Here is a 55,668-nt window from a genome sequence, read left to right on the forward strand (position 1 = left end):
CCCCCCACCATCATTTATATCACCCCCACCCCACCCCCACCGCCCCCCGGCCCGGGGCGGGGGGGAGCGTATATCCCAACACCCCACCCCCCCCCCCCGGGCGGCGCGCGCCCCCCCCCCCCCACCTTTTTGTCCGAGCATCGGATTGCCAAAACCGCTTTGGACTTGGGTCAGCTGGAAATAACCGGAGACGATCATGTCGCGCATCGGAATCCACTCATTCGTCTGGTCGGCGAGCTCGGCGCAGGGCGACCTCGAGCGGACGCTGGCCAACACCAGGGAAGCCGGCTTCGACCTGATCGAATTCTCCTATCTCGACCCCGCCAATGTCGACATTGACGGCTTGGCCAAGCGGATCGCCGATCTCGGCCTCGGCGTTGCGATCAGCATTGGACTGCCGGCCGACGGCGATATTTCGAGCGCCGACAAAACGATTGCCGCGCACGGCGTCGAAATCCTGGAACGTACGATCGCGCTGACCCGCGATCTCGGCGGCCAGAAGGTTGCGGGCATACTCAGCACCAGCCACGGCTTGCAGAGCGAGGCGCCGACGCGTGACCAGTGGAACCGCAGCGCCGGCACGCTGGCTGAGGTGGCGGACACGGCAAAATCAGCCGGCGTCACCCTCAACCTCGAAATCGTCAACCGCTTCGAAAGCAATCTGCTCAACACCGCCGCGCAAGGCATGGCCTTCATCGCGGACAGCGGCTCCGACAACATCTTCCTGCATCTCGACAGCTTCCATATGAACATCGAGGAGGCCGATGTCGGCCTGGCCATTCGCAATGCGGTCGGGAAGATCGGCTATGTCCATATCGGCGAGAGCCATCGCGGCTTCCTCGGCACCGGCAATATCGATTTTGCCGCGATATTCGACGCGCTGACCGCCATCGGCTACAGCGACGACCTCAGCTTCGAATCTTTCTCGTCGGAAATCGTCGACGAGAACCTGTCGCGGAAAACCGCGATCTGGCGCAATCTGTGGACCGACAATATGGAGCTGGCCAAGCATGCGCGCCGCTTCATTGCGCTGGGACTGGAGACGGCGCGACGCAAGGCCGAGCTTGTTTCCGCAACGCACCGGCCCTGAGCCCTCGCAGTTCCGAAATCGATCTGGTTAGGCCAGAGGCGCTATATTAGCCGGCAAAACGCGGCCCAAGTTCCTCGATGCGGCGGATCATCGCCTGGAAATCCTCCAAAATGCGCTGGTGCAAGTGAACCGCCAGTTCCGGGTATTCCTCGAGGATGCGGCGGAACATCTTGCGGCTGAGCCGCAGCACTTCCGAATCGATTTCGGCGGAGGCGCTGGTCAGCCGGTTGGTGTCGGCGATCAGCGCCAGTTCGCTGAGTATGGTGCCGGGGCCGGCGGTGCCGATCGGGATGCGCTCGCCGTCGTGCTCGCGGTAGAGGACGATGCGGCCGCTGACCACGATGTAGGCCGAATCAGCCTCGTCGTCCTCGCGGTAAAGCTTGTGGTCGGCTTTCAACATGGTGGTTTCGGCGCCGAAGGCGAGCAGACGCAGCTGTTCCTGCGTAAAGCCCTCGAAGAGCCTCACGGTGGACAGGATGCGGATGTCGTCATCCAGCGCCATCTAGCTATGTCCCCGAACCGTCAGTCCGACTCCTCCCCTACGAGGCCGATCCAAAACCACCTCCAGCCTCAGGACCGTACCCGAAAAGCGCCCCGCCCGGATCGCTTATTTGAATAATGAAATGTTTAAGGAACCAGCTTGTAGCCGCCGCTTTCTGTCACGAGAATTTCCGCGTTGGAAGGATCGCGCTCGATCTTCTGGCGCAGCCGGTAGACGTGAGTTTCGAGCGTATGCGTGGTGACGCCGGAATTGTAGCCCCAGACTTCCTCCAGCAGCACGTCGCGGGTCACCACCTTCTGGTCGGCACGGTAGAGATATTTGATGATCGAGGCTTCCTTTTCGGTCAACCGCACCTTGGCGCCGCGCGGGTCGATCAGAAGCTTCTGGCTGGGCTTGAACGTGTAGGGGCCGACCGAGAAAGTGGCGTCCTCGCTCTGTTCGTGCTGGCGCAACTGCGCGCGGATGCGGGCCAGCAGCACGGCAAAACGGAACGGCTTCGTCACATAGTCGTTGGCGCCGGCCTCGAGGCCAAGGATGGTGTCGGAATCGGTATCATGGCCGGTCAGCATGATGATCGGCGCCTTGTAGCCGCCCTTGCGCAATATCTTTACCGCCTCGCGGCCATCCATGTCGGGCAGGCCGACATCCATGATGAGCAGGTCGATGAGCCCGCCACGCGCCGTGGCGACGCCTTTGGCGGCGGTCGCTTCCTGCAGGACATCGAATTCCTCATAAAGCGACAATTGCTCGACAAGGGTGCCGCGCAGGTCGTCATCGTCGTCGACGATCAGAATGGTGCGTGAAGTCATGGATCAATCCGTTGTTTTGAAAAGAGATTTCAGTTGACCGCTGCCTGTTTATGCGGAAGCTGACCGGCACAACAGCCGTTCACAGTGATTTGTTCCGTGGCACGATCATACAAGAAAAAACACGATCGCAATGCAGTCGGCGCAATTTTGCCGAAAGGGCTCACCGTGCTCACCGTGCGCGCGCGCCCCGGCCAACCCAGCCAGGGCTTTCTGCAGGCCGGCAAACTCGTGTTTCCATGTGCGCTGGGGCATGGCGGCATCTCGGCCGGCAAGCGCGAGGGCGACGGCGCCACGCCGCTTGCCTCGATGCGGATATTGTCGGGATATTTTCGCGGCGACCGTTTTGCCGGCGGCCGCCGGACGCGGCTGGCGATGATGCCGATCGGCCGCGACCTCGGCTGGTGCGAAGTGCCTGGGGACCGCAACTACAACCGCCCGGTCAAAATCCCCTATGGCGCCAGCCATGAGCGGATGCTGCGCACCGACGATCTCTATGACGCCTGCCTGGTGCTGGACTGGAACATTGTGCCGCGCCGGCGCGGGCGCGGCAGCGCCATCTTCTTCCACCTGGCGCGCCCCGGCTTCACGCCGACGCAAGGCTGCGTCGCGGTAACGGCCCGCACCATGGCACGGCTGCTGCCGCTGCTGTCGGAGCGGACGGTGGTAAGGGTGGTGAGGTAGTGAATAGTGAATAGTGAATAGTGAATAGTGAGTGGCGAGAAGCGATCGGTAGGGACATGTGCAGGCGCACCGCCTAGCTTCCCATTCACCATTTACCATTCACCATTCACTACTGCCCTATCCGCTTCCTCGGCCTCTGCCACCCTATGTCGAGAAGGCCGAGCCGGCCGAGTTCGCGGTCCATGGCGCGTGCGATGTCCTTGCGTTCGCCGCCGATGTCGCGAAGCTGGCGATCGGAGAGATCCTCGACATTTTCGTAGGGAAGACTGACCGCGATTTTTGCGTGCCGAAGCCAGTCAAGCATGGCGCGCAGCCAGGCCGGGCGGAGGGTTACCGAGCGCAAGGCGATGTCAGACATGGTGCAATCCGCTTCTCCGGACATCAAATCCGGTTTGATGTTTCTTCGATGTTCAGAGCATGGCGGATTGAAATTCAAAGGGGAAACGAGTAGTTTTTTCTGCATCTTCAAGTTCTGTTTGATGATTGGAATGCTCGACCGAACCCTCCTCGTCTGGCACTGATGGCGCGCCTGCTGCCTGGAACCCGTGCGCTGCGGACGCTGGAGGCAGCGGCGCGGCACCTCAATTTCACCCGCGCCGCCGACGAGCTCGGCCTGACGCCGGCAGCGGTCAGCCATCAGATCAAGGAAATCGAGGATCAGCTCGGCATCGTGCTGTTCACACGCACCAGCCGCACGATCCGGCTGACCGAGGCGGGCGCGGTGCTGTTCGAAGCTTCGACCGATGCGCTCGACCTGCTTGGCCGGGCCGTCTCACGGGCGCAGAAGACGGCGCGCGGATCGGCGCTGCTGAAGGTCACCCTCGATGCGCAATTCGCGACGAAGTGGCTGATGCGGCGCGTCGACGATTTTCGCAAGCAGCATCCGGCAATCGAGCTGCGTTTCGACATCAGTTACGAGGTGCGCGACTTCGAGCGCGACGACGTCGATCTCGGCATCCGTTTCGGCACCGGCAAATATCCGGGGCTTCGCTCGCACCGGCTGTTCGAAAACGTCATCATCCCCGTCTGCAGCCCGGCCTTGCTGCGGTCAGGGCCGCCGCTCAAGGAGCCGCGCGACCTGTTCCATCATACGCTGGCCCATATCGAGTGGTCGCGCCAGGGCGTCACCTGGCCGAATTGGAGCATGTGGATGGCGGCGGCGGGCGTCGACGATTTCGACGACAGCCGGACCATCGTGTTCGGCAACTCGACCGATGCCGTCCAGGCCGCGCTCGACGGCAACGCGGTCGCGCTCGCCGATTTCGCCATGGTGGCAAACGACCTGTCCGAAGGCAGGCTGATCCGGCCGTTCGAACTCGGCATCAAGGTCGCGCCTGAATTCGCCTATTTCCTGGTCTATCCGGAGACTGCGGCGAACGATGCGCGCATCGTCGCCTTTCGCGCTTGGCTCCTCGAGGAAGTCGCCAAGACGCCGAGCTGACGGTCAGCCTGTCGCCGCCGCGCCGAACCAGCCGATCACCGCGCCGATGAGAAGCAGCACGCCTAGCCAATGGCCGGTGTCGATTAGCGTCAGATCCCAGCCGAAACCTTCGTAGCGATGGTTGACAGAAAGCGTGGTGGCGACGAACCCCAGCCAGAGAACGAAGCCGAAGATCACCCCGGCAAGCAGGCTCGGCTCGCCGCCGGTTACGGCGCCGATGATCAGCGACATGACCAGCGCCATGACGAGCTCCGCGACGAAGGAGACGACGAAGGGTAGCATCGATTTACTCATCGTCGCCGGATCAAGCTTGGCGGCCTTCAGCCACGGCTTGCTCAAGCCCATGTACCAGGCCGCGCCGAACAGCCACGCCACGACGGCAGCAACGATTACCGCCAGCCAATTGATTGCTGAAAAATCCATGGTTCCCTCCGGTCGATTGCGCGATGGAACGCCTGTTCGGCGATGCCGTCAAGCAAGGCGCCAGACGGTGGTGCGCTTGACCTCGGCGTCCTCCAGCGCCCGGGTCACCGCCACTTCGTAGACGGCAAGCGGTTCCAGCCCGGTCTTCGGCAGATAGGAACGGCCGGGATCGCCGACGAGGATGTCGCCGCCGCGCGCCTTCAACGCCGCGAACCACGGCATCAGCCTGTCGGCGAAAGTCTTGTCATAGAAGACGTCGCCGGCCAGCACCACGTCCCAGCCCGCATCGGTGCCGATGCAGTCGCCGACGAGGAATTTTATCTCGGTCCCATTTGCCTCGGCATTGAGGCGGATCGCGGTCGCGCAGAATGGGTCTATATCGGCGGCGATCACCTCGGCAGCTCCGGCCTTCACCGCGGCAATGGCGACAAGGCCGGAGCCGGAGGCGAAGTCCAGCACGCGCTTGCCGCGCACCGCCGCCGGATTGTCGAGGATGTAGCGGGCAAGGCCTTGGCCGCCGGCCCAGGCAAAAGCCCAGAAGGGCGGCGGCAGGCCGATTTCGGTCAGCTCGTCCTCGGTCCGCTGCCATAGTTCATGTGCCTCGTCGGCCAGGTGCAGGCGGATCTCCGGCACATGCGGCGGCGCCATCAGCGCCGTGTTGTCGAGGATGAATTTCCTGGCGCTGTCCGGCGTCAGCGCCGTCATGGCGCCGGCGTCAGGCCGCCCATGCGGCAAACCTCTTGCCATTCGGCCGGCGTCACCGGCTGCACAGACAGCCGCCCGAGCCGCACCAGCGCCATGTCGGCCAGCTTTGGATTGGCCTTGGCTTGCTCCAGCGTCACCGGCTTCGGCATGGCCTTGAAGGCGCGGATGTCGACGCACTCCCAGCGGGGATCGTCGGTGGTGCTGTCCTGATGGGCCAGAGCGCAGACTTCGGCGATGCCGACGATGTCCAGCCCGTCATTGGAATGGTAGAAGAAGCCGAGATCGCCGATCTGCATCGCCTTCATGTTGTTGCGCGCCGCATAATTGCGCACGCCGTCCCATTGCGTGCCGGCCTTGCCCTTGGCCTTGAGGTCCTCGAAGGAGAAGACCGAAGGTTCGGATTTGAACAGCCAGTAGTTCATTGTGTTGCTCCTCCTCAGGGTGCCGCCGCGACTAAAAGCGCGTCGCGTTCGACCGGCCTCATGCGACGCGCTTTAGGTTCTTGTTGTATGCATGTCGTTATCACAAAACCGCTGCACACTTTTGCGCGACATGCATCAGATATCCGCCGGCTTGTTGAAGCTCCAGTTCCACTGCCGGATTTCGACGCTTTCGAACAGCCCTGCCTTGGTATAGGGATCGGACGCCGACAGGGCTCTTGCCGCAGCCAGATCGGGCGCCTCGACAACGGCGAGAGTGCCGTTCGGCTTGCCGTCGGCGTCGAGGAACGGGCCGGCGAAGGCCAATTTCTTGTCGCCGTTCAGCCCTTCCAGGAAGGCAAGGTGCTTGGGCCGCGTATCGAGCCGCACCTGCAGCCTTCCTGGCTTGTCCTTGCAAATCAACGCAAACAGCATCTTTCCATCTCCGCAATCGTTCGCGATTACATGTCGGTTTCGGTCTTGAGTGGCCTTGTCATCAACGCCGACACAGCCTGGTCTATGGTTATGGTGCCGTCCAGTATGGCGGCGACGGCGGCGATGATCGGCGCGTCGATCCGGCGCTCGCCGGCGATGCGGGCGGCGATTGCCGCCGTCGGCACGCCTTCGGCCAAAGGCAGGCCGGCAAGCGGCTTGCCTTGCCCCAGCGCCAGCCCATAGGCGAAATTGCGCGACTGCGCGGACGAGCAGGTGAGCAGCAGGTCGCCGAGGCCGGAAAGCCCCATCAGCGTCTCCGGCTTGGCGCCAAAGGCGGTGCCGATGCGGCGCAATTCGACGAAGCCGCGCGTCACCATCGCCGCCTGGGCGCTGGCACCGAGCCCGGCGCCGGTGACGGCACCCGCGGCAATGGCAAAGACGTTCTTCAGCGCGCCGCCGATCTCGACGCCGATTAGATCGTCGCTCGAATAACAGCGCAGATTTTCCGCCGAAAAGCGGGCGGCAAGGTCGGTGGCCAGAGCCTCGTCGCGGGCGGCGACCACGACGGCCGTCGGCAGGCCCCTGGCGACGTCGGTGGCAAAGCTTGGGCCGGACAAAGCGGCGACCGGATTTGCCGGCAGTATTTCCTCGGTGATGGACGATAGCAGCGCGCCGGTGTCGCGCTCGATGCCCTTGGCGCAGAGGACCAGCGGGATGCCTTTCGGCATATGGCTGGACGCGGCCGTCAGCATAATCCGCAACGATTGCGCCGGCGCTACCGCCAGAACGCAGTCGGCACCGTCGAGCGCCGCCTCGATGTCGCTCGTCGCCACGATGCCGGGATCGAGCGCGATGCCCGGCAGATAGCGCGGATTTTCGCCACGGTCGACCGCCGCGACGGTCTCCGGGTCGCGCGCGTAGAGGCGGACGAAATGACCGGCGCGCAGCGTGGCCAGCGCCAGCGCCGTGCCCCAGGCGCCGCCGCCGAGCACGGCGACGCGCCAGCCGCTTGGCGCCTTGTGCCCGCTGCCGGTCATGCCTTGGCCCCACGCCGGCCCGAGCCGACCATCGGGGCCGAGACGCTGTCCAGCGGCCAGCGCGAGCGCGGCACGAAATCGGCGGCGTTTTCACCTGATATGCCGGCGCGCAAGCGCTCGATGCCGGCCCAGGCGATCATCGCCGCATTGTCGGTGCAGAGGTTGAGCGGCGGCGCGACGAAGCTGAACCCGGCCTGCTCGCACAGGCCCTGCAATGTCGCCTTGATGGTCCGATTGGCGGCCACGCCGCCGGCGACAACCAATGCAGGCTCGGCCTTGTCCGGGAATTGCTGACGGAACCGGGTCAGCGCCCGCGCAACACGGTCGCCCAGCGCATCCGCCACCGCCGCCTGGAACGAGGCGCAGATATCGGCAACATCCTGGTCGCTCAGCGGGGCGATCGCGGTGGCTGCCTGGCGGACCGCGGTCTTGAGGCCGGAGAAGGAAAAATCGGGCTGCACCGAGCCCTTCATCGGGCGCGGAAAGGCAAAACGGGCCGCATCGCCATTTGCCGCCGCCTTCTCGACATTCGGTCCGCCCGGATAGGGCAGGCCGAGCATCTTGGCCGTCTTGTCGAAGGCCTCGCCAAGCGCGTCATCGATCGTCGTCGCCCAGCGCTGGTAGTCGCCGACGCCGCGTACGGCGACGATCTGGGTATGGCCGCCGGAGACCAGCAGCAAGAGGTAGGGAAAGTCGAGCCCATCGGTCAATCTGGCCGTCAGCGCGTGGCCTTCGAGATGGTTGATGGCGATCAGCGGTTTTTTGGCTGCCGCGGCGATTGCTTTTGCCGTCATCAGGCCGACGATCAGCCCGCCGACAAGACCGGGACCGGCGGTGGCGGCAATCGCATCGATGTCGGCGAGGTCGACGCCGGAATCGGCGAGCGCTGCCTCGATGATGCCGTCGAGCGCCTCGACATGGGCGCGCGCGGCGATCTCCGGCACGACGCCGCCGAAAGCAGCATGCTCCTCGATCTGGCTGAGCACGATGTTCGACAGGATTTGCGGCGTGCTGCGACCGTCCAGCGTCACCACGCTGGCGGCGGTCTCGTCGCAACTCGTCTCGATGCCCAGAACGCGGATCAATTCGTCGCTGTCCAAAAATCGTACAGATTGTACTGTCGGCCTTTCCCCGATAGGAGAAAACCCGAAAACCTGCCGGGGGTTATCACGGACGGCGCGTCATGCAAACAACCTTGAAAATCGGAACACGCGGCAGCCCGCTGGCGCTGGCGCAGGCGCATGAAACGCAGGCGCGACTGATGGCGGCGCATGGCATGCCGGCGGAAGCTTTCGAGGTGGTCGTCATCTCGACCAGCGGCGACCGCATCCAGGACCGACCGCTGTCGGAAGCCGGCGGCAAGGGCCTGTTCACCAAGGAGATCGAGGAGGCGCTGCTGGCGCGCCGCATCGACATCGCCGTGCATTCGTCGAAGGACATGCCGACGCTGTTGCCCGAGGGGCTGGAACTGTCCGCGTTCCTGCCGCGCGAGGACGCGCGCGATGCCTTCATCGGCAAGGCGGCGCGAACGATTGCCGGCCTGCCGCAAGGCGCCAGGATCGGTTCGTCGTCGCTGCGGCGCCAGGCGCTGATCCGGCGGATGCGGCCGGACGTCGAAGTGGTGATGTTTCGCGGCAATGTGCAGACGCGGCTGCGCAAGCTCGACGACGGCATCGCCGACGGCACCATCCTCGCCTATGCCGGGCTGAAGCGGCTCGGGCTCGAAGACGTCGTCACCGACCTGATGCCGCTCGAGGTCTTTCCGCCGGCGCCGGGGCAAGGCGCGATCTGCATCGAAAGCCGCATCGGAGACCGCGACGTGGAACAGATGCTGGCAGCGATCCACGACGGGCCGACCGGCGAGGCGCTGGCCTGCGAGCGCGCCTTCCTGGCGGCGCTCGACGGGTCCTGCCGCACGCCGATCGCCGGACATGCGACGATATCGGGCGGAACGGTTTCCTTTGCCGGGCTGATCATCTCGCCCGATGGCACGCAGTCGCATGAAGTCAGGCTGCAAGGGCCGGCGCAGGAGGCGGCGCGCATTGGCGCGGAAGCCGCGGCGACCGTTCGGGCCAAGGCCGGCGAAACATTCTTCGATGGCTGGACCTGACATGCTCCGCGTCCTTGTGACGAGGCCCGAACCAGGCGCGTCGCGCACGGGGCGCCGGCTTGCGGATGCCGGCTTTCAGCCGATCCTGCTGCCATTGACCGGAACCGTGGCGCTGCCGGTCGATGCCGGCGCGCTCGCTGACGCCGCGGCGGTCGCGGTCACCAGCGCCAATGCCGTTCGCCATGCGCCGAAAGAGGTCATCGCGGCGTTCGCCGGCTTGCCGTGCCACGCCGTCGGCAGGATGACGGCGGAAGCCGCCCGCGCTGCCGGGTTTCTGTCGGTCAGCGAAGGCCCGGGCAATGCCGAGGCGCTGGCCGATGCGCTTGCTGGCGGTTACGCGGGGCAGACGATCGTCTATCTCTGCGGGCGGGTGCGATTTCCCGGCTTCGAGGAAGGGCTGTTGGCGTCGGGCGTTCAGGTCCGCGCCGTCGAGACCTACGACACCGTTGTCCTGGATTACTCCGATGAGGCCGTTCTTGCGCGCCTGTCCGCCCGGCCGGTCGAGGCGGTGCTGCTCTATTCGGCCAAGGCGGCCACCGCTATGCAGGCCCTGGCTAGCCGGCCGGTGCTGCGCGGTGTTTTTGAAAAAACGCGCTTTTTCGGATTATCGGGGCGCATCGCCGCGGCCTTGGGCGATGTCGCCGAGATCCGGATTGCGCCTGAGCCCAGCGAGGACGCGCTGCTGGGACTTTTGCAGGCGTCGCGCTGACCGGCATCCGCCGCTGCTCTGTGCCAGCTTGTTCCAAAGGTTGGCGCCGCCCCTCACCTGCCTGCCGGCATCGTCTCCCCGTATAGTGACGGGGAGAGGGTGCCTTCGCCGAGGATTTCGCCAACCTCCAGCGTTGCAGAAGAAGCGTCTGGACTCGTGAGAGCCCTTCTCCCCGTCACTATACGGGGAGAAGTGCCCGGCAGGGTGATGAGGGGCAGTGCCAACGTGGATGACTGCGCTCGGGCACATTTTGTTCTTGCTTTGTGCCGGCAGCTATGCTACTAATCTAGTTATGGTGCTAATTGGCTCCAACGACCCGCCCGCCGAGGCGGGTTTTTTGTGTGCCGAGCATGGGCCTTGGCTTGAAACGTGGATTCGGCCCTGCGGCGTTTTGCCAAAACTGAACTCCAGGCCGTGGCGTCATCACGCCGCCCCTTTTCACCGCTTGGTGATGTGCTAGACCCTTCAAACCATCCCGAAGCGAATTTTGCGGAGCCCGAGCATGGTCAAGACGCCGAAGATGCGGCATTCCAAGAGCCGCCGTGAGCCGGTGACCATCGAGCTTGAGCCTGGCGCCGTCTCGCGAGTCGCCGACGAACAGGATGCCGTGACCTCGCAGACCGACGAGGCGCGGGCCGAGGAAGCGGCGAACGCCTCGCAGCCGGAGCCACCTGAAGAGCCGGTGCATGCGGACCAGACCGATCTCGAGCCATGGGAACATGCCGACGCAGCCGCGCCGGCCGGCACGCAAGAGCCGGCGGATGCCGGCGTCGATTCTGCCAGGGAAGCGGAAACCCCTTATCCCGCCGGTTCGGATGCGCCGGCCGGGCGCTCCACGGTTTCCGACTACAGTTTCGAAGATGCATCCAGCGGAACCGGGGCCAACGAACCGGGGATCCCAGGTTCCGGCGAGAAGACAGCTGAGACGAGGGACGACCATATGGCAGCGCAGCCGAAGCGAAGCGGCATCAACGGCATCGCCGCCGGTATTATCGGCGGCGTCATCGCCCTCGCCGCGGCCGGCGGGCTGCAATTTGCCGGCCTGCTCGGTGCGCCGGGGTCGGGCGGCGTGTCGCTCGACGCGGTCAATGGTGAGATCGTTTCGCTGAAACGCGAGGTCGCGGACCTCAGACAGGCCGGCGCCAACAATGACGCATCGGCCAAGGTGGACGGGCTGTCGTCGGCGCTGGATCAGGTAAGGGCGGACGTTGCGACGTTGAAGTCGGCCGTCGAGCAAGGCGGTGCCGGCGGCAATGCCGGCCTGGCAGCACTTGGCGACAAGGTAAGGCAGATCGAGACGGCGGTTGCGGCCCTCGGCAAGGCCGGCGGTACGGCGCCGGTCGATCTCGGCCCGCTCAACGAAAGGCTGGCCGCGCTCGATGCGCTGGTGAAATCGGCCGGCGAGACGACAAAGGCGCAGGACAGCCGGCTTGCGGCCCTGGAACAGTCGGTTTCACAGATCTCGGGCAAGGTCGATGCACAGGCTTCGCAGCCGAAGATCGCACTGGCCATTGCCGCTTCGGCGCTCAAGGCAGCGCTCGACCGTGGTGCACCGTTCGGCGCCGAGCTCGAAACCTTTGCCGCGATCTCACCCGATGCGCCCGAGATCGCGACGTTGCGCACCTATGCCGAAAAGGGCGTCCCGATGCGCTCCGAGATCGCCGCCGAAGCGGACGGCGCCGCCAACGCGATGGTCGCTGCCGCGACGCCCATCGACCAGAATGCCGGCATCCTGCAGAAGCTGCTGTCCAGCGCCGAATCGCTGGTCAAGGTCAGGCCGATCGGCGCCGTCGAAGGCACCGGCGTTCCGGAAACCGTCGCGCGCATGGAGGTCGCGGTCAACCAGGGCGACTACGCCAAGGCGCTCAGCGAATACGAAACCCTGCCTGAGGCGGCCAAGGCCGCCGGCGCCGACTTTGCCGGCAAGCTGAAAGCGCGGATGGAGGTCGAGACGCAGATCGATTCGCTCATCGCCGGCGCGATGAAGGCGTGAGGAACCCAATGATCCGCATCCTCGCCTTCCTTGCCGTCGTCTTTGCGCTCGGGCTCGGCTTCGCCTGGCTGGCCGACCGGCCGGGCGAAATGCTCGTCACCTTCAACGGCTATCAATACCAGGTCAGCCTGATGGTCGCGGCGGTGGCGGTCGTTGCCGTGGTTGCCGCGGTGATGATCGTCTGGTGGCTGGTCAAGGCGCTGTGGAACAGCCCCTATACGATCTCGCGCTATTTCCGCGTGCGTCGCCGCGACCGCGGCTACCAGGCGCTGTCGACCGGGATGATCGCCGCCGGCGCCGGTGACGGCGCGCTCGCCCGCAAGAAGACCAAGGAAGCGGCAAAGCTGATCCGCTCCGATCAGGAGCCACTGATCCAGCTGCTCGACGCGCAGGCCTCGCTGCTCGAAGGCGACCATGAAGGCGCCCGCGAAAAGTTCGAGACCATGCTCGATGATCCCGAAATGCGGCTGCTCGGCCTGCGCGGACTTTATCTCGAGGCCGAGCGGCTCGGCGACCGCAACGCAGCCCGCCACTATGCCGGCCGTGCCGCGGCGGTGGCGCCGCAACTGGCCTGGGCGGCCGAATCGACGCTGGAAGACCTGACCGGACGCGGCGACTGGGATGGCGCGCTGAAACTGGTCGACGCCCAGAAGTCGACCCGGCAGATCGAGCGTGACGCCGCCAACCGGCGCCGCGCCGTGCTGCTGACCGCCAAGGCGCAGGCGCTGATCGACAGCGATGCCAATGCCGCAAGGGCGGCGGCGCTCGAAGCCAACCGGCTGCGGCCGGATTTTGCACCGGCGGCGGTCGTCGCGGCGAAATTGCTGTTTAGGCAGAACGACGTGCGCAAAGGCTCGAAAATCCTCGAGGCGGCGTGGAAGGCCGAGCCCCATCCGGAGATCGCCGAGCTCTACAGCCATGCCAGGCCGGGCGATGCCGTGCTCGACCGGCTGAACCGGGCAAAGAAGCTGCAGGAGCTGAAGAAGAACCATGCCGAGTCCTCGCTTGCCGTGGCGCGCGCCGCGCTAGATGCGCAGAAGTTTTCAACCGCCCGCCGGGAGGCTGAAGCCGCCATCCGCATCGATCGCCGCGAAGGCGCTTATCTGCTGCTGGCCGATATCGAGGAGGCCGAAACCGCCGACCAGGGCAAGGTGCGGCAGTTGCTGTCGAAAGCGGTGAGAGCGCCGCGCGACCCGGCTTGGGTCGCCGACGGCGTCGTCTCCGAGCGCTGGGCTCCGATATCGCCGATCACCGGCAGGCTCGACGCATTCGAATGGCGGGCGCCGATGGAGCGGCTCGGACAGTTGATCGACGGTCATGAGGATACGCCGGAGGCGCCGGTGCCGGCCATCGCGGCTCCAGCCAGGCCGGTACAGGAAAGAGCCGGGACGATCGAGCACACGGCGGAGACACCGGGCACAGCGACCGAGGAGAAGACGGACGACCGTGCCGGCGAGGATCATGTGACACCAATCACCGCGGCGGCGTTTGCCCAAGTGCCGGAAGATGCCGAGGCCGTCGAGCCGGCGCAGGAGCTGACGCGGCTGCCCGACGACCCCGGCGTCGATCCAGACGACGCGGCGGATAAATCGACGCGCCGGTTTCGTTTGTTCTGATCAGGGTCAAGTGGACCCGGGCTTATTGGGAATGATTTGATGTTCGAACGCGTTTTGTCGTTTCTAAGGGATCTGCCGTCCGGTGGTGGCGCCAGCCCCAGCGCCGACGATCCGCGCATTGCCGCGTCCGCCCTGCTTTTCCACGTGATGAACGCCGACGGGGTGCGACAGGATACCGAATGGGAACGGTTCAAGAAGGTGCTGGCTGAAAGCTACTCGATCAGCGGCGACGAACTCGACGCATTGGCGGCTGCCGGCGAGCGGGCCGACAATGAGGCGATCGACCTCTACGCTTTCACCAGCGTGCTCAAGCGCCATCTCGACGCCGAGGCGCGAAAGGCCTTCATCGGCCTGATGTGGGAGATCGTCTATGCCGATGGCGAGCTGCACGAGCTCGAGGACAATACCGTGTGGCGGGTCGCCGAGCTGATCGGCGTCGAACGTCGCGACCGTGTCGAGGCGCGCCTCAAGGCGGCCGCCGCGGCTCCTGGTGCCGCCGGAACCTCAAGCGACGAATAGACAGGATCCCGCCTTCCAATGCCGCCCAAGCCAAGTCCGAGACCAAAGATCCTGATCGTGCTGCATCAGGAGCATTCGAGCCCCGGACGGGTCGGCCATATGCTTATCGAGGAAGGCTTCGACCTCGACATCCGCCGACCGCCGCTCGGCGAGGCCTTGCCGCAGACGCTGGATGGCCATGCCGGCGCCGTGGTGTTCGGCGGGCCGATGAGCGCCAATGACGGCGACGAGTTCGTCCGCCGCGAGACCGACTGGCTCAAAATTCCGCTCAACGAGAACCGGCCGCTGCTTGGCATCTGCCTCGGCGCGCAAATGCTGGTCAAGCATCTTGGCGGCAGGGTCGAGGGCCATGGCGAGGGCCTCGTCGAAATCGGCTGGTATCCGCTGAAGGCGACCGAAGCGGGCAGCAGGCTGATGCATTGGCCGGAGATGGTCTATCAGTTCCATCGCGAAGGGTTTTCGCTGCCGAAGGACGCGACGCTTTTGGCGACGGCCGAAACCTATCCCAACCAGGCCTTCCGCTATGGCGACAATGCCTGGGGCATTCAGTTCCATGGCGAATTGACCCGGGCGATGATGCAGCGCTGGGTGGTGCGCGGCGCGCACCGCTTCGAACTGCCCGGCGCGCAGCCCGGCCGCGACCATCTCGGCGGCCGGCTGATCTGGGACATCCACCTCAAGCGCTGGCTCGGCGAGTTCCTGCCGATGATTTTCGGCAAGCCGGCGCTGCGGTAATCAGTTTCGCCCCCTGAGATGACGCACCTTGCGCAGCTGCGGGAACAGCACCGCCCATAGGCCGGCAACAGCGATCGCCCCGACACCCCCGACCACCACGGCCGGAACCGTGCCGATCAACGCCGCCATGGTACCGGCGCGGAATTCGCCGAGCTCATTGGAAGCGCCGACAAACACCTGGTTGACAGCGTTGACGCGGCCGCGAACGTCGTCCGGCGTCCACAGCTGGATCAGCGTCTCGCGGATATAGACGCTGAACATGTCGGTGGCGCCGAGCAGCGCAAGGGCCGCAATCGACAGCCAGGTGATGGTCGAGAGGCCGAACAGAACCGTGAACGCGCCGAACAGCGCGACGAAGCCGAGCATGACAAGGCCGGCATGGTTGCGGATCGGGTGTCCGGCCAGCCAGATGGCGACGCAGATGGCGCCGACGCCGGGCGCCGAGCGCAACAGGCCGAGCCCCCATGGGCCGAGTTCGAGGATATCGCGCGCGTAGACCGGCAGCAGCGCCGAGGCGCCGGACAGGAGCACCGCAAACAGATCGAGCGAAATCGCGCCGAGCACGATCTTTTCGCTCCAGATATAGCCGAAGCCGGCGAACAGGGTCTGTACCGTCGGCCTGTCGGTCCGGCTGCGCTGGGCAGGCTTAGGGATGGTGAAGATCAGCACGGCGGCAACCAGCATCAGCACGGCGGCGGTGGTGTACGCGGCTTCGGCTGAAAGCCCGTAGAGCAGGCCGCCGGCGACCGGCCCGACGATGGTTGCCGTCTGCCAGGCGGACGAGTTCCAGGCGATGGCGTTGGCGAAATCCTCGGGCGGCACCAGATTGGCGAACAGCGATGAGGAGGCCGGCCCGAAGAAGGCGCGCGCGATGCCGAACATGGCGAGCACGATGAAGACCGGCATCGGCCCGGAGAGGCCGCGTAGCGTCAGCAGCAGCAGGGCCAAGGCGCAGCCCGCCTCGACCAGCACCGCCAGCGCCATGATCAGCCGGCGCCCGAAACGATCGGCAACGTCGCCGGTGACCAGCACCAGCAGCAGCGAAGGCAGGAACTGAACGATGCCGACAAGGCCGAGGTCGAACGGGTCGCGGGTGAGATCGTAGATCTGCCAGCCGACGGCGACCGACACGATCTGGGTGGAGAATGTCGAGAGGAAGCGCGCCGCCCAGTAGCTCAGGAACGGCCGGTGGCGAAAGGCGGCATAGCGCTGGTCGGATGGTACTTGGGATTCTGTGGTCATGGAATAAGGCCCCGTGGCGGCGATGTCGGCCGGCGGGGCACTTCCACGATGGGCGCTGGTCCGGCCAAAAGAGCCTTTAGCGCAGTTCGGCCGGAGGCGCGCGCAAAAATCCGGCCTGGATCAACAATTTCGTCCTGGCAGATAACAAGCGCATGGCAAATTGCAAACCTTCGAGACTAGCCGAAACACCTCTCGCTTCGTCATCCCAGGGCGGAGCAAGGAGCGAAGCGACGCGGCGCAGACCCTGGGATCCATGCCGTTACCTCAGTCGAAGAATGCAGCGGTTCAGAACGGCACTTGTGTCGGCATTGGCGTCAGCTACCCTTCAACCATGACCGGCTATGTCTACATGACCGCGAGCCAGAAGCGCGGCACGATCTACATCGGCGTCACCAACGATCTCGGCCGCCGCATGCCGGAGCACAAGACCGGCCAAGGCTCGCGCTTCACCAGCCGTTACGGCGTGCAGCGTCTGGTCTGGTACGAGGAACATTTCGACATTCGCGACGCCATCCAGCGCGAGAAGTCGCTGAAGCGCTGGCCACGCCAGTGGAAGATCGAGCTGATCGAGAAGACCAACCCTGAGTGGTTCGAGCTTTTTCGCGGGACGGGGTGGTAGCGTACGGTTCTGGTCCGCAGGCGCACTGCCGCGAGGTAACGGCATGGATCCCAGGGTCTGCGCCGCGTCGCTTCGCTCCTTGCTCCGCCCTGGGATGACGAAGTGGAGGGGTGTTCGGCCAATCTCGAAAGCTTGTAATTCGCCATCAATCGTCGTCCGATACACCGGACGAGCTGCCACTCTCCGACATCAGCGATTAGCCTTCAGCCATCCTTACCTTCGTCCTAGGGCGGAGCAAGGAGCGAAGCGACGCGGCGCAGACCCTAGGATGCTATGCCGTTAGCTTCGAGCGTCGCAGCTTCCGCTGAACACCAACAGACCGATCAGCAGAACGCGTTCAATGTGCATCCCGCTCGATCCAATGGTATCAAGCCGTCGCCTTGGCCTTCCTGCCCCGGCCCTTGACGGGCGCGGGCGGGGCGGCTTTGCGGCCGAGGCCGATCGCCTTGGCCAGTTGCGAACGCGAGGCCGCGTAGTTGGGGGCGACCATCGGGTAGTCCGACGGCAGGCCCCATTTGGCGCGATAGGCGTCGGGCGTCAGCCCGAAATGAACGCCGATATGGCGCTTCAAGGATTTGAACTTCTTGCCGTCCTCGAGACAGATGATGTAGTCCGGCGTCACCGATTTCTTGGGATTGACGGCGGGCGTCAGCGGCGCGGCGACCGGCACTGCCGGTTGCCCGAGCCCGCCTATGGCAGCGCTGACGCTGGCGATGAGGTCGCCGAGGCCGGAAGCCGGCAAGCGGTTCTTCTCGACATAGGCGGACACGATATGGGCGGTCAGCTCGAGCAGGTCGATATTTTTGCGAGCGTTGTTGCTGTCGTCGGTCAATCTATTTCTCCGTCCGTGGGGGTCGCAGAAATTCCTAGTCGGCAAATCTGCGCAATGCAATGACGCCGCACCACGTCACACATTATTTTGAATAATAATACTAACGGCAGCGCGGGATTAACAACCCTGAGCCGGTGCTCGATAATATCAGACAATCAGCAATATCAAATAATCAGGGATTTGTCGCGCCATAGTCGAAATCCGCCCTCGAAGGCGCGTGTGTTGTCGCCGCGTCTGCAATCGGCGGGCAAGTCGGTGAGTTCGTCGACATTGCCGCCGCCGATGACCACGTAATCCGGCTGCATGGCGGCGCGAAGCCGGTCGACCACGTCGAAGACGTGTTTGCGCCATTTCTTCTTGCCGCGCTTTTGCAGGCCGCGTTCGCCGACATAGTCTTCGAAACTGCCGCGCTTCTTGTAGGGAAGATGGGCAAGCTCCATCGGCTGGGCAACGTTATCAACGATCATCGCGGCCCCCAGGCCGGTGCCGAGGCCAAGGAACAGCATGCGGCCGCCCTCATAACTGCCGATGGCCTGCATGAGCGCATCGTTAACGACCTTGACCGGTTTGCCGAACTCGGCGGCGAAATCGCAGCCGACCCAGCCCTTGCCGAGATTGGCGGGTTCGGTCAGCGGCCGGTTGTGATGCACCGGGCCCGGATAGCCCATCGAGACGACATCGTAGTGCAGCCCTTCGGCGAGCGTCTTCACCGCCGCGACCATCTGCTGCGGCGTAAGCTCCGGTCCGGAAGCGGTCTTGCGCTCGTCGCCGCCGGCGCTGGTGCGGATCTTGACATGCGAGCCGCCGATATCGATCGCAAGCACGATCTTTTCTTCCTCCGATGCCGGTTGCTTCATCGCCTTGGCCATCGCTTTCGCCTCCCAGAAATCATTTCGCTGGATTGATCCAGCCGTTCTGCGGCCCGAATCCAGCCATGGCTTCGGCCGGCCCCCAGGTCTTTGGCGCGTAGACAAGGGGCGGCGTGGTGTCGCCGAGCACCGGGCCGACGATGCGCCAGGCGAGCTCGCTGGCGTCCTGGCGGGTGAACAGCTGGCCGTTGCCGTTCATGGCGTCGCCGATCAACCGCTCGTAAGGCGGCATGTCGCCCTTCGAATCGTCCAGCGCGGTGAGCTCGACCTGCTCACCGACCATGTCATCGCCGGGCGCCTTGCGCCGGGCTCCGATCGAGATCGCCACCTGAGGATCGATGCGGAAGCGCACGTGATTGCAGTCGCCGGGCTTGATCGGATCGAAGACGTCGAGCGGCGGCCGCTTCAGCCGCACGATGACCTCGGTGGCGTGCACCGGCAGGGATTTGCCGGCGCGAATGAAGAACGGCACATCCTGCCAGCGCCAGGTATCGACGAAAAAGCGCACCGCCGCGAAGGTCTCGACCGGCGAGTTCGGCGCCACGCCCGGCTCCTTGAGATAGCCGTCGAACTGGCCGCGCACCACATCGTCCCTGGTCAGCGTCCGGATCGCCCGCAGGACCTGCACCTTCTCGTCGATGAGATCGTCGGCCGAGCGGCCGACCGGCGGTTCCATGGCGAGCAGCAAGAGGATGTTGAGCAGATGGTTTTCGATGACGTCGCGAATGCAGCCGACCTCGTCATAGAAGCGGCCGCGGCCCTCGACGCCGAAATCCTCGGCCATGGTGATCTGCACGCTCTCGACGTAATTGCGGTTCCAGATCGGCTCGAGGAAGGAATTGGCGAAGCGGAAATAGAGCAGGTTCTGGATCGCCTCCTTGCCGAGATAATGGTCGATGCGGAAGATCGACTTCTCGTCGAAGACCAGATGCAGCACCCGGTTCAGCCAGCGCGCCGATTGCAGATCGTGGCCGAACGGCTTTTCCACCATCAGGCGCGCGCCCTGGGCGGCGCCCGACTGCTCCAGCCCCTGGACGACCACCTCGAACATCGCCGGCGGCACCGCCAGATAGTGCAGCGGCCGCTCAGCGCTGCCGAGCGCGGTCTTCAGCTTCTCGAAGGTCGCAGGCGCCCGATAGTCGCCGCTGACATAGCGCAGCAGCGATGCAAGCCTGGCAAAGATCTTGTCGTCGATGCTGCCCAAGGCGTTGACGATGCCGTCGCGGGCGCGCGCCTGCAGCTTGGCGAGGTCCCAGGGATCGAAGGCGACGCCGATCACCGGCTCGTTCAGCGTCCCTTTGGCCACCATGGCGTAAAGGGCGGGGAAGATCTTCTTGTGGGCGAGATCGCCGGTGGCGCCGAAAAGCACCAGCGTGTCCGATCGTTCCTGGCTCATGGGCGTGCCTCCCTGTCGCCCGTCACGAGCCGGCTTTGGGTTTTTCGACATGGCCGCCAAAGGCATAGCGCATGGCGGACAGAAGCTTGTCGGCGAATTCGGATTCGCCTTGCGAGGAGAACCTGTCGAACAGCGCCGAGGACAGCACCGGCGCCGGCACGCCGGTGTCGATCGCCGCCTTCAGCGTCCAGCGGCCTTCGCCGGAATCCGAGACCCGCCCGCCGAACTGCGTCAACGACGAATCGGCCTTCAGTACGCCGGCCGTCAGGTCGAGCAGCCACGAGCCGATGACGCTGCCGTGCCGCCAGACCTCGGCCACTTCAGCGATGTCGATGTCGAACTGGTAATATTGCGGGTTTTCCAGCGGGCTGGTTTCGGCGTCGGCGATGCGCTGCCGTTTGCCGGCATTCGCCGACTTCAGGATGTTCATGCCTTCGGCATAGGCGGCCATGACGCCATATTCGATGCCGTTATGGACCATCTTGACGAAATGGCCGGCGCCGCTTGGTCCGCAGTGGAGATAGCCGAAGGGAGCGGTTCCGGCATCCTTGGCAGGGGCGGGCGAAGCGGCGTCGGCGCCCGGCGCCAGCGTTGCGAAGACCGGATCGAGATGCTGGACCGCGCTGTCGGGGCCGCCGATCATCAGGCAGTAGCCGCGCTCGAGGCCCCAGACGCCGCCGCTGGTGCCGACATCGACATAGCTCAAGCCTTTCAAGGCGAGGCGCGCGGCGTGGTCGACGGCCTCGTGATAATAGGAATTGCCGCCGTCTATGATGATGTCGCCCGGCTCCATCAGGGCAGCCACCTGGTCGACGATCTTGCCGGTGATCGCCGCCGGCAGCATCAGCCAGGCGCTGCGCGGCTTCGCCAGCTTGCCGACGAACTCCTCCATCGAGGCGGCTCCGACCGCGCCGGCGCTCACAAGCGCGGCGACGCTCGCCGGGTTAATATCGTAGACGACGCATTCGTGGCCATCACGCAGCAGGCGCCGAACCATGTTGGCGCCCATCCGGCCCAGTCCCATCATTCCTATCTGCATGGTCTCGTCCTGCCTTACTTGAGGGATCGATGATCTAGTGGCGCTGTGATTGAAGCATGATCTTTTCCGAAAACCGGTCTCCACTTTGCGGGATCATGCTCTATCCGGTATCGCCGATGCCGACAGAAAAGTCAGCATTCTCCCAATGGTCGCTATCGGGCCAGAAGAAAGTGAAGACAATGCTATTGCCCGGAGCAATCTCGGCAACCTGCAATTCCGCAAGATGGATGCCGAAAGCATTCGCGGTGGTCTCGGTGTCATGGACGGTTGCCCAATTGTCGCTGCTCCAATGAACCACCGCCCGGGCCAGAAGTTCGATGCGCAGCGCCTTGCCTGCCGGGATGGTACGGATCTTGTGGTTGAAGCGCCATGCCCTGAAGCGCGACACCGTCCTGCCCTCGATATAGCGCTTGACGCCTTGCGGCGGCATGTCGAACACCGTGCCGTCGCGCAGCGACCGCAGCAGCTTGATGTGCTCGGAATGCGCCCAGACCAGCGGCTTGGCGCTGCCGGAGGGCCCGCCATGCCGCAATTCGCGCTCCGGCATGTCGGGACCGTCCCAGACCTGCTCCGGTAGCAGGCCGCCCGGTCCGGCAGAGTTCTCGAACGTCCTGAGCAGGCTTGCCGCACTATCCCTACGGCCTGCCGCCAGCTCGTAATGAGCGCGCTCGCCGACCAGCAGCGGCCAGGGCCGGCCCCGGCCGGTTCCATCGAAGGGCGCGCCGTCGGCATGCTCGCCATAGCCATCGCCATTGTAGCGGTACCAGAGCGGGCCCTGCGGCAGTTCGCAGCGCAATTGCGCGTCGATGACCTTGACCGTGTCGAGGATGCGCGGATCGTCGGCTGCCCTGAGGCCGAAGCGGACCAGCGCCAGCGCATCGGGGCTGACGATCGCCTTGGCCGGCCGGTCCGTATCCGCCGGCGGGCGGTTCTTGATCGGGACGTAGCCGTCTTTCGGCGATGCCGCGCCGGCTTTGTCGGGCGGCGCAATGCGGACATAGTAGCCTTCGACGCTGGATTGCTCGCATGCGGCGGTGCCGGCGACGTAGGTCCAGCGTTCGATCTGATCGTTCCAGACATCGGCGGTTTCGCGCAGATAGTTTGCCGGCTCTGTTTTGCCGGCGGCATCGAAGATGTCCGCAGCCGCTAGCAATGCGGCGATCTCGACGGCAAGCGTGAACGGGCTGTAGCCGGCGTCCTCTTCCCAGCGGTCCTCGCCGGTGACCGGACCGTTGCGCACGACATAGGCGGCAGCGCGCTCGATCATCGGCATGAAGGAGGAGAGTGCGGCGGGCGGCAAATGGCCGGCGCGGCGCAGTGCGTCGGCAAGCAGCAGCGGGAAGGCGCATTCGTCCATCTGGATGCCCGGCCAATAGGCCGATCCGTCGAGCCAGGCGTTCTGCGGCCAACGGCCGTCCGGCTCCTGGATCGCGCGCAGATAGCCAAGGATGCGCAAGGCTTCCGCCGGGTCGCCGGCGGCGAGGAAGCCGCCGGCGGTTTCGACCAGATCGCGCGGCCAGACCAGGTGATAGCCGCCGAGGTCGTCGTCGCCCTTGTTGAAGCCCCACGGGATCGACAGGCTGGCGACGGCTGCTCCGGCAGACGACCGATGTGTCGCCAGCACCGCCGTGCTGAGGCGGTAGGGATTGAGGCCGGACGCCGCGTGCCGGTCCAGCGGCAGCAGGCCGGCCTGCCATTTGCGCCATTTTTCGATGTAGGATCTGGCCGCGGGCTCAAAACCTTGCCTCAGGCTGGCGAAAGCAGTTTCCGCCGCCTGTTGCGGCGTCGCGCCGAAGCCCAGTGCCAGCAATATTTTTGGGTTCGCAGCCGAAAAGGCGATCTCGCCGGTCAGCGCGACATTGCCGTCCTCGGCCCTGCGGCAGGCCGGATCGAGCCGGCCGCCTTGACGAAGCTGCTGCCAGCCGTCGGAGACGCCGACATAACCGGCCGAGCACGCCTTCCACGGCAGCGACGAGGCGAGCGCCAGGCAGGTGCCGCGTCCCGATGCAAACAGGACAGGCTGTCCTTCATGGTCGTCGATCCAGGCGGTGTTGCCCATGCCGGCGTTGACGAGGTGCGGTGCCAGCAGCGCGTAGACGCGGTAGTCGGCGGCCGCGCCTTTGAGCGGCGTGAACATAATCTCCTGCAGCAAGACGGGACGTTCCGGATCCGTCAGGATGCGCTTTTCGATCCTGTAGGTTCCATCGCTTGCGGTGTTGACCAGCCGGTAGGCAGGCACCCCGTCCGCCAGGGGTTCGATACTGTGTTCGGCGTCGCGTTTTTCTTCCGAGAAATAGCCGTCGGGTCCGGTGACGATCAGCCCCAGATCGCGGGTGCAGGCGCTGTCGAGGCGCGGGTAGTAGATCTCGTTGAGGATACCGTGGCTGATGGTGAACCAGATCGGGCAGGCCGGCGAGAGCGCGGTGCCGACGCCGCTCTTGGCGCTCGAGGTCCAGCGCGCCGGAATGCCGGGTGCACCCGGAGCAAGGTTCGTCGCCATTCAATCGGTCTCCAGTGCCATCCCTAGACCAGGAGTCGAACCGGTTTCAATGATTGCACCGCAAGTTGATCGCCGGCCATGGATTGCTGTTGACAGCTTGCCGCCTATCTGCATTTGTCTGATAATAGATAAAAAACAAGATTGTGAGCGTATCAGCCAATACCCACCAGCCAGCCATTAACCACCAGTAAGACAGCAACTCACGGGAGGAGTATGACATGAGGAAAATATTCGTTTTGGGGGCTCTTGCGGCGATGCTCGCCGCAGGTACAGCGCTTGCCGACACCAGCGGCAAGAAAATCGCCTTCTCCAACAATTACGCCGGCAATTCCTGGCGGCAGGCGATGCTGGACAGCTACGCCATCGTTACCAAGAAGGCGGTTGCCGACAAGGTGGTCGGCGCCGCGGACGTCTTCACGACGGCCGACAAGGAAGTGCCGACGCAAGCAGCCCAGGTGCAGAACCTGATCCTGCAGGGCTATGACGCGATCGTCATCAACGCGGCGTCTCCGGATGCGCTCAACGGCGCCATCAAGCAGGCCTGCGACGCCGGCATCGTCGTCGTCTCCTTCGACGGCATCGTCACCGAACCCTGCGCCTACCGCGTCGTTGTCGACTTCAAGGACATGGGCAAGCAGGAAGTCGAGCAGATGGCCAAGTTCCAGCCCAAGGGCGGCAACCTGCTGGAAATCCGCGGCCTCGCCGGCACCTCGATCGACGATGCCATCCATGCCGGCATCCTCGAAGGCGTCGCTGCCCATCCCGAGTTCAAGATCGTCGGCTCGGTGACCGGCGACTGGGACCAGACCACGGCACAGAAAGCCGTAGCGACGATCCTGCCTTCGCTGCCGGATGTTGTCGGGGTCGTCGACCAGGGCGGTGACGGCTACGGCGCGGCGCAGGCTTTCGCCGCCGCCGGCAAGCCACGCCCGACCATCATCATGGGCAATCGCCAGGACGAGTTGCAGTGGTGGAAGGAGCAGAAGGAAAAGGACGGTTACCAGACCTGGTCGGCATCGATCGCACCGGGCGTATCGACGCTTGCCTTCTGGGTGGCGCAGCAGGTGCTCGACGGCCGCACCGACGTGCCGCACGACCTGCTGGTGCCCTATCTTGCCTTCACCCAGGACGATTTCGAGGCCGCGCTGCCGAAGATTCCGAAGGGCGGCGTCGCCAGCCACGAATACACGCAGGAAGACGCCATCGCGGCGATCAAGGCCAACATCAAGTGAGCATGGCACTATTGTTGCCGCCACGGATAAACGGGTATCGTTGAGGGATGCCCGAGGCCAATGCAGACATCATCATGCCGGACGGCGCCGAAAAGCTTTTCGGCGCCGTCAGTTTGGACATCATAAGACTGGACGGAGCCGAAAAACATTTCGGCGCCGTCAGGGCGCTCGCCGGTGTCGATTTCAGCGTTTGTGCCGGAGAATGCGTCGGTCTCGTCGGCCATAACGGCGCCGGAAAATCGACGCTCATGCATATGGTGGCGGGCACGCTTGCCCCCGACAGCGGGCAGATCGCAGTCCGCGGCGGTGTCGAGGCAAGTTATTCGGTGCCGCGCGCGCAGCAGCTCGGCATACGCTGTGTGTTCCAGGAGCTGTCGCTCTGCCCGAACCTCAGCGTCGCCGAGAACACGCGGATCAACCACGCGTCGCTGCATGGCTTCGGCTGGCGGCGCAAGGCGGCCGATCTGATCGCCGCCAAGCTCGACGAGATCTTCCCCGGCCACAGCATCTCGGCATCCGACATCGTCGGTGATCTTTCCATCACCAGCCGGCAGATGGTGGAGGTGGCGCGCGCCTTCACGGTCACGCAGGAGCCGCTCGAGCTGGTTATCCTCGACGAGCCGACATCCTCGCTCGACGCGCATACCGCCGGCCAGCTGCTGGCGTTCGTGCGCCGCTTCATCGCCGCCGGCAAGAGCTGCATCCTGATCTCGCATGTGTTGGGCGAAGTGCTCGGAAATGCCGACCGCATCGTGGTGATGCGCGACGGCAAGGTGGTCGCCGCCGGGCAGGCCGACGCCTTCGACCGCGACAGGCTGGTGACGGCGATGGGCGGAGCGGAGGCGCGCGAGAAGACCGCCGCAGAGATTGCGAGCGGCAAGCCGGAGCCCGGCCCGCTGCGGGTCCGGGCGCGTCCGGCGCGACAGCAGGACGGCAACGAGCTTGTCGCCCGTGCCGGTGAAATCATCGGCCTTGCCGGGCTTGCCGGGCATGGGCAGACGGACCTTTTGCTGGCGATCTTTGCCGCGGCTTCCCGTGCCAAGACCGGCATCGAGGTCACCGCGCCGGTGGCGCTGGTTGCCGGCGACCGCCAGTCGGACGGGATTTTTCCGCAATGGTCGATTGCCGAGAACATTGGCATCCGTTCGCTGGCGCGATTGCGCAACGGCCTCTTGATCTCGCCGCAGCGCGAAGCCGAGCTCGCCGAGTTGTGGCAGCGGAAAATCGGCATCCGTACGCCCGACATGAACAACAACATCTTCTCGCTGTCCGGCGGCAACCAGCAGAAGGCGCTGTTCGCGCGGGCGCTCGGCTCCGACGCCAAGATCGTGCTGATGGACGATCCGATGCGCGGCGTCGACATCGGCACCAAGCTCGAAGTCTACGACCTGGTGCGCGAGGAGGCTCGCCATGGCCGCACTTTCCTCTGGTACACCACCGAAACCGAAGAGCTCGACAATTGCGACCACATCTATGTGTTCAAGAACGGCCGGATCGTCGCCAACCTTCGTCGCGACGAACTGACGGAGGAAAAGATCATCCAGTCGTCGTTCGGCGATGCGGCCTGAGATGACAGCGGTATCCGTCGAGAATGGGCTAAAATCTTCGGCTCGCGCCACCAGGCGGGCGCGCATGCTGCGCAGCCTGCTGCCGGCACTGTCGCTGGCGCTGGTGCTCATCGCCATCGCCTGGCTCAACCCGCGCGCCATCAGCTATTTCGGTTTCAGCCTGATGCTCAATCTGGCGATCCCGATCGCTCTGGCGACGATCGCGCAGATGTTCGTCATCGCCGGCAACGAGCTCGATCTGTCGATTGGCACCTTTGTCGGCTTCGTCGGCTGCGTGACGGCGACATGGCTGAAGGACGCGCCGCTGCTCGGCGTCGTGATCCTGCTCGGGTCGATCGGCGTCTACGCGCTGCTCGGCGCGCTGATCCATCTGCGCAACCTGCCCTCTATCGTGGTGACGCTCGGCATGAGTTTTGTCTGGCAGGGCATGGCCATCCTCATCCTGCCCAAGCCCGGCGGCAAGGCGCCGGACTGGCTGCTGGCGCTGATGGCCTTCAAGCCACCCTTCATTCCGTTCCCGATCATCGCGGCATTGCTGATCGCAGCCGTCGTCCACTTTGGCCTGATGCGCACCTCCTACGGCGTCATCCTGCGTGGATCGGGCGGCAATTCAGCCGCACTCAAGCGCGCCGGCTGGTCGCTGCTGCGCACCAAGATCGCGCTGTTTGCGCTGACCGGCCTGTTCGGCGTTTTGTCCGGCATGGCGCTGATCGGCATCACCACCTCGGCCGATGCCAATATCGGCAATGGCTATACGCTGCTTTCGATCGCCGGCGTCATCCTCGGCGGCGGTGAGTTCGTCGGCGGCCGGGTGTCGCCGATCGGCGCCGTCATCGGCGCGCTGACGCTGGCGCTGGCGGCATCGCCCCTCTTGACGTTCATGCACATTCCGCCCGACTGGCAGGTCGCCGCCAATGGCGCCATCCTGATCATCGTGCTGGCGGCGCGGGTGCTGATCAGCCGCAGGGAGAGGTGAGCATGGCATCGCTGCGGACACTGCTTGCCAGACCCTGGATCTGGTCGTTCTTCGGGGCGCTGCTGGTGTGGCTGGCGACCATCGCCTTCACCGGCGGCTACGGCGGCGGCGGCATGATCACGGCGGCGCTGTCGCTCGCCGTCTTCACGGTCATCGTCGGCGTCGGGCAGATGTTCGTCATCACGCTCGGGCCGGGCAATGTCGACCTGTCGCTGCCGGCCAATATCGGCCTTGCCAGCGCCGTCGCCATGAAGGTCATGGACGGCAATGATGCGATGATCGCGGTCGGCCTGCTGGCAGCGCTTGCCTGCGGCATGGCGATCGGCGCCGTCAACTATCTGCTGATCTGGGCGCTGCGCATTCCGCCGATCATCGCGACGCTGTCGGCCAGCTTCGTCATCCAGTCGGTCGATATCAGCTATGGGCGGGGCCTGCAGATCAAGCCGCCGCCGGGCTTTGCCGATTTCACCAACTGGCAGGTCTTCGGCATCCCGGTGCTGGCGATCCTCACCGTGCTGTTCACCATCGGCGCCGGCATCGTTTTGCAGCGCATGATCTACGGCCGCTCGGTGCTGGCGATCGGCCAGAACATCCGCGCTGCCTGGCTGGCCGGCGTCAATGTCGGCCGCACCCGCTTCCTCACCTACACGCTGTCGGGCGCGCTCGGCGGCCTCGACGGCGCACTGCTCGCCGGCTATTTCCGCGGCGCCAATGTCGATATCGGCAATGAATATCTGCTGGCCTCAATCGCGGTCGTCGTCATCGGCGGCACGTCGGTGGCGGGCGGCAAGGCCAATGTGCCGGGGGTCTGGGGCGCGGCGCTGTTCCTGGTGCTGCTGTTGACCATGCTCAACACATTCGGCGTCAGCGTCGGCGTCCGCCTGGTGCTGACAGGGCTGATCATCGTCGGCGTCATCACCGCCGCCGGTGGGCAGAAGGCGCTGCGCTAAGGCAAGGCCACCCGGCGGCGAGGGGATATCGATCCGGCCCGCAAAACACGTGGTTCCCATCCGCATGCCAGCGCTGTAAATCCCGTCGCGCTATTGGCCAACATCATTGCGCGAGGTTTGCGTGTCCGATTTCGTCAGCACTACAAGGCACGGCAACGTCGCGGTGGTGAGCATCGACAATCCGCCGGTCAACGCGCTGAGCTTCCATGTGCGCGAGCCGCTGATGCAGGCGCTCGTTTCCCTGCGCGACGAGCCGTCGGTCCGAGCAATCGTGATAGCATGTGCCGGGCGGACCTTCGTCGCCGGCGCCGACATCACCGAATTCGGCAAGCCGGCGCGGCAACCGGACCTGGGCGCCCTAGTCGCCATGCTGGAAACCATCGCCAAGCCGACGGTCGCGGCCATTCACGGCACTGCGCTCGGCGGCGGCCTGGAACTGGCGCTCGGCTGCCATTTCCGTGTTGCCGACCGAACGGCAAGGCTCGGCCTGCCGGAAGTCAAGCTCGGCCTGCTGCCGGGCGGCGGCGGCACGGTTCGCCTGCCGCGCTTGGTTGGTCCGCTGAAGGCACTCAGCATGATCGTTTCGGGAACGCCGATCGGTGCGGCCGAGGCGCTCGCCGCCGGCCTGGTGGATGCCGTCTTCGATGGCGACCTGACCGCGCAAGCGGTGAATTTCGCCAACGAAACGGCCGCGAAAGGCGGTCCGTTCACGCCGGTGCGCGACCGCAATGATCGCCTCGACCAGGCCGACTTGCCGGCGTTCGACAAGGAAGCGGCAGTGCTTGCCGGCAAAGCACGCGGCCTCGAGGCGCCGATCGCCTGTGCGCAGTCGATCCGCAACGCCCTGACGCTGCCCTTCGACGAAGCGCTGGCGGCGGAGCGCGACCTGTTCGTCAAGCTTGTCGCCGGGGACCAATCACGCGCGCAGCGGCATTTGTTCTTCGCTGAACGTGAGGCGGCAAAGATTGCCGGCAAGGACGTCGTCAGGCGCAAGATCGCCCGGGTCGGCGTCATCGGCGCCGGCACGATGGGCGGCGGCATCGCCATGGCGTTCGCCAACGGCGGCGTCCCCGTGACCTTGCTGGAAGCGACACACGAGGCCTTGCAGCGCGGGCTGGCGACGATCAACAAGAATTATGCCGTTTCCGTCATCCGCGGCTCGCTGAGCGAAGACGCCAAGCGCCAACGGCTTGGGTTGTTCAAGGGTTCCACCGACTATGCCGATCTTGCCGATTGCGACCTGATCGTCGAGGCCGTGTTCGAGGAGATGGCGGTCAAGAAGGATGTCTTCGGCAGGCTCGATGCCGTGGCCAAACCGGGCGCGATCCTCGCCACCAACACCTCCTATCTCGACGTCAACGAAATCGCCGGTTCGACGTCGCGGCCGCAAGATCTCCTCGGCATGCATTTCTTTTCGCCGGCTAACGTCATGAAGCTTTTGGAAATCGTCCGCGCCGACAAGACTTCGCCCGACGTGCTGGCGACCATCGTCGATCTGGCACGGCGGATCGGCAAGGTGCCGGTCGTTGTCGGCGTCTGCCACGGCTTCGTCGGCAACCGCATGCTGGCGGCGCGCGGTGCGGAACTGGAGACGCTTCTGCTGGAAGGCGCAATGCCGCGCCAGGTCGACCAGGTGTTCACCGATTTCGGCTGGCCGATGGGGCCGTTCGAGATGAGCGATCTCGCCGGCCTCGACATAGGCTGGCGCAACCGCAAGGCGCGTGGCCAGACGGCCGTGATCGCCGATGCGTTGTGCGAACAGGGACATTTCGGCCAGAAGACCGGCAGCGGCTTCTATCGCTACGAAGGCGGTTCGCGCACGCCGCTGCCCGATCCCGATGTCGAGGCGCTGATCCGCAACAAGGCTGCCGAGCGCGATATTGCACCGCGCGCGATCGGCGCCGAGGAGATCATCGAGCGGACGCTCTATCCGATGATCAACGAGGGCGCCAAAATCCTCAAGGAAAAGATTGCCGCCCGCGCCTCCGATATCGACGTCGTCTGGGTCAACGGCTACGGCTTCCCGGTCGGCAAGGGCGGGCCGATGTTCTGGGCGAGCCTCGAAGGCGTGGACAAGATCATCCGGCGGCTGGATCACTGGCACCAGCAGACCGGCAAGGATGTCTTTCGAGTGGCACCCCGGCTCAGGCAGATGGCCGAAACCGGTTCCTGGGACGGCGCTGCCGGCTGAACTTGGGACTACCGAATCCGTGCGTCCATGATCTCGACAAAACGCGCGAACAGACCCGCCTGCGACTTTATCTTGAGCTTGCGGTAAATGTTGCGGCGATGAACTTTTACGGTTCCCGGCACGATGCGCATCGCCCTGGCAATCGATTCCGTGGAATGGCCCTGAAGCACCAGATCGACGACATGCTGTTCGCGCGGCGTGAGTGAAAGGCTCTTCCAGATGTGAGCACGTTCGAAGTCACTGACCGGAGCAATCGCCTCGTCTTGCTTCGTCCCAACCGGTCCGTCAGCCGGAAGGGTAGGCCAGCGCAGCCTGACGAGGCTGATCACCGCAGGCGCCATGTCGCGCAGCAACCTGGCATCGGCGGTTCCGAACGGCCCCGAAGCGCGCAATCGCATTAGCGAGACCACCAGCGCGTCCTTTCCCGGCAGCGGCACGAAAAAGCCGACCTCCTCCGCAAGCCTGGTCTGGCTGTAATAGGAGCGGTAATATTCGCTGGCATAGAAGCGATCCGGCGCCAATTCGCGCATGCGCCAAAAGCCTTCCTTGCGCTCGACTGCCGCATGGTGGAACGGATCGAGCAGATAAGGCCCTTCCTGATAGAGCGCGACGAAGACGTGGCTTTCGGCCGGCGAGAATGTCTCGAACAGCAGCGGCGGGCGTGAGGCGCCGCGATAGCCGAAGATCACGCAATGATCGAAACTGACATGCTGGCGGAGCCAGGCGACCATCGCCTTGCCGAAAAGCTCGCCGCTCGTCTCCCGCGTCGCTGCGATGAGCGCAGCGAGCCGGCTGTATTCATCGCTGCGTGAAACGCCCAATTCATACCCCTCCAGACGAGAAAATAGACGAAATATACCACCTGGGAGGTATATACTAGCCGCCATTGGCTCTGATAGCGTTTCGAGACCAACTAGCCGCTGGAGCCCGCAGCTTTGACCGCAGTGCCCGACATCGAGTTTCGCGGGGTCACCAAACGCTACGGCAGCGTGATCGCGGTCAGCGGCATCGATCTTGCCATCCCGCCGTCTGCCTTTGTCGCGTTGCTCGGGCCGTCCGGCTGCGGCAAGACAACCTGTTTGCGCATGATCGGCGGTTTCGAACAGCCAAGCGAAGGTGTGGTATTCATCCGTGGCCGCGACATGGCCGGCACGCCGCCCTATCGGCGGCCGGTCAACATGGTGTTCCAGCAATATGCGTTGTTTCCGCATCTGGATGTGGCGGACAACGTCGCCTATGGCCTACGCCAGGCGCGGCCGCGCCTGTCGTCGCGGGAGATCAGCCTGAAGGCAGGCGAGGCGCTCGCCATGGTTCGGCTCGCCGGCTATGGACGCCGCAAGATCCATGAGCTTTCCGGCGGCCAGCAGCAGCGTGTCGCCCTGGCGCGGGCGCTGGTCAACAAGCCGGCGGTGCTGCTGCTCGACGAGCCCCTGGCGGCGCTCGACAAGAAGCTGCGCACCGACATGCAGATAGAGCTGCAGAACCTGCAGCGCGAGATCGGCATCACCTTCGTCCTGGTCACCCACGATCAGGAAGAGGCACTGTCGATGAGCGATTTCGTCTGCGTCATGAATGGCGGGCGCATCGTCCAGCTTGGGCAGCCGAGCGAAATCTACGACGAACCCGCCGACCTCTTCGTCGCCGATTTCGTCGGCAAGACCAATCTCTTGAGCGGCAAGGTCGTCGGGCTCTCGGGCAAGCTCGTCGAGGTAGCGCTTGCCGACGGCACCGTCATCGCCGCGCGCAAGCGCACTTCGCTAGCCCAGGGCGAAGCCGTCTCGGTCAGCCTGCGTCCTGAATCCTTAAGTCTCGGCGCGCCCGGAAGCGGCCGGCTGAACGGGCTTGTCCGCAACCGGATCTTTCTCGGTTCCACCGCGGAATATGCAATCGAGGTCCAAGGCATCGGGACACTGCTCGCCAAGGCCGACCATCTGGTTGGCGGTGGAAATCTCTTCAAGCCGGGTGAACCCGTCGCCGTCGGCTTTACAGCCGGAACGCCGCTGGCGTTTCCGGAGAATAACGGGACCAACCAGAGGGAAAACAAAAATGTCGAAATCGTATCGTGACGGACTGCCGATAAGCCCTGAAAAATTCATCGACCAGTTGATGCGCCTCAAGCGCGGTTCCATCGGCCGCCGCGAGTTCCTTGGCCTCACCGGCCTAGGCATCGCAACGGCAGTAATGGCCCGCGAACTCGGCATCATGCCGTCGCCGGCCTTCGCCCAGGAGGGGCTTGGCGACCGCATGTCGATTGCCACCTGGCCCAATTATCACGACCCGGCGACGTTCGAGAATTTCAAGGCCGAAACCGGCGTTGCCGTCGAGGTGAACGTGTTCGGGTCAAACGAGGAGATGCTGGCCAAGCTGCAGGCCGGCGCCTCGGGCTGGAGCCTTTTCGTTCCGACCAACTACACGATCTCGACTTACAAGAAGCTTGGCATCATCGAAGCGCTGGATATGGCCAAGCTTGCCAATTATGACGGCTCGCAAGAAGACCCGCGCTTCACTGGGGAAGGCACCATCGACGGGGTGACTTACGCTGTGCCGAAGAATTGGGGCACCACCGGATTTGCCGTCAACACCAAGAAACTGACCAAGCCGATGACGAGCTGGAAGGAATTCTGGGACACGGCCATGGCGGAGGGTGACGGCCGGACCATGGTTCATGATTACCAACTGACCACGATCGGCAACGCGCTGAAATATTTCGGCTTCTCGTTCAACTCGCTGAAGCCGGACGAACTCGCCAAGGCGGAGGAATTGCTGCTGAAGGTCAAGCCGCATCTGTTCGCGGTCTCCAGCGACTACCAGCCGTCGATGCGTGCCGGCGACGCCTGGATGACGATGTGCTGGACCAATGACGGGGCGCAGCTCCACCGCGACATCCCCGAAATCGCCTACGTGCTTGGCAAGGAAGGCGGCGAGATCTGGACCGACTTCTACGCAATACCCAAGGATGCGCCGAACAAGCCTGCCGGCTATGCCTTGCTCAACTATTTGATGAACCCGAAAGTCGCGGTCAAGGAGCACCTGGCCAACGGTGCGCCTTCCACCGATGCGCGGGTCAATGCGCTGCTGCCCAAGGAGGTGCTGGACAATCCGATCCTCTATCCGGCGGCGGATCTGCTGAAGCCGCTCGAATTCGGTGCGGCTGCAACGCTAACCGATCCGGGCCGGGCCGAATTGATGGCACGCTTCAAGTCGGCTTGAACCGGGCAGGCCACAGGCTCGATGCAGGCAACTCACCCGGCGGGCAGATGTCCGCCGGCACCGGGGCGGCTTTTTCAATGCGCAGCAATGTCCTTCGTCACAATCTCCTGACCGCCCTGCTGCTCGGTCCAGCAACGGCGTGGCTGGTGGTGTTTTTAGTTTTGCCGTTCGTGGCGATCGCCGTTTTCAGCGTCGGCGAGCGGGCGCCGGAAGGCGGCTATCAGGCCGCTTTCACCTTGGCGCAGTATGCCAATCTTCCGGCGCGGGCGACTGCCTTCTGGAACACCATGGTGCTGGCGCCGGCGGGCGCACTGGCCTGTCTTCTCGTTGCCTATCCGGTCGCCTATTACCTCGCTTTGCGCGCGCCGGAACGGTGGCGGCTGATCCTGCTGGCGCTTGTCGTCATCCCGTTCTGGACCAGCCTGCTGATGCGAACCTATGCCTGGATGTATGTGCTTGGCGGGCGCGGCATCCCAGCTCTGCTGGCCTATGTCGGGCTGGAGGACGTGCGGCTGATCAACACGCCGGGAGCGGTTCTGCTCGGTATCGTCTATGGTTATCTGCCGCTGATGATCCTGCCGATCTATGTCAGCCTCGAGCGGCTCGACCGCCGGCTACTGGAGGCCTCCGCCGATCTCGGCGCGACGCCGATCTCGACATTCCTCGGCGTGACGCTGCGGCTGTCGCTGCCAGGTGTGATGACCGGCTTCTCGCTGGTCATGATCCTGCTGCTCGGCGAATATCTGATCCCGACGCTACTCGGCGGCGGCAAGGTCTTCTTCATCGGCAACGCGCTGGTCGATCTGTTCCTGCAATCGCGCAACTGGCCATTTGGATCGGCAATCGCCATCACACTTGTGGCGGTTTCAGTGGTCGTGCTGCTTGCCGCGAACCGCATTTCGACCCGGCTTTCGGGTGCCCGCCGGGTGGACCTGATCTGATGCGTGCCTTCGTCGTTGCGGTCTTTGCCTTTCTCTACCTGCCGATCGCGCTGGTGGTGCTGTTTTCGTTTAACGCCGGCCACCACGCCAGCGAGTTCACTGGCTTCTCGGTGCAATGGTACGGCAAGGCCCTGGCAAACCCGTTCCTGGTCGAAGCGCTGAAGAACAGCCTGTTCATCGCCACGACCAGCGCCTTGCTGGCGGCGCTGTGCGGCACGGCGGCCGCGCTTGGCCTGGCGCGTGTCGGCGCGCGGACGCGAGCCGTCTTCGATGCGCTTTTGGGTGCTGCGATCGTCGTTCCTGGCGTCGTCATCGGCATCTCGACGCTGGTCGCGCTGGTCCAGCTATTCGGGGTGGTCAACCCGTTTGTCGCTTCGCTGTGGCCGAACGACCAGCCACCGCGCCTGGCGCTCGGCTATGGCTCGATCATCGCCGCGCACGGGCTGTTTTCGATGGCGCTGGTGGCGATGATTGTCGGCACGCGCCTCGGCAGCCTCGACCGCAATCTGGTCGAGGCCTCGAGCGATCTTTACGCTACCCCGCTGACGACGTTCCGCAGCATCGTGTTGCCGCAGATCATGCCGGCGGTGATCGCCGGCTTCCTGCTCGCCTTCACATTCTCCTTCGACGATTTCATTGTCGCTTTCTTCGTCGCCGGCGCACAGACGACATTGCCGATCTATGTCTTCGCCTCGATCCGGCGCGGGGTCACGCCGGAGATCAATGCCATCGCGACGATCGTGCTCGTCGCCTCCGTTTTGCTCGTGGTGCTTGCCCAATGGCAACTGCGCCAACGAAAACCATCACACTGAAAGATAAAAAAACATGATTCTGAGAGATCGCATCGCCGTGGTGACGGGTGCCGGGTCGGGGATCGGGCGTGCCGGCGCCATGATGATGGCCAGGGAAGGCGCGCTCGTGGTGATCGCCGACAGGGACCAGGCGGCGGGGGAAGCAACCGCTTCCGACATTCGTGCGGCCGGCGGTCGGGCCGAGGCCGTCGCCACCGACGTCGGCGAGGATGCGGCGGTCGAGCAGCTCATTGCGGGAACGCTGGGCCGGCATCGGCGGATCGACATCCTGCACAATCATGCCGGGATCCAGGTCGGCGGCACGCTGACCGAAGTCGGCGCCGACGGCATGGATGCCTCCTGGCGGATCAATGTGCGGGCGCAGTTCCTCGCGGCCAGGCTCGTCATGCCGTCGATGATCGCGCAAGGCGGCGGGGTGATCCTGAATACCGCCTCGAATTCGGGTGTGTTCTACGACCGCGAAATGATCGCCTACGCAACGTCAAAACATGCAGTGGTGGCGATGACCCGGCAGATGTCGCTCGACTATGCCAAACACAATGTCCGCATCAACGCGCTGTGCCCCGGCTGGGTCGATACGCCCTTCAACGAGCCGTTCATCGCGCAGATGGGCGGGCGGGCGGCGATCGAGAACTATGTCCGCACCAAGATTCCCATGCAGCGCTGGGCCAGCGCGGAGGAAATCGCCGAAGCGATCCTGTTCCTCGTCTCCGACCGCTCGTCCTTCATGACCGGTCAGGCGCTGGTGATCGACGGTGGAGAAAGCATCGGCTGATCCGCCGCTCCCGGCGGGCGGCAGCTGAAATTCTCTTTGGACTAACGGCCGGCGGCGAGATGTGCTTTCGTCTCAAGGAGAATGCGGCCAACATGGCTGGGTCGGGAGCAGAAATCATCAGCGCAAACGGGAAGGCTGCATAATGGCCGAGGCCTATATCTGCGACTACATCCGCACGCCGATCGGACGCTTCGGCGGTTCGTTGTCGGCGGTCCGTACCGACGATCTCGGCGCGATACCTCTGAGGGCGCTGATCGAGCGCAATCCAGGCATTGATTGGGCTGCCATCGACGACATCGTCTATGGCTGCGCCAACCAGGCCGGCGAGGACAACCGCAATGTGGCGCGCATGGCGCTGCTGCTGGCCGGCCTGCCGAAGGAGGTTTCGGGCTCGACCGTCAACCGTCTCTGCGGTTCGGGCATGGATGCGGTGATGATTGCTGCCCGCGCCATCAAGGCCGGCGAGGCGGAGCTGATGATATCAGGCGGCGTCGAATCGATGAGCCGCGCTCCGTTCGTGCTGCCGAAGGCAGAGACCGCCTTTTCGCGCAATGCCGAGATTTACGACACCACGATCGGCTGGCGCTTCATCAATCCGCTGATGAAGAAGCAATACGGCGTCGATTCGATGCCGGAGACCGGCGAGAACGTGGCGGAAGAGTTCGCTGTCTCCCGCGCCGACCAGGACGCATTTGCCGTGCGCAGCCAGGACAAGGCTGTAGCCGCACAAGCCAGCGGCCGGCTGGCAAAGGAAATCACGCCGGTGACGATCGCGCAGCGCAAGGGCGATCCGGTCGTTGTCGACAGAGATGAGCATCCCCGCGGGGGCACGTCGATCGAAGCGTTGGCCAAGTTGCCGACGCCGTTCCGGCAAGGCGGCACGGTTACGGCCGGCAATGCTTCGGGCGTCAATGACGGCGCCGCGGCGCTGATCGTCGCCTCGGAAGCAGCCGCGAAAAGATACGGGTTGACGCCGATCGCCCGTATTCTGGGCGGTGCCACCGCCGGCGTCGCTCCGCGCATCATGGGCATCGGTCCGGTGCCGGCCACGCAGAAGCTGTGTGCCCGGCTCGGCCTGGAGCCGCAACAGTTCGACGTCGTCGAGCTCAACGAGGCCTTCGCCTCGCAAGGCATCGCCGTGCTGCGCCAGCTCGGCATTGCCGAGGATGCGGAGCACGTCAACCCGAATGGCGGTGCCATCGCGCTCGGCCATCCGCTCGGCATGTCGGGTGCGCGCATATCAGGCACGGCGGCGCTGGAGCTGCGTGAACGCGGCGCCAGATACGCGCTCGCCACCATGTGCATCGGTGTCGGCCAGGGCATCGCCGTGGCGCTCGAACGCGTTTGATCTTTTGGCCGCCCTGGGGCAGAGCCCTGGCGCCGCCTATCTCGTTTGCCCGATATGCGAAAGACGCTCTGGTCAATGGGCGATCCTTGCGAAATGATGGACACCGTTGCGCCTAGGCCGGGAAAGTGTGGCCCTTGCAAGAAAGCTGTTTGAATTGAGCGATCCTCAACCCATTACCAACGATACAATCCTCATAATTCTGCATTATGTTCTCGTCGAAATTCGAGGGACTGACAAACCGGAAAAGGCACGGATGCTCGCGGACGCCTTTCACAACGCGCCGAGCTTGATCGCAAATGGCCATGAACCGCAAAAAACGTGGGAAAGCATTCTTTCAACCGCGCGAAGGCTTGAAATAGAGCCTTACGTCCTTCGGCTATTGCGGCACGTTCAATCGCGTCAAATTTCAAACTGAGACATTACCCGAAATTTGACCATGTGGACAAAGGTCCGGCGTCGTTCCATAGTTCCCTGTCTTTATATTTTCCGAACAGCCGGCTCGACATGGCTGTCGAACAGAGGGGCATGCAATGGACAACAAAAAGAGCAGAATCCAATCGAAACGCGAAGGGCTTTCGCGCCGCAACGTGCTGGAGTTGGGCGCGCTCGGCCTGGCGGCGGCGATGCTGCCGGGCAGCGCCTTTGCCAAGACCAAGAAGCTGAAAGTGGCGGCGATCTTCGCCACGCCGATCGAGGAGCCGTGGGACAACCAGATCCACGTTGCCCTGCAGAAGGCCGAGAAGGAACTCGGCATCGAATACAAATGGTCGGAGAAGGTGCAGACGGCCGATTTCAGCCGCGTCATGCGCGAATATGCGCAGGGCGGCTATGAGCTGGTGCTGGGCGATGCCTTCGCCGCCGAGCGCGAATCGCGCAGGACCGCCAAGCAGTTCCCGAAGACCGCCTTCCTGTTCGGCTCCGGCGCCGGGCCGGCCGAGCCGAATTTCGGCGTCTTCGACAACTGGATTCACGAGCCGGCCTATCTGTCCGGCATGATCGCCGGAAAGATGTCGAAGTCAGGCACGGTCGGCGCCGTCGCGGCGATGGGCATTCCGGAAGTGAACCGGCTGGTCAACGCTTTCTTTGCCGGCGCCAGGGAGGTCAATCCCGACATCAAGAAGAAGGTCGCCTTCATCGGCTCGTTCTTCGATCCGCCAAAAGCAAAGGAAGCGGCCGTCGCCCAGATCGATGCCGGCGTCGACGTCATCTATGCCGAGCGCTTCGGCGTCATCGAAGCGGCGGCGGAGAAGAAGATCCTCGCCATCTCCAACATGTCGGACCAGTCGAGCCTCGGCCCCGACACCGTGATCACCGGGCCGGTCTGGGACATGTATCCGACCGTCGAGCAGGCGATCAAGCTGGTCAAGGCCGGCGTCTTCACCGCGCAGGATTACGGCGATTTCTCGCGCATGGCCAAGGGCGGCTCCTACCTCGCGCCCTACCACAAGTTCGACAAGACGCTGCCGGCCGAGGTCAAGGAACTGGTCGAGAAGAAGAAGGCAGAGATCCTCGACGGCAATTTCCGCGTCGACGTCGATGAGAATACGCCGGTCTCGGATTAGGGCTCTGTCTTTTGGGGTTGGTGCTTGTCGCACCCCCCTCTGGCCTGCCGGCCATCTCCCCCTCAAGGGGGGAGATTAGCAGCTTCGCCGACAGCGCCCTCCTCTTCAGCGCTGACGATTTGCGAAAGCCGAAGTGACATCCGATCTCCCCCCTTGAGGGGGAGATGGCCGGCAGGCCAGAGGGGGGTGCAGCGCATTCCCGTCGATCAAAGCTGAATCGTAAAGCCAATTCCGATCGGGAGCACCCTTGTCAACGCCTGCCCCTCTCATCGAAATGCGCGGCATCTCCAAGAGCTTTGGCGCCGTCAAGGCGAACGAGGCCGTCGATCTCAGCGTCGCGCCGGGTGAAATCCTCGGGCTGCTCGGCGAAAACGGCGCCGGCAAGACGACGCTGATGAACGTGCTGTTCGGCGCCTATGCGCCCGATGCCGGCGAGATCCTGGTGCAGGGCCGGTCGGTGGCGATCAACAGTTCGGCCGATGCGCTGGCCGCCGGCATCGGCATGGTGCACCAGCATTTTCATCTCGCACCGCGGCTTTCGGTGCTGGAGAACCTCTTGATCGGCATTCCCGGCAGATCGGGCCGGATCGACCGCGCCGGCGGGCTGGCGCGGCTCGCCGAGATCGGCCGCCAGCACGGGCTGACGCTCGACCCGGACCTCCCCGTCTCGGCGCTGTCGGTCGGCGAGCAACAGCGGCTCGAAATCGTCAAGGCGCTGTTTCGCGGCGCAAGGCTGCTGATCCTCGACGAGCCGACGGCGGTGTTGGCACCAACCGAGGTCGACGGGCTGTTTTCGGCGCTGCGCTCGATGGCGGCACAAGGGCTCGGCATCATCTTCATCTCGCATAAGCTCACCGAGGTGCGGGCGCTGACGCATCGCTGCGTCGTGCTCCGGCATGGGCGCGTTGCCGGCCGCGTCGATGCGCCGGCCAGCACCACGTCCTCGGAGATGGCGCGGCTGATGTGCGGCCACGAGATCGTGCCTCCGGCCAGAGGACCGTCGATGCCCGGTGCGGCCGTGCTGACCCTCGACGGTATCTCGACATTGCATCATTCCGGCATGGCGCTGCGCGATGTTTCGCTGTCGGTTCGTGGCGGCGAGATCCTTGGCATCGCCGGCGTCTCCGGCAATGGCCAGCGCGCGCTTGCCGAGGTCATCTCCGGCGTGCGTGCGCCCGATGCCGGGAAGATGACCATAGCCGGCAAAACGGTTTCGCGGTTCTCGCCGAGCACAGTCCAGGCGCTCGGCCTCGGCCGCATCCCGGAAGACCGCATGACGACCGGGCTGGTCACCAATCTGCCGCTTGCCGATTCGATGGTGCTGCCGCGCATCGGCACGGCGGCGTTCAGCCGCAACGGCCTGCTCAAGCCGGATGCGATCCGCGCCTTCGCCGAGGCGCAGATCAAGGCCTACGATATACGTTGCCCCGGGCCGATGACGCGCGCCGGGGCGCTTTCCGGCGGCAATCTGCAAAAGGCGCTTCTGGCGCGCGAACTCGCTTTCGATCCGAAGGTGCTGATCGTTTCGCAGCCGACTCGCGGCCTCGACATCGGCGCTGCGCGCTTCATCCACGAAAAATTCCTCGACATGCGCGCCAAGGGCTGCGGCATCGTCGTCATCGGCGAGGATCTGGAAGAGTTGCTGATGCTCTCGGATCGTATCGCGGTGATGTATGAGGGCCGCATCGTCGGCACGCTGGACAGCGCCGACGCCAGCATCGCCAGACTCGGGTTGATGATGACCGGCGCGGAGGGCCATGCCTGATGTTCCGTCTCGAGGCCCGCACCTCAACGCCCGCCTGGTTCAATCTGGCGCTGCCGCTGCTCGCAATCGGCGCGACGCTGATCCTGTGCAGCGGCCTCATCGCACTGGCCGGCGCCGGCGTCGTCGAGGCCTATGGCGTGATGTTTTCGGCGTCGCTGGGCGACAGCTACGCCGTCACCGAAACGCTGGTGCGTGCCGCGCCGATGATCTTCACCGGACTGGCCGTGGCGGTCGCCTTCCGCGCCAAATTCTGGAACATCGGCGCCGAAGGGCAATTGCTGGCTGGTGCGGTGGCGAGCTGTGCCGTCGGTGCAATCCCGATGCCGGGGCCGCTCGCCATGCTGCTGATGGCGCTGGCGGGCGCTGCCGCCGGCGCGGCCGTCGCCCTGATCCCCGCCACGCTGCGGGTAAAATTCAGGGTCGATGACGTGGTCAGCTCACTGCTGCTCAACTCGGTCATTTTCTATGCATTGATGGCGCTGATCGAGGGGCCATGGAAGGACAGTTTCAGCGGCTACCCGATCTCGCCGCCGATCGAGGATACGGCCAATTTTCCGGTGCTGCTCGAAGGCACGCGGCTGCATCTCGGCGTCGTCGCGGCGCTGGTCGCCGCACCGGTGATCTGGTTCGTGGTCGCGCGCACGACGCTCGGCTTCCGCATCAGGGTCACCGGCGAAAACCCCGAGGCGGCGCGCTATGGCGGCATCAATGTCGAGCGGGTGCTGATTTCGACGGCGCTGCTGTCTGGCGCATTGGCCGGCCTTGCGGGCGTCGGCGAGGTCGGCGGCGTGCATTTCCAGGTGATGAGCGACATCTCGCCGGGCTATGGCTATTCCGGCATCGTCGTCGCCATGCTGGCGAGGCTCAATCCGCTCGGCGTGGTGCCGGCGGCGATCTTCCTTGCCGCCGTCATGACCGGCGCCGAGGCGATGTCGCGGGCGACCGGCGTTCCGGCCTTCCTCAGCGATGTCATCCAGGGAACTGCGCTGCTCGCCATGCTGGTGGCGCTGCTGTTCACCGCCTATCGCATCCGTCGCGTGGGAATAGCCAAATGAGCGTGGTGCTGGAACAGATCTTCCAGGTCGGCTTCCTTGCCGCGATCATCCGCATCGCCACGCCGCTAGCCTTCGCGACGCTGGGCGAGATGTTCTCCGAGCGCGCCGGGGTGCTCAATCTCGGCATCGAAGGCATCATGCTTTTGTCGGCGATGACCGGCTTCACCGCGGCGAGCCTCAGCGGCAGCCTCTGGCTTGGCGTGCTAGCGGCGGTGCTGACCGGGGCGCTGATGGGCGCCGTGCACGCGCTGTTCACTGTAGCGCTCGGCCTCAGCCAGCATGTCTGCGGCATCGGCGTGACGCTGTTTAGCTCCGGCCTTGCCTATTTCCTCTACCGGCTGATCTTCGGCCAGCAATCGGTACCGCCGAACATCAAGGGATTCGAGACGCTGCCGATCCCGATCCTGTCCGGCATTCCGGTGCTTGGGCCGGCGGTGTTCAACCAGTTCTCGCTGGTCTACATGGCGATGCTGGCCATACCGCTGGCCGCCTTCGTGCTCTACCGCACGCCTTGGGGCCTGTCGGTGCGCATGGTCGGCGAAAACCCGCGTGCCGCCGATTCTGCCGGCGTCAGCGTCATTGCAACACGCTTCCAGGCGGTGATCCTCGGCGGTGCCTTGATGGGACTGGCCGGTGCCTTCCTGTCGATGGCGCAATTCAACGCCTTCACCTTCGGCGTGGTTTCCGGGCGTGGCTGGGTGGCAATCGCGCTCGTCGTTTTCGGCCGCTGGGATCCGTGGCGATCGGCAGGCGCGGCACTGCTGTTTGCCTTCGTCGACGCCTTGCAGTTGCGCATGCAGGCGAGCGGGCTTGGCCATATCCCCTACGAGGCGTTCCTGATGCTGCCGTTCATCTTCACCATCGTCGCTATGGCGGTGATGTCGCGCAATGCGGTGGCCCCGTCGGCGCTGCTCAAGCCGTTCCGGCGCGAAGAGCGGTAGCGGCGCTTCGCCTTTCACATCGCGGTGAAGCCGTTATCGACGAATAGATGCGCGCCGTTGACGAAGCTGGCCTCGTCGCTGGCCAGGAACAGGGCTGCCTTCGCGACCTCTTCCGGCTCGCCGATCCGCCCTTGTTGCGCCGCCATTGCCGCGTCGGAGACATCGACGCCGAGTTTGTCGAGATCGGCGACCTCGCGCAGGCCATGCGGTGTCCTGATGAAGCCTGGACAGACCGCATTGCAGCGGATGTTGCGGTCGCGGAACTCGACGGCGATGGCACGCGCGAACATATGGCAGGCGCCCTTGGTGGTGTCGTAAAGCACCTCCATCGGCGTCGCCGCCACCGCCGAGATCGACGAGGTGCAGACGATGGAACCGCCGCCGGCGGCGATCATGCCGGGCAGCACGGCACGCGTCATCAGGAACATCGAACGCACATTGACGGCATGCAGCCAGTCCCATTCCTGCAGCGTGGTCTCCAGGGAAGGGTTTGATGACGAGGGTGCCGGCGTGGTTGAACAGAACCGTGAACGGGCCGAATTTTTCCGTCGCGCCCTTCACCGCCGCTTCGACCTGCGCCTCATCCGATACGTCGGCGACCCAGTGCTCGGCGACATGGCCGCGTTGCCTGATTGCCGCTGCGGTGGCCGCCGCCGCTTCGCCGTTGCGGTCGACGATCGCCACCTTGGCGCCCTCGGCCGCGAAAAGCTCCGAGGCCGCACCGCCCATTCCCGTCGCGCCGCCCGAAATGATGGCGACCTTGCCGGCCAGTCTTGTGCCCATGGTTTGCTCCCTGCTGCCTTGCCGTGACGTCGCGGCTTTCCGCTGAAGCGATGCTATCCCTCATCCATTGGATGGCCAAGGAGCCACAGACATATGGACCTGACGTTTCCTGCCGTCACCCCGGCATGCCGCGAAAGGCAGCGCTAAGCAGTAAAAGCACTAATTTGTCCGCCGTTTGGAGAAAATTGTTCTAAGGATCGCGCGAAAATAGCACTCGACAAAGTCTACTGATTTTATAGATTAAGCGCCGAGACGGAGGTCGATATGTCCTATAGCCAGAACGCTCAGACTGCCCGCAAAGGCCAAAGGCTGGGTTCCGACCAGGTGTGGCGGCCGGCCTATGCCGGCGCTTTCGCCTATCTCGTCTTTGCCCTTGCGTTTGTATTCACCGGGGCAGTGGTACTGGGGCTTATCCCCTGATTGTCAAGGCTCTGATCATCGAGGCTTCCTCGGGATAGCGGCCTGCCGTTTGCAGAAATTCCGGAGTTGATGAACCGAATGCCGGTGCGCTTTTGCGCGCCCTGATTCCAACGTGATGGAGGAGATGGCAATGCCAATCGAGTTCACGCATGTTCCCGGTAAGATCCACGCTGCCGACGCCAGCTTTTTCTACGACTATGTCGAGACCGCGACGAAGCTGTCACTGATCGAGGATGCCGGATTCCGGAAGATCGTCATCGACGACCAGGCCGGGCTGCTGACCAATATGGACCTTGCCGCCCAGACGCTGGACCGGACCTCGTCCCTGGAGGTCGTGCTCACGCATTGGGCAGGCGTGATCGAACCAACCGTGGCGGCGCGGCAGCTCGCTGCCCTCGACGCGAGAAGCGGTGGCCGGCTGTCGCTCAGGATGCTCAGCGAGCCGCTGAGCGACGACGATGCCGAGGCACGTCCGGCCGGCCATACGGTGGTCTGGCAACGCATCGATGAATATCTGGTGCTGCTGAAGCGGTTGTGGTCGAACGACAGGCCGTTCGACCATGAAGGCACCTTTTACAGCATCAAAGGCGGCTATGTGCCGCGCAAGGGGCCGCATGGTGCCGATGTGACCATCCGCATGGGCGGGCAGTCGGGCACTGCGCTCAGGGTCGCGGGCAGGCATGCGGACGTGTTCGAGCTGGCGCCTGGCTCGCTTGCAGAAATCCGCCAGTCAATGGAGCGCGTACGCGGCGCTGCTGCCGAACACGGCCGGGCCGGCAAGCTGCGTTTCGCGCTTCCCGTCCGAATCCGTACGGAAGACAAACCGGCCGCTTCCTGCCAGAAGGCGCTCGAACTTGCCGGGCCGCCGGCGCAGGTCGCGCTTTCGCTGCTTTCTTACGCCGCTTTGGGGATCAAGGAGTTCATGATCGTCGGCGTCGACAGGCCACGCGAGATTGCGACCGCCGGCCGCGAGGCGATCGCGCTCTTGCGCAATTCGCTGGCACGGCGCGAGGCCGATGTCCCTCAGCCGGGGGCGTTTGCGTCACGCTCGATACAGGGAGCACGCGCCGGCTGCTGAAGCGCCTCCGTCGTCCGCGCCTTGGTGACGGGTCTACACCATTCCGGGAAAGCCGCGTGAGCCGCCCTGGCCAGCGCCGGTATTTCCTGATCGGGAACGGAGCTGTAGGGCCAGAGCAGTCGCGGGCCGAGCGGCGCCCAGCCGCCGGCTGCCGCCATCGCCTTGTCGAGTGCTGCATCACCGACATTGTAACGGGTGCGAAACGGTAGGACATTTGCGGCGAGGAAGGCCTGTATGCGGGCCTCGACCTCGGCAGCGGCGGCCATGTTGGTGCGGATTATCTGCCACCACATCATCGCGCCCTTCGGGTTGAGGCAGGCAACGTTGGAATAGCTGCCATGGGCCCCTCCAGCATAGCCTGTTGCCAGCGTGTGGCCGGGGACGAAGACGGAAAATCCGTCCAGTTTGCGGCGCATGTCGGCATACCAGCCGGCGTCGCCGCCCGGCAGCTTGGCGCCGACCAGCGATGGCACGGCCGCACGCAGACTGGCGATGCCGTCGAGCGTCAGGTGGCGCTTGGCGTGCGGCGGATTGTAGAGCACCAGCGGCGTTTCAGGCGCGGCGTCGCACAGGCCGCCGGCAAAGCGCATGACCTCGTCGTCGCTGGGCGGCCACCAGTCGGGCAGCGTGAACTGCACCGCCGCCGGGCGAAGTCCGGCGACCCGCGTCAGTCGCTCCAGCGCGACGCGCGGATTGGACTGGCTGATGCCGATCTGGAAAGGAAGGCGCGCGCGGCCGGCTATGGTTGCGACCAACTCACAAAGCCGGTCAAATTCGGGCTCGGTCTGGCAATGGAATTCGCAGGCCGTTCCATTGGAATAGACGCCGTCGACGCCTGAGGCGCAGAGCCGGGCGATCGTCTCTTCCGTCGCCTGCCAGTCGATCGCTCCGCGATCGTCGATGGCCAGCATCACCGCGCCCCAGATGCCGCGCGGTGCGTGTGCGGGCAAGCGGGCCAGATGGTCGTCGAGGTCAGCGTCCACCGGCGATCTCGTGTTCGCGGCGGGTTTCGTTCGACGCGAAGGCAGCCTCGATAATGGCGACGATCTTGCGCGCATAGATGCCGTCGACCGGCACCGGCGTGTCATCGGCAATGGCATCGCGCATTGCGCTCCATTCGCGCACCAGCGCGTTATGCATCCAGTTCGGCTCAAAGGAACCGGGCAGCTCGGTCCAGACCGTCTCGCGGCCAAGCATGGTGCCGCGGTCCATGTCGATGCGCAGCGTTCCCCGCTCGCAGACCAGATCCATGGCATAGGTGGTGGCGCCGGTGCGATAGCCGACGCTCTGCACCTGGCCGATGCCGCCGCCGGCGAAGCGCAATCCGAGCAGAGCGCTGTCGTCTGCTTCCTGGTCATGGAACTTGGCGCCGAGCATGCCGCTCACTGACACGACATCGTCATCCATCAGCCAGACCAGGCGATCGACCGCGTGGATGCCGGCCGTCAACAGCATGCCGCCGCCGGTCGCCTTGCGCAGATGCCAGTCGCGGCGATTGTGCTCCATCCACAGCTTGATGATCCAGCTCGATCCGGCGAGCGGCCGGCCGAGCGCTCCTTCCTCCAGAATTTGCCTGGCCGCCATGCAGGGCAGGGCGAAATGCATAAGGTGGGCGACCATCAGCTTGACGCCGCTATCGGCCACGGCGGCGTTGATCGCATCGCAGGCGGCCACCGTCGGCGCCATCGGTTTTTCGAGCAGGATATGCTTGCCGGCCTTTGCCGCGCCGATGGCCATTTCGGCATGGAGATGGTGCGGGCTGGCAATGAGGACCGCATCCACCTCCTTGTCGTCCAGCAGCTTGCGCCAATCAGTGTAGCCGCGGCCGCCATATTCGGCGGTGAATCGCTCCAACGCATCGGTATTTCCCCGGCAGGACGCGACGAGGCGAATATTTCCAACCTCGCGGATTGCCCGCGCATGGGCTGCGCCGAAATCGCCGGCGCCGATAATTCCTATTCCAATCATGGTCCTGCCTTTTGATAAGCGGCGTCGATCAGCGACATCGCCGCAACATAATCTTCGATGGACACCGGCGGAGGCGCCTTTCTGGCCAGCCGGTCAAGCGTATCGCGCATGAACAGACGATAGCGCGTTGCCGGCAGTTCGACCGGCAAGTCGACGATTGCCGCGTCGTCGAGCGTTGCGCAGATAACATGGTCGCCATGATCGATGAGGGTGGCATTGGCACTGACGATGCGCCACTCGAAGTCACCGCCGGGGCGCATCGAAGCAAAGGTGTAACCGGCCTCGACGATGAACAGCGCGCCGGCCTCGTCTTCCAGCACCAGAAGTGCGTGATCCTCGACCGGGCCGGGATGGATGCGGTTCGCGATCGAAACGCTTTTCAGGCCGAGCTTGCCGGTTGCGAGGCTGAGTGCCGCGTCGACGCCGTGTATGCCGAGATTCCTCAACGCACCCCCGCCACCAACCGCCGGGTCGAGCACCCAGGCGACACCGTCGGCGATGTAGCGTTGCGGCGGGCCGTTGACCAGCCGGAACTGGCAATGCGCCACGGGGCCGGCGCGACCTTGCCGGCGCAGCCGTTCAAGGCCGGCAACGGCCGGCCCGAAACGGTTGGGCAGGGGAACAGCGACAAAAGCCTGGTGCTGCCTGGCAAGGTCGCGCAGCGCCATCAGTTCCCTCGTATGGCTGGCCGCCGGCTTCTCCAGGATCAGCGGTATCCTTGCCGCGATGATCGCACGTGCCCGCGCCGGCACCATCGAAGGGTGCCCCATCAACAGGATCACATCCGGCGGGCTGGAGAGTATCTCCTTGAAATCTTCGATAAACGGCAGGTCGTGATGCGCGGCGAACGCTTGCGCTTGGCCAGGATCCTCGTCCCAGATACCGGTGATCTCCGTGCCGTAAAAGCGTGCGGCGTCGAGGTGTATTTCGGCGTGCCAATGGCTCGAGCCGGCGAGGGTAATCTTCATTCGGAGGCAGCAGCTTTGTTATGGGCTTGCAGGATATCCTACAAGTGGCTATACGACAAGCGGCGGGCAAGCTTCAGCGGATGATGAAGGCAGTGGGATGGCGGAACTGAAGTCGATCGAACCGTTGAGCAGACCGCCGCTGCTTCACGTCACCGTGCAGGAAAGCCTCAGGGCCTATATCGAAAGCAACCAGCTCAAGGCAGGCGATCCCCTGCCGCCGGAGACGTTCCTGGCGCAGCGGCTCGGCGTCGGCCGCAACTCCGTGCGGGAAGCCATCAAGGCGCTGGAATCGATCGGCATCCTGGAGACGCGACGCGGCATCGGCGTGTTCGTCAAGGAGTTCTCGTTCAAGCCGCTGCTGGATAACCTGGCCTACGGTTTGCAGGATTCGCTGCGCGATGTCGAAGAGCTGCGCGAAATCCGTCGCGTGCTGGAAACCGGCCTCATCGCCAAGACGATCGAGATGATCAGTGCCGAGGACATCGAGGCGCTGCGCCAGTTGACCGAGCGCATGCGGCAACGTGCCGAGCGCCATGAGAGCTTCGCCGAAGAGGACCAGCAATTCCATCAGCTGCTGTTCCGCTGCCAGAACAATCACATGCTGAGCGCGCTGATCGACATCTTCTGGACGGCGTTCAACAAGGCCTCGAATTTCACCAATCTCGATAATCCGACGCCGCTGGCGACATGGCGCGACCATCACGAGATCGTCGAGGCTGTCGCCGCCAAGGACGTCGACCAGGCGCGTCGGCGGCTCGACGACCATTACCGGGGGATCCAGCAGGTTATCGCAAAAAACCGAACAAGCTGAAGAACAACCTGACTATGCCAAGGGAGGAAACCATGCGTATCAGGACCATCGCATTCTCAGTCGCCGGGCTGCTGCTCGCCAGCATTGCCCCATTGACCAGTGTCCAGGCACAAAGCGCCAAGACCATTGCGGGCGGCTTCGACGTCGGTCCCGGCGGTTTTCCCAAGAACTTCAACCCGCTGGTGGCGACCGGCGGCTACACCTGGATCAGCACCTATTTTGAACCGCTGGTCATCTACAATGCCGGGCTGGCCGATATCGAAGGCGACCTCGCCAAGGACTACAAGATCAGCGACGACCAGCTGAGCTATACGTTCAACCTGGTCAACGAGACCTGGCATGACGGCAAACCGTTCACCTCGAAGGACGTCAAGTTCACCCTCGAGCTTGCCAAGAACAAGGCCTCCGGCAGCCTGTTTGCCGCCCGCCTCGCCAACATCGCCTCGGTCGATGCCCCGGATGACCACACCGCAGTGGTGAAGCTATCGAAACCGAACGGCTCGTTTCTATCCATCCTCTCGCAGCTGATGATCCTGCCGGAGCATGCCCTGGCCGCTCTGCCGCCGGAATCGCTGGCGACAAGCACCTGGTGGTCGACCACTCCGGTCGGCACCGGCCCGTTCAAGTTCAAGCGCTACGTGACCGACCAATATGTCGAACTGGCAGCCGATGACGATTATCGCGGCGGCAAGCCGAAGGTAGACGTGCTCATCAACCGCTATTTCGAGTCGCCGGCGGCGGCCGTTGCCGCGCTCCGTGCCGGCGAAATCCAGTTCACCTATGTCGAGCCCGACGATGCGGCATCGTTCAAGAGCGACAGCAATTTCAAGGTGATCGAAGGTGCCTCGTACGTGGTCAACTATATCGGCCTGAACCAGAAGGTCGACCTGTTTAGGGATATCCGTGTCCGCCAGGCGATCATGTACGCGATCGATCGCAACGCAATCATCGACAGCCTCTACGGCGGTGCCGCCGAGCCAGCCAATTGCGGCTATGTCGCGCCGCATCTCGTTCCCGCAGGCCTCGAACCCTATGCCTACGATCCGGCAAAGGCCAAGGCGCTGCTGAGCGAGGCCGGCTGGGACAAGATCAACGGCGACAAGCCGATCACCTTGCTGACCTATTACGGCTCGCCGCAAGCGGCCAATGTGATGGCCGCTGTCCAGTCGATGCTGGCCGAGGTCGGCATCAATGTGGTGCCGCGGGTCGTCGATACGCCGACCTACAACGGCATCGTCTACAAGCAAGGCACGCCGGACTGGAACGCCTTTCCGATGGTCTATGCCGGCCTGCAGAACGGCCCCAACCCGGCCGGCCTCAATCCCGGCCTCAACAAGTCGCAGATCCCGCCGGCAGGCTTCAACACCATGCGCATCGAGTTCGACGATCTGAGCACCGCATTGGACGCCGCGCTAGGCCAAACCGATCCGGCCAAGCTCGATCAATCCTGGCAGGGGGTCTGCAAGGTGATGAACAAGGAGCTACCCTGGGCCACGTTGTGGGTGGCCAACCGCTATGGCGTAGCCTCCAACAAGCTGCATGACTTCGTCTGGACGCCGGCGCCGGGCGGCGGCCCCTACGCAGCTCACCCCGAGCGCTGGGACATCCAGTAAGAAACCCGCAACCAAGCGAGCAGGCGGGACCACTTTGGCGCCGCCTGCCACCGCCACGGAAAGCCCATGTTGAGCTTCATCGCCCGCCGCAGCGCCACAGGATTGCTGATGCTGGTCGCGCTCAGCGTCCTCATCTTCATCCTGTTGCGGCTGGCGCCGGGCGATCCGATCGACGCCTATATCAACCCATCGGTCCCCATGTCGGCTTCCGACCTCGAGGGCCTGCGCGAACGGCTCGGGCTCGATCGGCCGCTTCCCGTGCAATATCTCGCCTGGCTGCGCGCGGCGCTGAGCGGTGACTTCGGCTATTCGATTCAGCGCAGCGGCGTTGCCGTGCTGCCACTGGTCATGGAACGCATCGGCCCGACGGCGCTGCTGATGGGTACGGGCCTGGCGATCGCCATCGTGCTCGGCATTTCCGCCGGCATTTTCAGCGCGGTGCGCCGTAACGAACCATCCGACATCGCGCTGTCGGTGCTGTCGTTTATCGGTATCTCCAGCCCGGCTTTTCTGACAGCGCTGCTCGGTCTCTATTTCTTCTCGGTGCTGCTGCGCTGGGCGCCGTCCGGCGGCATGCAGACCGCGGGTGCGCCGTTCTCGGCGACGGATGTGCTTGCGCACCTCGTCCTGCCCGCCTGCCTGCTGTCCGTCGGCCATGCCGCGCTGATCATGCGTTACATGCGCGCCTCGCTGCTGGAAGTGCTCAACCAGGATTACGTGCGGACGGCGCGTGCCAAGGGCGTGCGCGAGTTCTGGGTGATCATCAAGCATGCAACCCGCAATGCGCTCTTGCCGGTCATTACCTTGATCGGCTCGACTGTCGGCATCGCCATCGGCGGCGCCATCTTCCTGGAAAGCGTGTTCAACTGGCCGGGCATGGGACTGCTTCTGGTCAACGCCGTCGGCACCCGCGATTACCCGGTGATCATGGGCGCTACCCTGGTGATCGGCGTTTGCGTCATCCTGGTCAACCTCTTGACCGACGTCGTCTATGCCGTCGTCGACCCGCGCATTCAGGTGGCATGATGGCAATCACTGCGCCGGACCCAACGGTCGACCCGACAGCCGTGCCGCAAACCAAAGGCCCGCTTCGCCGCGCGTTCGACCGCTTTTTTGAAAACCGCGCGGCGCGTGCCGGGCTTTTGATCGTCATCCCGATCCTGCTGGCTGTTTCGACCTATCCTTTGTGGTGGCCGTTCGGTCCTAACACCATCGACCTCCGAGCAATGAACAAGGCGCCGTCGGCCATTCATTGGCTGGGCAGCGACGGCGTCGGGCGCGACGTCATGGCCCGGTTGCTGCAAGGCGGGCGGATCTCATTGCTGGTCGCCGTCTGCTCGGTCGCCATATCGACCGTCATCGGCTTCCTGGTCGGCGCCGTCGCCAGCTTTGGCGGGCGTCTTGTCGACGGCACGGTGATGCGCCTGGTCGACCTGGCGATGACGCTGCCGCCGGTGATCTTCCTGCTGGTGCTGGCTTCGATCGCCGGCACCGGTATCGCCCCGACCATCCTGGTGATCTCGCTGCTCTCCTGGCCGGTGCTGTCGCGCATGGTGCGCGCCCGGCTGCTCGAACTGCGCGAGCGCGATTTTGTCGTCGCTGCCCGCGGCATGGGGGCAGGGCTGCCGCATCTCTTGTTCCGGCACGGCCTGCCCAACTGCATCGATATCCTGGTCGTCTACGCCACCTTGCAGATCGCCAACGCCATCCTGCTCGAGGCCGGCCTGTCCTTCCTGGGCCTCGGCATCGCACCGCCCGAAGCCAGCTGGGGCAACATGCTCAATCTCGCCCGCTCCACCGTCGTGCTTGAAAATTACCCCTGGCAATGGATGTTCCCGGGCGCCGCACTGGTGCTCACCGTGCTCGCCATCAACTTCATCGGCGACGGCCTGCGCGACGCATTCGACCCTCGCTCCGATCTCAACTGACCTCAAAGGTTCATCAAAATGCCCCTGTTTACCGGCGTCGTGCCACCTGTCGTCACCCCGCTCAATGCCGATTTCAGCATCGACTTCCCGTCGTTCACCCGCACTATCGAGAACCTGCTCGACGGTGGTGTTCACGGGCTGTTCGTGCTCGGCTCGACCAGCGAGGTGGTCTTCCACGACGAGGCGGGCCGCAGGGCCATCCTCGAGCACGCGGTCAAGGTCAATAACGGCCGGGTTCCGATCTTCGCTGGGGTCATCGACCCGACTACCGACCGCGTCATCAACCACGCCCGGATCGCCAGATCGGCCGGCGCCGACGCCATCGTCGTCACCGCGCCGTTTTATACCCGCACCAGCCAGCCGGAGATCGGCGACCACTTCCGCTATATCAAGGATGCGATCGACATTCCGGTCATCGCCTACGATATCCCGGTCTGCGTTCACATCAAGCTGGAGCGCAAGACCACGGTCGGCCTCGCCAGGGAAGGCGCCATTGCGGGCATCAAGGATTCCAGCGGCGATGACGGGAATCTGCGTTACGTGCTCAAGGACATGGCCGACGACCCGGGCTTCTTCGGCATGACCGGCTCCGAGATCCTGGTCGACAGCGTGCTGGCCATGGGTGCGCACGGCGTCGTGCCGGGGCTCGCCAATGTCGATCCGCACGGCTATGTCAGGCTGTGGAAGCTGATGCGGGCGGGACAGCATGCCGAAGCCCGCCTGGAACAGGAGCGGTTGTTGAAACTGTTCGAGATCGTCTGGATCTCGCTCGGCAGGACCAGCGCCGGCTCGGCCGGCGTCGGCGCCTTCAAGGCGGCGATGAAGAGCCTCGGCATCATCGCCTCGAACACCATGGCGCGGCCGCAGCGCAGCCTGAACGACGAGGAAACCGCAAAGATCGACATGATCCTTCGCGATGTGGGGCTGCTCCGCTGAGTGCCGCGCCGATCCTCTCGATTTCCGGCCTCCGCTCGGTGTTCCGCATCGCGGGGCGCGACATCGCGGCGGTAACGGATGTCGACCTGACGATCGGCTCCGGCGAGACGGTGGCGCTCGTCGGCGAATCCGGATCCGGCAAATCCGTCACCAGCCTGTCGATCATCGGCCTGTTGCCGAAAAGGGTCGGACATATTGCCGAGGGATCGATCGCGCTGCGGCGCAAGAACGGCACGCTCACCGAGCTGACCAGCCTCGATGCCGAGTCGCTGCGCAAGATACGCGGCAACGAGATCGGCATGGTGTTCCAGGAGCCGATGACCAGCCTCAACCCGGTCTACACGATCGGCGAGCAGATCGCCGAACCGATCCGCATCCATCTCGGCAAATCGCACCGCGAGGCAGAAGCAGACGCGGTGCGGCTGCTGGTACAGGTCGGCATTCCCGATCCGAAGCGGCGGGCGCGGCAATATCCACACGAACTTTCTGGCGGGATGCGCCAGCGCGCTACCATAGCCATGGCCCTGTCCTGCGATCCAGGCTTGCTGATCGCCGACGAGCCGACGACCGCGCTGGACGTCACCATACAGGCCCAGATCCTCGATCTTTTGGCCGAACTGCGGGCGCAGCGCGGCATGGGCATCCTGTTCGTCACCCACAATCTCGGCGTCGTCGCCGAAATCGCCGACCGGGTAGCGGTGATGTATGCGGGGCGTATCGTCGAAACAGGTCCGGTGAGCGAAGTGTTCACCCGTCCGCGTCATCCCTACACCGCCGGGTTGATGCGCTCGGTGCCGCGGCTCGGACAGGCCACGGCGCTGAAGGCGGCGGGAACGCCGCTGCCGACCATTGCCGGAAATGTTCCGTCGCTCGCCTTGCTGCCCAAAGGCTGTTCCTTCGCGCCGCGTTGCCCGATGGCTATCGCTGCCTGCCGCGCCGCGGTCCCTCCATTGTTTGCGGCAACGCGGACCCAGCAAAGCCGCTGCCTGCGTTGGGAGGAGCTCTGATGGCCGACGTTCCTTTCCTTTCGGTCAAAAACCTGACCAAGCATTTTGCGCCGACAGCGTTCTCGCGCGGACCCGTCGTAAGGGCGTTGGAGGATATTTCTTTCGATATCGGGCGTGGCCAGGTGGTCGGCCTGGTCGGCGAATCCGGGTCCGGCAAGACGACGATCGGCCGCTCGGTGCTGCGTCTGATCGAGCCGACATCCGGCCAAATCAACTATGACGGCACCGACATCACCAGGCTGGGTGCCGCCCAGTTGCGCCGCCAGCGCCGCAAGATGCAGTATATTTTCCAGATCCCTTCGCCAGCCTGTCGCCGCGCATGACGATCGGGCAGATCCTCACCGAAGGCCTGGACATTCAAGGCATCGGCAAGAAGTCCGAGCGGCGGGCGAAGGCCGAGAAGGCACTTGCCGCGGTCGAGTTGCCGGTCGACGCCTATGACCGCTACGCCCATGAATTTTCGGGCGGCCAGCGCCAGCGCATCGGCATCGCCCGGGCGCTGACGCTCGAGCCGGAATTCATCGTTGCCGATGAGCCGGTCTCGGCACTCGACGTCTCGATCCAGGCGCAAATCATCAATCTGTTGCGCGACCTGCAGCTCCGGCTCGGCCTGACTATGCTGTTCATTTCGCACGATCTGGCTGTCGTCGAGTACATCTGCGACACGGTCATCGTGCTCTATCTCGGGCGCATCATGGAGGTTGCGCCGGCGGCCGAGCTTTATGCCCGGCCGCAGCATCCCTACACGCGCGCGCTGCTGTCAGCCATTCCGTCGCTCGATCCGCTAGCCAGGCAAGACCGACAAGTGCTCAAGGGCGATATTCCAAGCCCGGCAAACCCGCCGTCGGGCTGCGTTTTCCGAACCCGTTGCCCGTTCGCGCTGGAGGCTTGCGCCGGGGCTGTACCGCCACTGAGGGCGACAGCCGACGGCCATCTGAAGGCCTGCATTCGCGACGACATCGCGTAGGTTTTTTGCCCTGTGCCTACGGGAGAACTTGGGCGAGATGGACAAGGTCGTCGGCCACAAAGTCCCAGCTCTCAAGAGGCGAGAGATCGGTCGTCTGCGCCGGGCCATGCTCTTTTGGCCGAGCAACAAAGGCGGTTCCGAT

General features: G+C 64.4%; 53 protein-coding genes and 2 pseudogenes (1 of these 55 only partly in view). 34 read left to right on the forward strand and 21 right to left on the reverse strand.

Annotated elements, in window-relative coordinates; genetic code table 11:
* Positions 1-196 precede the first annotated feature (196 nt).
* Positions 197-1,090, forward strand: coding sequence for a sugar phosphate isomerase/epimerase family protein (locus NKJ32_RS00005; protein ID WP_352594143.1), 894 nt, complete (start codon positions 197-199; stop codon positions 1,088-1,090).
* A 46-nt stretch (positions 1,091-1,136) separates the two neighbouring features.
* Here the strand turns inward: NKJ32_RS00005 and NKJ32_RS00010 are convergent, their stop codons facing one another.
* Both NKJ32_RS00010 and NKJ32_RS00015 read right to left on the reverse strand, forming a co-directional pair.
* The gene (locus NKJ32_RS00010; protein WP_023680480.1) at positions 1,137-1,592 is read right to left on the reverse strand and encodes a Crp/Fnr family transcriptional regulator; all 456 of its coding nucleotides are present in this window, start codon (positions 1,590-1,592) and stop codon (positions 1,137-1,139) included.
* Between the two features lie 125 nt (positions 1,593-1,717).
* Positions 1,718-2,401, reverse strand: a complete 684-nt coding sequence (locus tag NKJ32_RS00015) for a response regulator transcription factor (protein WP_023680479.1) — start codon at positions 2,399-2,401, stop codon at positions 1,718-1,720.
* A gap of 144 nt (positions 2,402-2,545) precedes the next feature.
* Between NKJ32_RS00015 and NKJ32_RS00020 the strand changes: the two genes are divergently transcribed.
* Entirely contained in the window at positions 2,546-3,082 is a 537-nt protein-coding gene (locus tag NKJ32_RS00020) for a L,D-transpeptidase family protein (protein ID WP_352456366.1), read from the forward strand.
* Positions 3,083-3,191: 109 nt separating this feature from the next.
* On the opposite strand, the gene NKJ32_RS00025 is transcribed toward NKJ32_RS00020, so the two are convergent.
* Positions 3,192-3,440, reverse strand: a complete 249-nt coding sequence (locus tag NKJ32_RS00025; RefSeq protein WP_352817338.1) for a hypothetical protein — start codon at positions 3,438-3,440, stop codon at positions 3,192-3,194.
* A gap of 162 nt (positions 3,441-3,602) precedes the next feature.
* Between NKJ32_RS00025 and gcvA the strand changes: the two genes are divergently transcribed.
* Positions 3,603-4,523, forward strand: a complete 921-nt coding sequence (gene gcvA, locus NKJ32_RS00030; RefSeq protein WP_352826620.1) for a transcriptional regulator GcvA — start codon at positions 3,603-3,605, stop codon at positions 4,521-4,523.
* Between the two features lie 3 nt (positions 4,524-4,526).
* Here the strand turns inward: gcvA and NKJ32_RS00035 are convergent, their stop codons facing one another.
* The 6 genes from NKJ32_RS00035 to tsaD form a co-directional block, all read right to left on the reverse strand.
* Positions 4,527-4,946, reverse strand: coding sequence for a DUF1761 domain-containing protein (locus NKJ32_RS00035; RefSeq protein WP_352826622.1), 420 nt, complete (start codon positions 4,944-4,946; stop codon positions 4,527-4,529).
* A gap of 48 nt (positions 4,947-4,994) precedes the next feature.
* Positions 4,995-5,651: a class I SAM-dependent methyltransferase gene (locus tag NKJ32_RS00040; protein ID WP_352826624.1), complete on the reverse strand. Its 657-nt coding sequence runs from the start codon at positions 5,649-5,651 to the stop codon at positions 4,995-4,997.
* Positions 5,648-6,073 carry an EVE domain-containing protein gene (locus tag NKJ32_RS00045; RefSeq protein ID WP_023680473.1) on the reverse strand — a complete coding sequence of 142 codons (426 nt, stop codon included), beginning with the start codon at positions 6,071-6,073 and terminating at the stop codon, positions 5,648-5,650. Before NKJ32_RS00045 ends, NKJ32_RS00040 begins: the two co-directional genes overlap by 4 nt.
* Before the next feature lie 135 nt (positions 6,074-6,208).
* Positions 6,209-6,505, reverse strand: a complete 297-nt coding sequence (locus tag NKJ32_RS00050) for a YciI-like protein (protein ID WP_023680472.1) — start codon at positions 6,503-6,505, stop codon at positions 6,209-6,211.
* A gap of 26 nt (positions 6,506-6,531) precedes the next feature.
* Positions 6,532-7,542 carry an NAD(P)H-dependent glycerol-3-phosphate dehydrogenase gene (locus tag NKJ32_RS00055; RefSeq protein ID WP_352826625.1) on the reverse strand — a complete coding sequence of 337 codons (1,011 nt, stop codon included), beginning with the start codon at positions 7,540-7,542 and terminating at the stop codon, positions 6,532-6,534.
* Positions 7,539-8,624, reverse strand: coding sequence for a tRNA (adenosine(37)-N6)-threonylcarbamoyltransferase complex transferase subunit TsaD (gene tsaD / locus NKJ32_RS00060; RefSeq protein ID WP_031212083.1), 1,086 nt, complete (start codon positions 8,622-8,624; stop codon positions 7,539-7,541). Before tsaD ends, NKJ32_RS00055 begins: the two co-directional genes overlap by 4 nt.
* Before the next feature lie 101 nt (positions 8,625-8,725).
* Between tsaD and hemC the strand changes: the two genes are divergently transcribed.
* The 6 genes from hemC to NKJ32_RS00090 all read left to right on the forward strand — a co-directional run bounded on the left by hemC (position 8,726) and on the right by NKJ32_RS00090 (position 15,224).
* On the forward strand, positions 8,726-9,652 hold the full coding sequence (gene hemC / locus NKJ32_RS00065) for a hydroxymethylbilane synthase (RefSeq protein ID WP_023678204.1): 927 nt from the start codon (positions 8,726-8,728) through the stop codon (positions 9,650-9,652).
* A gap of 1 nt (position 9,653) precedes the next feature.
* Positions 9,654-10,361 (forward strand): uroporphyrinogen-III synthase, encoded by a 708-nt coding sequence (locus NKJ32_RS00070; protein ID WP_023678203.1) that lies wholly within the window; start codon positions 9,654-9,656, stop codon positions 10,359-10,361.
* A 502-nt stretch (positions 10,362-10,863) separates the two neighbouring features.
* On the forward strand, positions 10,864-12,354 hold the full coding sequence (locus tag NKJ32_RS00075) for a COG4223 family protein (RefSeq protein WP_023678202.1): 1,491 nt from the start codon (positions 10,864-10,866) through the stop codon (positions 12,352-12,354).
* Positions 12,355-12,362: 8 nt separating this feature from the next.
* On the forward strand, positions 12,363-13,970 hold the full coding sequence (locus NKJ32_RS00080) for a heme biosynthesis protein HemY (RefSeq protein WP_352826626.1): 1,608 nt from the start codon (positions 12,363-12,365) through the stop codon (positions 13,968-13,970).
* Between the two features lie 39 nt (positions 13,971-14,009).
* Complete coding sequence (locus NKJ32_RS00085) at positions 14,010-14,489, forward strand: tellurite resistance TerB family protein (protein WP_023678200.1); 480 nt, start codon at positions 14,010-14,012, stop codon at positions 14,487-14,489.
* Positions 14,490-14,507: 18 nt separating this feature from the next.
* Positions 14,508-15,224, forward strand: coding sequence for a glutamine amidotransferase (locus tag NKJ32_RS00090; RefSeq protein WP_023678199.1), 717 nt, complete (start codon positions 14,508-14,510; stop codon positions 15,222-15,224).
* Here NKJ32_RS00090 and NKJ32_RS00095 read toward each other — a convergent pair whose 3' ends face one another.
* Complete coding sequence (locus NKJ32_RS00095) at positions 15,225-16,466, reverse strand: MFS transporter (protein WP_023678198.1); 1,242 nt, start codon at positions 16,464-16,466, stop codon at positions 15,225-15,227.
* 331 nt (positions 16,467-16,797) lie between these two features.
* Between NKJ32_RS00095 and NKJ32_RS00100 the strand changes: the two genes are divergently transcribed.
* Positions 16,798-17,085 carry a GIY-YIG nuclease family protein gene (locus NKJ32_RS00100; RefSeq protein ID WP_352456363.1) on the forward strand — a complete coding sequence of 96 codons (288 nt, stop codon included), beginning with the start codon at positions 16,798-16,800 and terminating at the stop codon, positions 17,083-17,085.
* 367 nt (positions 17,086-17,452) lie between these two features.
* On the opposite strand, the gene NKJ32_RS00105 is transcribed toward NKJ32_RS00100, so the two are convergent.
* From NKJ32_RS00105 to NKJ32_RS00125, 5 genes are all read right to left on the reverse strand, one after another.
* Positions 17,453-17,917 (reverse strand): Ros/MucR family transcriptional regulator, encoded by a 465-nt coding sequence (locus NKJ32_RS00105; RefSeq protein ID WP_352574527.1) that lies wholly within the window; start codon positions 17,915-17,917, stop codon positions 17,453-17,455.
* Between the two features lie 164 nt (positions 17,918-18,081).
* Positions 18,082-18,786: an ROK family protein gene (locus NKJ32_RS00110; protein ID WP_352569458.1), complete on the reverse strand. Its 705-nt coding sequence runs from the start codon at positions 18,784-18,786 to the stop codon at positions 18,082-18,084.
* A 19-nt stretch (positions 18,787-18,805) separates the two neighbouring features.
* Positions 18,806-20,182 (reverse strand): glucose-6-phosphate dehydrogenase, encoded by a 1,377-nt coding sequence (gene zwf / locus NKJ32_RS00115; RefSeq protein ID WP_352569459.1) that lies wholly within the window; start codon positions 20,180-20,182, stop codon positions 18,806-18,808.
* 22 nt (positions 20,183-20,204) lie between these two features.
* Positions 20,205-21,221 carry a phosphogluconate dehydrogenase (NAD(+)-dependent, decarboxylating) gene (gene gnd, locus NKJ32_RS00120; RefSeq protein WP_352754705.1) on the reverse strand — a complete coding sequence of 339 codons (1,017 nt, stop codon included), beginning with the start codon at positions 21,219-21,221 and terminating at the stop codon, positions 20,205-20,207.
* Between the two features lie 100 nt (positions 21,222-21,321).
* A complete protein-coding gene (locus NKJ32_RS00125) occupies positions 21,322-23,721 on the reverse strand; it encodes a glucan 1,4-alpha-glucosidase (protein ID WP_352796403.1) in 2,400 nt (799 codons plus the stop codon).
* A 218-nt stretch (positions 23,722-23,939) separates the two neighbouring features.
* Here NKJ32_RS00125 and NKJ32_RS00130 point away from each other — a divergent pair, with 218 nt between their 5' ends.
* From NKJ32_RS00130 to NKJ32_RS00150, 5 genes are all read left to right on the forward strand, one after another.
* A complete protein-coding gene (locus tag NKJ32_RS00130) occupies positions 23,940-24,953 on the forward strand; it encodes an ABC transporter substrate-binding protein (protein WP_352574532.1) in 1,014 nt (337 codons plus the stop codon).
* Positions 24,954-25,027: 74 nt separating this feature from the next.
* Complete coding sequence (locus NKJ32_RS00135) at positions 25,028-26,521, forward strand: sugar ABC transporter ATP-binding protein (protein WP_352574915.1); 1,494 nt, start codon at positions 25,028-25,030, stop codon at positions 26,519-26,521.
* 1 nt (position 26,522) lies between these two features.
* Positions 26,523-27,497 (forward strand): ABC transporter permease, encoded by a 975-nt coding sequence (locus NKJ32_RS00140; protein WP_023678190.1) that lies wholly within the window; start codon positions 26,523-26,525, stop codon positions 27,495-27,497.
* Positions 27,498-27,499: 2 nt separating this feature from the next.
* Positions 27,500-28,447 (forward strand): ABC transporter permease, encoded by a 948-nt coding sequence (locus NKJ32_RS00145; protein WP_023678189.1) that lies wholly within the window; start codon positions 27,500-27,502, stop codon positions 28,445-28,447.
* Positions 28,448-28,568: 121 nt separating this feature from the next.
* The gene (locus NKJ32_RS00150; protein WP_352569466.1) at positions 28,569-30,638 is read left to right on the forward strand and encodes a 3-hydroxyacyl-CoA dehydrogenase NAD-binding domain-containing protein; all 2,070 of its coding nucleotides are present in this window, start codon (positions 28,569-28,571) and stop codon (positions 30,636-30,638) included.
* 8 nt (positions 30,639-30,646) lie between these two features.
* On the opposite strand, the gene NKJ32_RS00155 is transcribed toward NKJ32_RS00150, so the two are convergent.
* Positions 30,647-31,459 (reverse strand): helix-turn-helix domain-containing protein, encoded by an 813-nt coding sequence (locus tag NKJ32_RS00155; protein WP_023678188.1) that lies wholly within the window; start codon positions 31,457-31,459, stop codon positions 30,647-30,649.
* Between the two features lie 114 nt (positions 31,460-31,573).
* On the opposite strand from NKJ32_RS00155, the gene NKJ32_RS00160 reads away from it, so the two are divergent.
* From NKJ32_RS00160 to NKJ32_RS00205, 10 genes are all read left to right on the forward strand, one after another.
* On the forward strand, positions 31,574-32,704 hold the full coding sequence (locus NKJ32_RS00160) for an ABC transporter ATP-binding protein (protein ID WP_023678187.1): 1,131 nt from the start codon (positions 31,574-31,576) through the stop codon (positions 32,702-32,704).
* On the forward strand, positions 32,685-33,848 hold the full coding sequence (locus tag NKJ32_RS00165; protein WP_023678186.1) for an ABC transporter substrate-binding protein: 1,164 nt from the start codon (positions 32,685-32,687) through the stop codon (positions 33,846-33,848). The genes NKJ32_RS00160 and NKJ32_RS00165 overlap by 20 nt, the downstream gene beginning before the upstream one ends.
* Positions 33,849-33,925: 77 nt before the next feature.
* Complete coding sequence (locus tag NKJ32_RS00170) at positions 33,926-34,789, forward strand: ABC transporter permease (RefSeq protein ID WP_023678185.1); 864 nt, start codon at positions 33,926-33,928, stop codon at positions 34,787-34,789.
* Positions 34,789-35,601 carry an ABC transporter permease gene (locus NKJ32_RS00175; RefSeq protein ID WP_292657203.1) on the forward strand — a complete coding sequence of 271 codons (813 nt, stop codon included), beginning with the start codon at positions 34,789-34,791 and terminating at the stop codon, positions 35,599-35,601. The genes NKJ32_RS00170 and NKJ32_RS00175 overlap by 1 nt, the downstream gene beginning before the upstream one ends.
* 13 nt (positions 35,602-35,614) lie before the next feature.
* Complete coding sequence (locus tag NKJ32_RS00180) at positions 35,615-36,376, forward strand: SDR family NAD(P)-dependent oxidoreductase (protein ID WP_023678183.1); 762 nt, start codon at positions 35,615-35,617, stop codon at positions 36,374-36,376.
* 142 nt (positions 36,377-36,518) lie between these two features.
* Complete coding sequence (gene pcaF / locus NKJ32_RS00185; RefSeq protein ID WP_023678182.1) at positions 36,519-37,724, forward strand: 3-oxoadipyl-CoA thiolase; 1,206 nt, start codon at positions 36,519-36,521, stop codon at positions 37,722-37,724.
* A gap of 530 nt (positions 37,725-38,254) precedes the next feature.
* On the forward strand, positions 38,255-39,286 hold the full coding sequence (locus tag NKJ32_RS00190) for a BMP family protein (RefSeq protein ID WP_023678180.1): 1,032 nt from the start codon (positions 38,255-38,257) through the stop codon (positions 39,284-39,286).
* 274 nt (positions 39,287-39,560) lie between these two features.
* A complete protein-coding gene (locus NKJ32_RS00195; protein ID WP_502896697.1) occupies positions 39,561-41,051 on the forward strand; it encodes an ABC transporter ATP-binding protein in 1,491 nt (496 codons plus the stop codon).
* The gene (locus tag NKJ32_RS00200; RefSeq protein ID WP_352470745.1) at positions 41,051-42,106 is read left to right on the forward strand and encodes an ABC transporter permease; all 1,056 of its coding nucleotides are present in this window, start codon (positions 41,051-41,053) and stop codon (positions 42,104-42,106) included. The genes NKJ32_RS00195 and NKJ32_RS00200 overlap by 1 nt, the downstream gene beginning before the upstream one ends.
* On the forward strand, positions 42,103-43,047 hold the full coding sequence (locus tag NKJ32_RS00205; RefSeq protein WP_352574549.1) for an ABC transporter permease: 945 nt from the start codon (positions 42,103-42,105) through the stop codon (positions 43,045-43,047). The genes NKJ32_RS00200 and NKJ32_RS00205 overlap by 4 nt, the downstream gene beginning before the upstream one ends.
* 14 nt (positions 43,048-43,061) lie before the next feature.
* Here the strand turns inward: NKJ32_RS00205 and NKJ32_RS00210 are convergent.
* Positions 43,062-43,830 (reverse strand): annotated as a pseudogene (locus tag NKJ32_RS00210) (SDR family NAD(P)-dependent oxidoreductase).
* Positions 43,831-44,094: 264 nt separating this feature from the next.
* On the opposite strand from NKJ32_RS00210, the gene NKJ32_RS00215 reads away from it, so the two are divergent.
* Both NKJ32_RS00215 and NKJ32_RS00220 read left to right on the forward strand, forming a co-directional pair.
* Positions 44,095-44,250: a hypothetical protein gene (locus NKJ32_RS00215; RefSeq protein ID WP_023678176.1), complete on the forward strand. Its 156-nt coding sequence runs from the start codon at positions 44,095-44,097 to the stop codon at positions 44,248-44,250.
* Positions 44,251-44,380: 130 nt separating this feature from the next.
* Positions 44,381-45,328 carry an LLM class flavin-dependent oxidoreductase gene (locus NKJ32_RS00220; RefSeq protein ID WP_352696941.1) on the forward strand — a complete coding sequence of 316 codons (948 nt, stop codon included), beginning with the start codon at positions 44,381-44,383 and terminating at the stop codon, positions 45,326-45,328.
* Here the strand turns inward: NKJ32_RS00220 and NKJ32_RS00225 are convergent.
* Genes NKJ32_RS00225 through NKJ32_RS00235 form a run of 3 tightly spaced genes read right to left on the reverse strand, consistent with a single transcriptional unit; the run spans position 45,274 to position 48,264 of the window.
* Complete coding sequence (locus tag NKJ32_RS00225; RefSeq protein ID WP_352724385.1) at positions 45,274-46,311, reverse strand: dihydrodipicolinate synthase family protein; 1,038 nt, start codon at positions 46,309-46,311, stop codon at positions 45,274-45,276. The two genes, NKJ32_RS00220 and NKJ32_RS00225, sit on opposite strands and share 55 nt — an antisense overlap.
* Positions 46,301-47,296, reverse strand: coding sequence for a Gfo/Idh/MocA family protein (locus NKJ32_RS00230; RefSeq protein WP_352648135.1), 996 nt, complete (start codon positions 47,294-47,296; stop codon positions 46,301-46,303). Before NKJ32_RS00230 ends, NKJ32_RS00225 begins: the two co-directional genes overlap by 11 nt.
* On the reverse strand, positions 47,293-48,264 hold the full coding sequence (locus NKJ32_RS00235; RefSeq protein WP_031212079.1) for a Gfo/Idh/MocA family protein: 972 nt from the start codon (positions 48,262-48,264) through the stop codon (positions 47,293-47,295). The genes NKJ32_RS00230 and NKJ32_RS00235 overlap by 4 nt, the downstream gene beginning before the upstream one ends.
* 97 nt (positions 48,265-48,361) lie before the next feature.
* On the opposite strand from NKJ32_RS00235, the gene NKJ32_RS00240 reads away from it, so the two are divergent.
* The 7 genes and pseudogenes from NKJ32_RS00240 (at position 48,362) to NKJ32_RS00270 (ending at position 55,526) form a co-directional block, all read left to right on the forward strand.
* Positions 48,362-49,075: a FadR/GntR family transcriptional regulator gene (locus NKJ32_RS00240; protein WP_031212077.1), complete on the forward strand. Its 714-nt coding sequence runs from the start codon at positions 48,362-48,364 to the stop codon at positions 49,073-49,075.
* Positions 49,076-49,107: 32 nt separating this feature from the next.
* The gene (locus tag NKJ32_RS00245) at positions 49,108-50,688 is read left to right on the forward strand and encodes an ABC transporter substrate-binding protein (RefSeq protein ID WP_352569474.1); all 1,581 of its coding nucleotides are present in this window, start codon (positions 49,108-49,110) and stop codon (positions 50,686-50,688) included.
* Positions 50,689-50,754: 66 nt separating this feature from the next.
* Positions 50,755-51,714 (forward strand): ABC transporter permease, encoded by a 960-nt coding sequence (locus tag NKJ32_RS00250; protein ID WP_023678169.1) that lies wholly within the window; start codon positions 50,755-50,757, stop codon positions 51,712-51,714.
* Positions 51,711-52,616 carry an ABC transporter permease gene (locus tag NKJ32_RS00255; protein ID WP_502897626.1) on the forward strand — a complete coding sequence of 302 codons (906 nt, stop codon included), beginning with the start codon at positions 51,711-51,713 and terminating at the stop codon, positions 52,614-52,616. The genes NKJ32_RS00250 and NKJ32_RS00255 overlap by 4 nt, the downstream gene beginning before the upstream one ends.
* 18 nt (positions 52,617-52,634) lie before the next feature.
* Positions 52,635-53,552 (forward strand): dihydrodipicolinate synthase family protein, encoded by a 918-nt coding sequence (locus NKJ32_RS00260; protein ID WP_352826629.1) that lies wholly within the window; start codon positions 52,635-52,637, stop codon positions 53,550-53,552.
* Positions 53,549-54,559 carry an ABC transporter ATP-binding protein gene (locus NKJ32_RS00265; RefSeq protein WP_352697076.1) on the forward strand — a complete coding sequence of 337 codons (1,011 nt, stop codon included), beginning with the start codon at positions 53,549-53,551 and terminating at the stop codon, positions 54,557-54,559. The genes NKJ32_RS00260 and NKJ32_RS00265 overlap by 4 nt, the downstream gene beginning before the upstream one ends.
* Positions 54,559-55,526: pseudogene (locus tag NKJ32_RS00270) on the forward strand (ABC transporter ATP-binding protein). The gene NKJ32_RS00265 and the pseudogene NKJ32_RS00270 overlap by 1 nt, the downstream one beginning before the upstream one ends.
* Positions 55,527-55,542: 16 nt before the next feature.
* Here the strand turns inward: NKJ32_RS00270 and NKJ32_RS00275 are convergent.
* Positions 55,543-55,668, reverse strand: the final stretch of a protein-coding gene (locus NKJ32_RS00275) for a haloacid dehalogenase type II (RefSeq protein ID WP_352796409.1). The gene runs 588 nt beyond the window's last position; the window shows 126 of its 714 coding nt (coding positions 589-714); its start codon lies off the right edge, out of view; the stop codon is at positions 55,543-55,545.

It is taken from the genome of Mesorhizobium sp. M0159 (assembly GCF_040322295.1).
Lineage (GTDB): Bacteria > Pseudomonadota > Alphaproteobacteria > Rhizobiales > Rhizobiaceae > Mesorhizobium.

Coding starts and splice junctions, on each gene's coding strand:
- NKJ32_RS00215 (WP_023678176.1), top strand. CDS start 44,095: ATGTCCTATAGCCAGAACGCTCAGACTGCCCGCAAAGGCCAAAGGCTG.
- NKJ32_RS00230 (WP_352648135.1), bottom strand. CDS start 47,296: ATGATTGGAATAGGAATTATCGGCGCCGGCGATTTCGGCGCAGCCCAT.
- NKJ32_RS00110 (WP_352569458.1), bottom strand. CDS start 18,786: ATGGCCAAGGCGATGAAGCAACCGGCATCGGAGGAAGAAAAGATCGTG.
- NKJ32_RS00220 (WP_352696941.1), top strand. CDS start 44,381: ATGCCAATCGAGTTCACGCATGTTCCCGGTAAGATCCACGCTGCCGAC.
- gcvA (WP_352826620.1), top strand. CDS start 3,603: ATGGCGCGCCTGCTGCCTGGAACCCGTGCGCTGCGGACGCTGGAGGCA.
- NKJ32_RS00140 (WP_023678190.1), top strand. CDS start 26,523: ATGACAGCGGTATCCGTCGAGAATGGGCTAAAATCTTCGGCTCGCGCC.
- hemC (WP_023678204.1), top strand. CDS start 8,726: ATGCAAACAACCTTGAAAATCGGAACACGCGGCAGCCCGCTGGCGCTG.
- NKJ32_RS00205 (WP_352574549.1), top strand. CDS start 42,103: ATGAGCGTGGTGCTGGAACAGATCTTCCAGGTCGGCTTCCTTGCCGCG.
- NKJ32_RS00015 (WP_023680479.1), bottom strand. CDS start 2,401: ATGACTTCACGCACCATTCTGATCGTCGACGACGATGACGACCTGCGC.
- NKJ32_RS00200 (WP_352470745.1), top strand. CDS start 41,051: ATGTTCCGTCTCGAGGCCCGCACCTCAACGCCCGCCTGGTTCAATCTG.
- NKJ32_RS00190 (WP_023678180.1), top strand. CDS start 38,255: ATGGACAACAAAAAGAGCAGAATCCAATCGAAACGCGAAGGGCTTTCG.
- NKJ32_RS00135 (WP_352574915.1), top strand. CDS start 25,028: ATGCCGGACGGCGCCGAAAAGCTTTTCGGCGCCGTCAGTTTGGACATC.
- zwf (WP_352569459.1), bottom strand. CDS start 20,182: ATGAGCCAGGAACGATCGGACACGCTGGTGCTTTTCGGCGCCACCGGC.
- NKJ32_RS00175 (WP_292657203.1), top strand. CDS start 34,789: ATGCGTGCCTTCGTCGTTGCGGTCTTTGCCTTTCTCTACCTGCCGATC.
- NKJ32_RS00080 (WP_352826626.1), top strand. CDS start 12,363: ATGATCCGCATCCTCGCCTTCCTTGCCGTCGTCTTTGCGCTCGGGCTC.
- NKJ32_RS00130 (WP_352574532.1), top strand. CDS start 23,940: ATGAGGAAAATATTCGTTTTGGGGGCTCTTGCGGCGATGCTCGCCGCA.
- gnd (WP_352754705.1), bottom strand. CDS start 21,221: ATGCAGATAGGAATGATGGGACTGGGCCGGATGGGCGCCAACATGGTT.
- NKJ32_RS00170 (WP_023678185.1), top strand. CDS start 33,926: ATGCGCAGCAATGTCCTTCGTCACAATCTCCTGACCGCCCTGCTGCTC.
- NKJ32_RS00085 (WP_023678200.1), top strand. CDS start 14,010: ATGTTCGAACGCGTTTTGTCGTTTCTAAGGGATCTGCCGTCCGGTGGT.
- NKJ32_RS00245 (WP_352569474.1), top strand. CDS start 49,108: ATGCGTATCAGGACCATCGCATTCTCAGTCGCCGGGCTGCTGCTCGCC.
- NKJ32_RS00240 (WP_031212077.1), top strand. CDS start 48,362: ATGGCGGAACTGAAGTCGATCGAACCGTTGAGCAGACCGCCGCTGCTT.
- NKJ32_RS00050 (WP_023680472.1), bottom strand. CDS start 6,505: ATGCTGTTTGCGTTGATTTGCAAGGACAAGCCAGGAAGGCTGCAGGTG.
- NKJ32_RS00195 (WP_502896697.1), top strand. CDS start 39,561: ATGCGCGGCATCTCCAAGAGCTTTGGCGCCGTCAAGGCGAACGAGGCC.
- NKJ32_RS00100 (WP_352456363.1), top strand. CDS start 16,798: ATGACCGGCTATGTCTACATGACCGCGAGCCAGAAGCGCGGCACGATC.
- NKJ32_RS00090 (WP_023678199.1), top strand. CDS start 14,508: ATGCCGCCCAAGCCAAGTCCGAGACCAAAGATCCTGATCGTGCTGCAT.
- NKJ32_RS00165 (WP_023678186.1), top strand. CDS start 32,685: ATGTCGAAATCGTATCGTGACGGACTGCCGATAAGCCCTGAAAAATTC.
- NKJ32_RS00010 (WP_023680480.1), bottom strand. CDS start 1,592: ATGGCGCTGGATGACGACATCCGCATCCTGTCCACCGTGAGGCTCTTC.
- NKJ32_RS00040 (WP_352826624.1), bottom strand. CDS start 5,651: ATGACGGCGCTGACGCCGGACAGCGCCAGGAAATTCATCCTCGACAAC.
- NKJ32_RS00180 (WP_023678183.1), top strand. CDS start 35,615: ATGATTCTGAGAGATCGCATCGCCGTGGTGACGGGTGCCGGGTCGGGG.
- NKJ32_RS00045 (WP_023680473.1), bottom strand. CDS start 6,073: ATGAACTACTGGCTGTTCAAATCCGAACCTTCGGTCTTCTCCTTCGAG.
- NKJ32_RS00255 (WP_502897626.1), top strand. CDS start 51,711: ATGATGGCAATCACTGCGCCGGACCCAACGGTCGACCCGACAGCCGTG.
- NKJ32_RS00005 (WP_352594143.1), top strand. CDS start 197: ATGTCGCGCATCGGAATCCACTCATTCGTCTGGTCGGCGAGCTCGGCG.
- NKJ32_RS00075 (WP_023678202.1), top strand. CDS start 10,864: ATGGTCAAGACGCCGAAGATGCGGCATTCCAAGAGCCGCCGTGAGCCG.
- NKJ32_RS00070 (WP_023678203.1), top strand. CDS start 9,654: ATGCTCCGCGTCCTTGTGACGAGGCCCGAACCAGGCGCGTCGCGCACG.
- NKJ32_RS00035 (WP_352826622.1), bottom strand. CDS start 4,946: ATGGATTTTTCAGCAATCAATTGGCTGGCGGTAATCGTTGCTGCCGTC.
- NKJ32_RS00145 (WP_023678189.1), top strand. CDS start 27,500: ATGGCATCGCTGCGGACACTGCTTGCCAGACCCTGGATCTGGTCGTTC.
- NKJ32_RS00250 (WP_023678169.1), top strand. CDS start 50,755: ATGTTGAGCTTCATCGCCCGCCGCAGCGCCACAGGATTGCTGATGCTG.
- NKJ32_RS00055 (WP_352826625.1), bottom strand. CDS start 7,542: ATGACCGGCAGCGGGCACAAGGCGCCAAGCGGCTGGCGCGTCGCCGTG.
- NKJ32_RS00025 (WP_352817338.1), bottom strand. CDS start 3,440: ATGTCTGACATCGCCTTGCGCTCGGTAACCCTCCGCCCGGCCTGGCTG.
- pcaF (WP_023678182.1), top strand. CDS start 36,519: ATGGCCGAGGCCTATATCTGCGACTACATCCGCACGCCGATCGGACGC.
- NKJ32_RS00235 (WP_031212079.1), bottom strand. CDS start 48,264: ATGAAGATTACCCTCGCCGGCTCGAGCCATTGGCACGCCGAAATACAC.
- NKJ32_RS00260 (WP_352826629.1), top strand. CDS start 52,635: ATGCCCCTGTTTACCGGCGTCGTGCCACCTGTCGTCACCCCGCTCAAT.
- NKJ32_RS00125 (WP_352796403.1), bottom strand. CDS start 23,721: ATGGCGACGAACCTTGCTCCGGGTGCACCCGGCATTCCGGCGCGCTGG.
- NKJ32_RS00095 (WP_023678198.1), bottom strand. CDS start 16,466: ATGACCACAGAATCCCAAGTACCATCCGACCAGCGCTATGCCGCCTTT.